General features: G+C 73.3%; 28 protein-coding genes (2 of these 28 only partly in view). 10 read left to right on the forward strand and 18 right to left on the reverse strand.

The genetic code is table 11. The annotated features are described in order from the left end of the window. The 12 genes in view from ACFWZH_RS11850 to ACFWZH_RS11905 are tightly spaced (at most 56 nt apart) and all read right to left on the reverse strand, a layout consistent with a single transcriptional unit that may run on beyond the window. Positions 1 to 343, reverse strand: partial view of an NAD-dependent epimerase/dehydratase family protein gene (locus tag ACFWZH_RS11850; protein ID WP_384428301.1) — the 5' portion only. Its footprint begins 596 nt before the window's first position; 343 of the gene's 939 nt are visible here — the first part of the coding sequence; it begins with the start codon at positions 341 to 343; its stop codon lies off the left edge, out of view. Next, the gene (locus ACFWZH_RS11855) at positions 336 to 1,583 is read right to left on the reverse strand and encodes an MFS transporter (protein ID WP_384428302.1); all 1,248 of its coding nucleotides are present in this window, start codon (positions 1,581 to 1,583) and stop codon (positions 336 to 338) included. Before ACFWZH_RS11855 ends, ACFWZH_RS11850 begins: the two co-directional genes overlap by 8 nt. Then, positions 1,580 to 2,875: a hydrolase gene (locus tag ACFWZH_RS11860; RefSeq protein WP_384428303.1), complete on the reverse strand. Its 1,296-nt coding sequence runs from the start codon at positions 2,873 to 2,875 to the stop codon at positions 1,580 to 1,582. Before ACFWZH_RS11860 ends, ACFWZH_RS11855 begins: the two co-directional genes overlap by 4 nt. Then, complete coding sequence (locus tag ACFWZH_RS11865; RefSeq protein ID WP_384428304.1) at positions 2,872 to 4,134, reverse strand: ATP-grasp domain-containing protein; 1,263 nt, start codon at positions 4,132 to 4,134, stop codon at positions 2,872 to 2,874. The genes ACFWZH_RS11860 and ACFWZH_RS11865 overlap by 4 nt, the downstream gene beginning before the upstream one ends. A gap of 56 nt (positions 4,135 to 4,190) precedes the next feature. Continuing rightward, on the reverse strand, positions 4,191 to 5,138 hold the full coding sequence (locus ACFWZH_RS11870; RefSeq protein ID WP_384428306.1) for a transketolase family protein: 948 nt from the start codon (positions 5,136 to 5,138) through the stop codon (positions 4,191 to 4,193). Then, positions 5,135 to 5,953, reverse strand: a complete 819-nt coding sequence (locus ACFWZH_RS11875) for a thiamine pyrophosphate-dependent enzyme (RefSeq protein ID WP_384428308.1) — start codon at positions 5,951 to 5,953, stop codon at positions 5,135 to 5,137. The genes ACFWZH_RS11870 and ACFWZH_RS11875 overlap by 4 nt, the downstream gene beginning before the upstream one ends. Then, positions 5,950 to 7,806 (reverse strand): M20/M25/M40 family metallo-hydrolase, encoded by a 1,857-nt coding sequence (locus ACFWZH_RS11880; RefSeq protein ID WP_384428310.1) that lies wholly within the window; start codon positions 7,804 to 7,806, stop codon positions 5,950 to 5,952. The genes ACFWZH_RS11875 and ACFWZH_RS11880 overlap by 4 nt, the downstream gene beginning before the upstream one ends. Further along, a complete protein-coding gene (gene argC, locus ACFWZH_RS11885) occupies positions 7,803 to 8,870 on the reverse strand; it encodes an N-acetyl-gamma-glutamyl-phosphate reductase (RefSeq protein ID WP_384428312.1) in 1,068 nt (355 codons plus the stop codon). Before argC ends, ACFWZH_RS11880 begins: the two co-directional genes overlap by 4 nt. Beyond that, complete coding sequence (locus tag ACFWZH_RS11890; RefSeq protein WP_384428314.1) at positions 8,863 to 10,182, reverse strand: DegT/DnrJ/EryC1/StrS family aminotransferase; 1,320 nt, start codon at positions 10,180 to 10,182, stop codon at positions 8,863 to 8,865. The genes argC and ACFWZH_RS11890 overlap by 8 nt, the downstream gene beginning before the upstream one ends. Continuing rightward, complete coding sequence (locus ACFWZH_RS11895; RefSeq protein ID WP_384428316.1) at positions 10,179 to 10,808, reverse strand: DegT/DnrJ/EryC1/StrS family aminotransferase; 630 nt, start codon at positions 10,806 to 10,808, stop codon at positions 10,179 to 10,181. The genes ACFWZH_RS11890 and ACFWZH_RS11895 overlap by 4 nt, the downstream gene beginning before the upstream one ends. A 14-nt stretch (positions 10,809 to 10,822) precedes the next feature. Next, positions 10,823 to 11,692: a RimK family alpha-L-glutamate ligase gene (locus ACFWZH_RS11900; RefSeq protein WP_384428318.1), complete on the reverse strand. Its 870-nt coding sequence runs from the start codon at positions 11,690 to 11,692 to the stop codon at positions 10,823 to 10,825. Beyond that, a complete protein-coding gene (locus tag ACFWZH_RS11905; RefSeq protein ID WP_384428320.1) occupies positions 11,689 to 11,877 on the reverse strand; it encodes a lysine biosynthesis protein LysW in 189 nt (62 codons plus the stop codon). The genes ACFWZH_RS11900 and ACFWZH_RS11905 overlap by 4 nt, the downstream gene beginning before the upstream one ends. A 256-nt stretch (positions 11,878 to 12,133) precedes the next feature. On the opposite strand from ACFWZH_RS11905, the gene ACFWZH_RS11910 reads away from it, so the two are divergent. Continuing rightward, positions 12,134 to 15,220 (forward strand): BTAD domain-containing putative transcriptional regulator, encoded by a 3,087-nt coding sequence (locus tag ACFWZH_RS11910; RefSeq protein WP_384428322.1) that lies wholly within the window; start codon positions 12,134 to 12,136, stop codon positions 15,218 to 15,220. A 26-nt stretch (positions 15,221 to 15,246) separates the two neighbouring features. Here ACFWZH_RS11910 and ACFWZH_RS11915 read toward each other — a convergent pair whose 3' ends face one another. The 3 genes from ACFWZH_RS11915 to ACFWZH_RS11925 all read right to left on the reverse strand — a co-directional run bounded on the left by ACFWZH_RS11915 (position 15,247) and on the right by ACFWZH_RS11925 (position 17,535). Further along, positions 15,247 to 15,399: a hypothetical protein gene (locus ACFWZH_RS11915; protein WP_384428324.1), complete on the reverse strand. Its 153-nt coding sequence runs from the start codon at positions 15,397 to 15,399 to the stop codon at positions 15,247 to 15,249. Positions 15,400 to 15,628: 229 nt separating this feature from the next. After that, the gene (locus ACFWZH_RS11920; RefSeq protein ID WP_384428326.1) at positions 15,629 to 16,567 is read right to left on the reverse strand and encodes a hypothetical protein; all 939 of its coding nucleotides are present in this window, start codon (positions 16,565 to 16,567) and stop codon (positions 15,629 to 15,631) included. 68 nt (positions 16,568 to 16,635) lie between these two features. Then, positions 16,636 to 17,535 (reverse strand): helix-turn-helix transcriptional regulator, encoded by a 900-nt coding sequence (locus ACFWZH_RS11925; RefSeq protein ID WP_384428328.1) that lies wholly within the window; start codon positions 17,533 to 17,535, stop codon positions 16,636 to 16,638. A gap of 103 nt (positions 17,536 to 17,638) precedes the next feature. On the opposite strand from ACFWZH_RS11925, the gene ACFWZH_RS11930 reads away from it, so the two are divergent. Together ACFWZH_RS11930 and ACFWZH_RS11935 are read left to right on the forward strand one after the other, a co-directional pair. Then, positions 17,639 to 19,120 carry an MFS transporter gene (locus tag ACFWZH_RS11930; RefSeq protein ID WP_384428330.1) on the forward strand — a complete coding sequence of 494 codons (1,482 nt, stop codon included), beginning with the start codon at positions 17,639 to 17,641 and terminating at the stop codon, positions 19,118 to 19,120. Between the two features lie 40 nt (positions 19,121 to 19,160). Beyond that, the gene (locus ACFWZH_RS11935) at positions 19,161 to 19,868 is read left to right on the forward strand and encodes a hypothetical protein (protein ID WP_384428331.1); all 708 of its coding nucleotides are present in this window, start codon (positions 19,161 to 19,163) and stop codon (positions 19,866 to 19,868) included. Positions 19,869 to 19,902: 34 nt separating this feature from the next. Here the strand turns inward: ACFWZH_RS11935 and ACFWZH_RS11940 are convergent, their stop codons facing one another. Continuing rightward, a complete protein-coding gene (locus ACFWZH_RS11940) occupies positions 19,903 to 20,466 on the reverse strand; it encodes a hypothetical protein (RefSeq protein ID WP_384428332.1) in 564 nt (187 codons plus the stop codon). Between the two features lie 176 nt (positions 20,467 to 20,642). On the opposite strand from ACFWZH_RS11940, the gene ACFWZH_RS11945 reads away from it, so the two are divergent. Together ACFWZH_RS11945 and ACFWZH_RS11950 are read left to right on the forward strand one after the other, a co-directional pair. Next, positions 20,643 to 21,260, forward strand: a complete 618-nt coding sequence (locus ACFWZH_RS11945) for a TetR/AcrR family transcriptional regulator (protein ID WP_384428334.1) — start codon at positions 20,643 to 20,645, stop codon at positions 21,258 to 21,260. A 146-nt stretch (positions 21,261 to 21,406) separates the two neighbouring features. Then, positions 21,407 to 21,880: a carboxymuconolactone decarboxylase family protein gene (locus tag ACFWZH_RS11950; protein ID WP_384428336.1), complete on the forward strand. Its 474-nt coding sequence runs from the start codon at positions 21,407 to 21,409 to the stop codon at positions 21,878 to 21,880. Positions 21,881 to 21,988: 108 nt separating this feature from the next. Here ACFWZH_RS11950 and ACFWZH_RS11955 read toward each other — a convergent pair whose 3' ends face one another. Together ACFWZH_RS11955 and ACFWZH_RS11960 are read right to left on the reverse strand one after the other, a co-directional pair. Then, on the reverse strand, positions 21,989 to 23,503 hold the full coding sequence (locus ACFWZH_RS11955) for a hypothetical protein (protein WP_384428337.1): 1,515 nt from the start codon (positions 23,501 to 23,503) through the stop codon (positions 21,989 to 21,991). Between the two features lie 60 nt (positions 23,504 to 23,563). Continuing rightward, positions 23,564 to 27,136: a BTAD domain-containing putative transcriptional regulator gene (locus tag ACFWZH_RS11960; RefSeq protein ID WP_384428339.1), complete on the reverse strand. Its 3,573-nt coding sequence runs from the start codon at positions 27,134 to 27,136 to the stop codon at positions 23,564 to 23,566. A gap of 465 nt (positions 27,137 to 27,601) precedes the next feature. Here ACFWZH_RS11960 and fabD point away from each other — a divergent pair, with 465 nt between their 5' ends. The 5 genes from fabD to ACFWZH_RS11985 form a co-directional block, all read left to right on the forward strand. Further along, complete coding sequence (gene fabD, locus ACFWZH_RS11965; RefSeq protein ID WP_384428341.1) at positions 27,602 to 29,155, forward strand: ACP S-malonyltransferase; 1,554 nt, start codon at positions 27,602 to 27,604, stop codon at positions 29,153 to 29,155. An 83-nt stretch (positions 29,156 to 29,238) separates the two neighbouring features. Continuing rightward, positions 29,239 to 29,490 (forward strand): acyl carrier protein, encoded by a 252-nt coding sequence (locus tag ACFWZH_RS11970; RefSeq protein WP_384428343.1) that lies wholly within the window; start codon positions 29,239 to 29,241, stop codon positions 29,488 to 29,490. Between the two features lie 4 nt (positions 29,491 to 29,494). Further along, a complete protein-coding gene (gene asnB / locus ACFWZH_RS11975; protein ID WP_384428345.1) occupies positions 29,495 to 31,465 on the forward strand; it encodes an asparagine synthase (glutamine-hydrolyzing) in 1,971 nt (656 codons plus the stop codon). A gap of 16 nt (positions 31,466 to 31,481) precedes the next feature. After that, positions 31,482 to 41,108 (forward strand): SDR family NAD(P)-dependent oxidoreductase, encoded by a 9,627-nt coding sequence (locus tag ACFWZH_RS11980; protein WP_384428347.1) that lies wholly within the window; start codon positions 31,482 to 31,484, stop codon positions 41,106 to 41,108. 67 nt (positions 41,109 to 41,175) lie between these two features. Beyond that, positions 41,176 to 57,671: the 5' portion of an SDR family NAD(P)-dependent oxidoreductase gene (locus tag ACFWZH_RS11985; RefSeq protein ID WP_384428348.1), read on the forward strand. 7,771 nt of this gene lie beyond the right edge of the window; 16,496 of the gene's 24,267 nt are visible here — the first part of the coding sequence; it begins with the start codon at positions 41,176 to 41,178; its stop codon lies beyond the right edge, outside the window.

Here is a 57,671-nt window from a genome sequence, read left to right on the forward strand (position 1 = left end):
GGGCCTGGAACCGCCAGCGGAAGGTGTCCCTGTTGTACACCTCGATGGTGCTGGTCATGACGATCTTCCCGGCCCGTTCGCCGAACGCCTCGCACGCCTCCACGGCGGCGTTCGGCGTGTAGCACATCTGATGGACCACCGCGTCGAACCGCTGCCCCGCCACCGCGGTGGTCAGCTCTCCGGGGGCGTTGACGTCGGCGCGCAGCCGCCGCACCGCGTCGCCGAAGGAGTCGGGGGTCTGCCCGCGATTGACCAGGGTGACCCGATGCCCGTCGTCCAGCAGTTGTCGGACCAGCACCTTGCCGAAGTACCGGGTGCCCCCGATGACGCAGATGTCAGACATTCTCCCTCACCTTCTCTTCGTTCTCCGTGTCTTCCGGGGCCTCGGTCCCCGGAGTCTCCTCGGTCGCGCCGGAGTTCCGGCCGCTCAGGCAGACGAGTGCGCAGCCCGCCGCCAGCAGGGCCGCGACGTACCAGTTGCCACCCGCCACACCGAGGGAGCGCGACAGGTCGAACAGGACCCCCGCGGCGAGGGAGCCGACCATGTTCCCCGCGCTGCGGAAGAAGTGCATCGCGCCCATGGCCTTGGCCAGCCGGTGCTCGGGAACCCTGCGGGCGATCCAGAGGTCGAACGACGGCACGAAGAGGATCTCTCCGAGCACCACCGTCAGACAGCCGACCACCACCCAGGGAGCGGTGCGACCGGCCCCGAAGGCGACGAACGCGGTGGTCATTCCGGCCAGGCCGACGGCCATGACCGCCCCCGGGCTGAACCGCTTGTTGAACAGCTTGAACAGCGGGTACTGGAGCACCAGGATGCTCAGCCCGGTGATCCAGAACGGCGCGGACGGGGCCCATCCCGGGACGTATGCCGCCATGTGCAGGGGGATACCGACCACGAAGCCCAGGGACAGGAACCAGAACGCGGCGGACAGCAGGAAGTATCGGGTGGCGCCGCGTACCTCGATGCCCTTGAACGCGGTCAGACTGAACAGCGGAGCGCGGCCGCCCGTGGCCTTCGGCGCACGCTCGAAACCCTCTCGGGGAATCAGTGCCGAGGTGATCAGGCAGAAGCCGATGAAGAACGCGAACACCACCGAGAACAGGGTCCGCAGCTCCACATGCGCCAGCACCGCGCCCAGCAACGCGCCACCGAAGAGGCCGACCTGCCCCGCCATCTGGAACGCGGAGAACGCCTTGGGCCGTTCCTCCTCGGGAAAGGAGACCAGGACGTTCTTCAGTCCGGGGAAGGAGACCCCTGAGCCGAAGCCGATGAAGAACGCGAGCACGCTGTACGCGAGCACGCCGTCGGTGAACCCCATGAGCCCGAGGGCCACGGCTTCCAGCGCCGTACCGAGGAACACGCCCCCGCGGACACCGGCGCGGGCCGCGATCCCCTCGTAGCAGAAGGTGGCGAGCAGGCGGCCGACGTACGTCATACACATGACCACGCCCGCCCAGAACCCGCTGTCGGTCCCGCCGAGGGTGGCGACGAGTACGGGGAACCAGATGTAACTGCCGGTATTGGCCAGGAGGATGCCGCCGACGACACCCATGAGTGCGCGCTTGCGTTGCCTGATCAAGACTCCTCCTTCCGGTCCGTCCCCGCGGCACGCAGCTCGGCGATGGTGCGCACGACGGCCTGCCGGTCGATCGGCACGCCCCGGATGACCGTGCTCAGCGGGAGGGCGGACAGCGGCCGGCCCGGAGCGTGCAGGTTGTAGGTGGCGGCCGCGCCGACGCGCAGTGGATGGCTGCCGTGGGTGTCGCCGCTCAGCTCGTCGAAGTAGCGGCGGCCCCCGATCGTCGCCTGGTGCCGCAACGGCCCCTCGAGCGAGGCGTCGTCGCCGCGCAGCAGGTCGAGTTCGCTCAGGAGGGAGTAGCCGTGGTACGCACCCGTGTTGCCCGAGTCGGTACCGATCAGCAACGTGCCCTCGCGGAGGGTGGACAGGGCGTTGCGGCGCATGTCGGCCAGCGCTGCCGTGCGGGTCTCCTGGCAGCCGTACTCGATGCCGTAGGGCTTCTCGATGCCCTGGGAGAACTCCAGGTTGCGGAGGTCCTGGGTCTCGGCGAAGCCCTCACGCCCGTACTCGGCCCGGAACTCCTCGCCCGTCATGATCATGGTGCGCAGGCCGGCCAGGGTGGAGACGAACCGGGCACCGTCGAACTCCTTCCAGTCGGCCGCGTCGAGCGTCCGGTCCCGCACGGTGTGGGCGAAGAGGCGGAAGCCGCACTCGTAGGCCCAGCGGGTCTCCTGGAGGGTGTTGCAGTCGATGACGGCGGTGATGCCGCGCTCGGCGGCGATCCGGGCGGAGAACTCGAGAACCCGCCGGGACAGCCGGGAGAACTTCACCGGGCTGCCCGGCTGTTCGGTGCCGTCCGTGAACATCACCTTCAGGAAGGTACCGCCGCGTTCGACGTTGGAACGTATCGCGTGTTCGAGATCGGTCTCGGTGGCGATGATGTGCACCGGGGCCGGGAACTCGACGCCGTGGCCGGTGAGGCCGGCGGCATTCGTCATCGCGGTGACCGCGTAACCGCAGTGCACCAGCTCGGGGTAGGGCAGTGCCGATTCCGCGCGGCCCCGCTCCCAGGCCTCCTTGACCAGCGGGAATCCGAACATGTCGACGACGTGGGTGACTCCGCTGTACAGGTACTGCAGCGCGACGATACGGGGGTCTTCCAGCGAGTCGTCGAAGTTGGCGGGAAGGCCCACGTGGGCGTGGGTCTCGACGAGGCCCGGCCACAGCTCGGGCGTGGCGAGGTCGTCGGCCTTCCGCTCGGCGACGGGCCGGATGCGGGAGAAGTGCCCGTCCTCGACGGTGACCTCGAAGACCTCCGTCGGGTCCAGCTCCGGAATCGCGACGCGTGTCATCGGGCGACCTGCACGGAGATCGTGAACTCGATGTCGTTCAGGGCCGCCTGGACGCGCCCGGCCGCCTCGTCCCGGTCCTGGCCGGTGAAGATGAGGTGGCCGAGCCAGTCGAAGTTGCTCTTCGACAGGCGCGAGACACGACGGCCCGGCTTGGCGTAGGCGAGGGCCTCGACGAAGCCCGGGGCGTCCTTGATCCGGTCGAAGCCGATGGAGACCAGCTCGCCCTCGACCGGGGAGCCGAACCAGTGGCCGCTGGCGATGACGTCGCCGGGGATCGGCAGCTCGGGACGCTCGCCGAGGGCCTGGCGGATCACCTCCAGGTAGGCGTTGACGCCGCTGGAGAGCTCCATCAGCTGCGGCACGATGCCGCCCGTGAGCCGGCCGTTGACCTCGCACAGCACCGGACCGTCCGCGGCGAGGAAGTACTCGGCGTGGATGAAGCCGAAGTCGATGCCGAGGCCCTTGAGGACCTGCTCGTTCATCGCGTACAGCTCGTCCTGGAGCGGGTGGCCGCGGAAGTAGGTCAGGCCCATCTCGATGAAGTACGGGAAGCCGCTGAGATTGCGGTCCGTGATGCCGAGGTTGACGATCTCGCCGCCCTGGAGCACACAGGCCTCGACGGAGACCAGCTCGCCCTCGACGAACTCCTCGACCACGATGTCCGGGATACGGGTGACTCCGCGCCCGTAGTCGGCGACCGACGCCAGCTCCGCGAGGTACGCGGCGAGCTCCTCCTCGTCGCGGAGCAGCAGTACGTGCAGGCTCGCGGTGCCGTCGGAGGGCTTCACCACGCACGGGAAGCCGATCTCCCGGACCGCGGCCTCCATGGCGTCGCCGGACGTGGGCTCGGCGACGTGCACGAACCGCGGCTGACGCACGTCGGTGTCCCGCAGGGCGAGCCGGGTGCGGTGCTTGTGGCGGGCGTTGAGGGCCGCGTCGACGCTCATGCCCGGCAGGCCGAGGGAGCGGGCCACCGACGCGGCGTGGACCGTGTGGTACTCGCTGTAGGTCATGACGCCGTGCACCGGCTTCGCCGCGTGCACCTCCTTGGCGAGCCGCTCCAGGTCGTCGATGGAGAACACCGTCTCGCTCTTGATCACCTCGCACCGGGGGTGCGCGAACGCGGCCTCGGCCAGCGGCGAGGCGCCCAGGTAGAAGTCGGGGTCGGCGGACACGAAGGTCACGTCGTGCCCGAGCTCCAGGGCGTTGGCGATGCCGGCGATGCCGTTGGGGTTGCATTCGATCATGAGGATATGCATGGGAAGTTCCTTGTCTTCAGGGGGTTTCGGGGCGATTGCAGTAAGACGGGCGAGGGTCAGCGGGTGCGGCCGCCGACGGGTACCGGACCCGAGGCGCCGGTGCGCATCCGGGTCACCGCGGTGCGCACGGCGGGCAGATCGAAGCCGAGGCGGGCCATGACCTCGTGGTGGTCGCCGCCCTCGGAGGGCCAGTCGTGGCCCGCGTTCACACCCGCCACCTCGCATCGGGGCAGCAGCAGCGCGAGCGCTTCGGCCACTCCGCCCTGACCGCGGTGTTCCTCGACGACGACGAACCGGGTGTGCCGCTCCGCCAGTTCCGCGGCCGCCTCGGCCAGGTGCTCGTGGTCCAGATAGGTCAGATGTGCGTGGGAGGCCCCGGTGGCGGCGCGGGCGGCCAGCGACAGGCGGGTGCCCTCCTCGCCCACCGACACCAGGCAGACGTCGTCGGGGTCCGCCTGGAACTCCCAGTTGACCAGGGGCGGTTCACCGCCGGGCAGGTCGAGCGACTCGTACGCGGCGTTCCGGCCCGTACGGATGTAGTGCGGCCTGCCGCTGCGCGCCGCGGACCGGACCACCGCACGCATCTCGGCCTCGCCGTAGGGAGCCGCGATGGTCACGCCGGGAACGCTGCGGAGCACCGCGAGGTCCTCCAGGCAGTGGTGGGTGGTGCCGAACCAGGCACCGGAGACGCCCGCGTAGGGTGCCACGACGGTGACGCCGGCGTTGAGGTAGCCCAGCGTCAGCTTCAGGCTCTCCGCGGCCCGCAGCGCCGCGAAGGGGGCGAACGTGCTGACGAACGGCCGGTAGCCGCCGGCGGCCAGTCCCGCCGCCATGTCGACCATGGCGCCCTCGGCGATGCCCACGTTGAAGAACCGGTCCGGGTGCGCGGTCTGGAAGGGATGGTTCTTGCCGCCCAGGTCCGCCTCCAGGCAGACGAGTGAGGTGTCCTCGGCGGCGAGGGCGGTCAGCTCGTCGCGGTAGGCGTCACGGCCGGAGAGAGTCATCGGATCGCTCGCTTCCACTTCGCGGCGCGCGCGCCGTCGATGGTCACGTAGTGGGAACCCGCCTTGCCCTCCACGGCCGGCACGCCCTTGCCCTTGACGGTGTGGGCGACGACGGCGAGCGGGCGGCGGGCGGCCGACCGGTCCCTGGCGAACAGCTCGGTCAGGGCGGCCGGATCGTGCCCGTCGACCTCCGCGACCTCGAACCCGAAGGCGGCGAACCGCTCGGTGAGACCGGGCAGCGGTGAGATGTCCGCGACCAGCCCGTCGTTCTGCCCGCCGTTGCGGTCCACGACCAGCACGAAGTTGCCCAGTTCCTGCGCCGCGGCCACCTGGCAGGTCTCCCAGACCAGCCCCTCCTGGAGCTCACCGTCACCCGCGACGGCGATGCCCAGGCCGCTTCGTCCGCCGATCCGTTGGGCCAGGGCCCAGCCCGCCGCGTACGGGACGCCGTGACCGAGGCTGCCGGTGGGGAAGCGGACGCCGGGCACCTTGGGGCCCGGATGGCCGGTGTAGGGCTGCCCCGCCCGGCCGTACAGCGGCGCGGGGTTCTCCGGCAGTACGCCGCTGACGTGCAGCGCGGCGTACAGGCCCGCGGCGGCGTGCCCCTTGCTCAGCACGACCTCCGTGCCGTCCGCGGCCAGGGCCCGGTGCAGGGCGGCGATCAGGATGTCGAGCACCGACAGGCTGCCGCCCAGATGGCAGCCGCGCTCGGACGCCGCCATGTCGACGACCAGCCGCCGGGCCTCCAGGGCTCGTTCGGCCAGCGTCGAGGCGAGTACCTCGGCGTCGGTGGGACCGTCGAGCACGGCAGTCATCGGCCGCTCCCTTCCGGAAGGGCGAACCAGCGGTTCACCGCGTCGGCGAGCAGCGCCCGGGCGGCGCGGTACTCCTCGCCGCCGATCCGCTCCTCGTCGGTGTGGTCGAGGGCGGAGTCGCCCGGCCCGTACGCCACCATCGGCACGTCGTGCCAGGTGGTCGCCAGGGTGTTCATGTCCGACGTCCCCTTCTTCACCACGAAGCGGGGCTTGATCCCGGCCTCGGCGAAGGCCCGGGTGAACGCCTTGGCCAGTGGGCCCGAGCGGCCACCCTTGTGGCCCGGGGTGGCGCGCAGCGCCTCGATGTCGACACCGTCACCGGCGTGGTGGAGCGCGGCGCTGCGCAGCGCCGCGAGATCGACCCCCGGCGGCACCCGGAAGTTGAGGATTCCGTGCGCCCGGTTGCGCTCCCGTCCGGGCTCGCACCGGATGTCGATGACCGCGCTGAGCGCCTCGGGCGCCTGCTCGAGCACCGACGCGCGGATCTCGGCGAGGGCGCGGGCCAGGCGGTCCGGGGCCGACACCGCGTCCTGGCCGGCCGAGTGTCCGGTGGGCACCGAGGCGGTCACCGCCAGTTTGAAGAGCCCGAAGTAGCCGAGGGTCAGCTTCCCCGAGCCGCTGGGCTCGCCGATGACGACCGCGTCGGCGGGATAGTGGTCCCGTACGTGGAACGCCCCCTTCGAGGAGGAGATCTCCTCCTCGACGGCGCCGACCACGACCAGTTGACCGTCCTCGGGTATCGCCGCGTCCGTCAGCACCTCGAGGAAGGCGGCGAGGCTGCCCTTGGCGTCGACGCTGCCGCGCCCCCACAGCTCACCGTCGCGCCACTCGGCGGGCCAACGGTGCGGGACGGTGTCGAGGTGGCCCAGGAGCAGCAGCCGGCGGGAACCGGTGCCTCGGGTGGCGACGAGGTTGCCCGCCGGGTCGATGCGGGCCTCGATGCCCCGCTCGCGGCACCACTCGGCGAGACAGGAGGCGAGTTCCGCCTCGTCGCCGGAGACCGAGGGCACACAGACCGCGCGAGTGAGCAGGGCGAGGTCGGCGGCGGGCTCCCTGGTGCGCCAGAACCGGGTCCACCTGGACGCCTCGCTCATGGTGTGCGGGCCGGTGATCGCCACATCGGCGCCGCTGTCCTTCAGGGCGATCTCGGCCGCGCGCACCTTCTGGCGCATGCGCCCGCCGGCGTACCGTGCCCCGTCGCCCGGGTAGGCGTCGCGCAGCGTCGAGTCCGGGGCGTGCGGGTCGGTCAGCAGTCCCGCGGTGCCGGTGACCAGCCGGAGGTGGTCGGCGTCCAGGGCGACCGCGAGCACCGCGGCCAGTACGTCGGCGTCCACGTTCAGCGGAGCGCCGCCGTCCCGGTCCGCGACCGGCGGGGACAGGCAGACCACGTCGTACGCGTCGAGCAGGGCGTTCAGCGCCGCGGTGTCGGCATCGGCGGGTACCCCCGCCCGGTGGTCACGGATCACGACGGGGCGGTCTTCGGCCGACAGCGCCTTCAGCGGGCGGTTGGCCCGGCCGACGACCAGGCCGCCCCGCGCGGCGACGGCCGTGAACACTCTCAGGCCCTGGGCCCGCAGGCCGCGTTCCACGGCGGGCAGGGTGACCCGCTCGTAGGCGTCGACGAGGTGGTCCATCTCCTCGGCAGGGCAGTAGCGCACCACGTCGCCGTTGGTCAGCCGGAGCGTGGGGACCGGGCGGTCGATCGCCGCGTAGTGGCGTTCGATGCCGGTGGCCCCGCCCGCTACCAGGAGGACCCGGGCGCCGCGGGCGACCACGTCGGCGATCTCCTTGTGGATGGCCTCGCGGTCGAGCGTCGCACTGCCGACCTTGATGACGTACAGCGGTCGGGTCATGGCGACACCGCCGTGATCGGCAGCCCGGCCGCCTCGTCGAAGCCGTGGATGAGGTTCATGGCCTGGATGGCCTGGCCCGCCGCGCCCTTGATCAGGTTGTCGAGGGCGGCCACCGTGACGCACTGACCGTCGCGGACGGCGACCGCCACTTCCGCGACGTTGGAGCCGGTGACGGCCTTGAGCATGGGGAAGTCCTGCGGCGCCTTGGGCGCCGGGCGGACCCGCACGAACTGCTTGCCGACGTACGCCTTGGCGTAGGCGCGCTTGACGTCGAGGGCGGTGACTCCTGACCGCAGCTCGGAGTAGGCGCTCACCATGATGCCGCGCGAGACGTCCATGCTGTGCGTGGAGAACCGCAGATCGACCGCGGCGCCCGTGAAGTCGGCGAGGGCCTGCTGGACCTCCGGCGCGTGCCGGTGGCCGTGCAGCTTGTGCACCCGGAAGTTGCCACTGCGCTCCGCCGGCTGCTCGCCGCTGCCGCGGCCGCCGCCGGTGGACCCGGTCTTGGCGTCGACCACCACCCGGTCGGCGACCAGCGGAGCGGCGCCGGCGAACAGCGGGTACAGGGCGTAGACCGTGGTGACGGCCATGCACCCGGGCAGGCTGACGAACCGGCTGTCGGGGATGCCGGGGCTCAACTCCGGTACGTAGTAGGCGAAATCCTCCAGTGGCGGGTGGGCCGCGGTCCTCGGGTAGTGCCTGCCGACCGCCTTCTCGTCGCGCAGCCGGAAGTCACCGCCCAGGTTCAACACGCGCTTGGCCCGGTCGGCGACCAGCGGCAGCTGCTCGGGCAGTGCGCCGGTGGGCAGGCAGCCGAAGGCGACATCGACGGTGTCGGTGTCCGCGAGCTCGGCCAGCGGTCGGAACGTGAGGCCGGACGCCTTGGGGTGGTTGCGCAGCCAGGGGTGGCCGCTGCCGACGGTCGTGCCCGCGGCGCGCTCCGCCGAGAGGAACGCGAGTTCCACGTGCGGGTGCTCCAGGAGCAGCCGGATCACCTCGCCGCCGGTGTAGCCGCTGGCTCCGAGGACGGCGACGCGGATCTTCTCGTGCGCTGCGTCAGCCAAGGCGGGCCGCCTTGTCGTAGGGACGGCTGTAGTCGCGGGTCTCGACGAGCTTGCGAATGGCGTCGGGACGACGGGCGACCTTCCGGAAGGCGTCGGCGTAGCGCAGGATCCGCTCGTACTCCACCGGGGAGCGCAGCTCGCGGCACAGGACGAGGGTGCTGTCGAGCATGCCGAGGGTGACCGGGAAGTCCTCGGGCCGGTGGTCGCGCACGGCGCCGGGGTTGAGGGTGAACGGGTAGCCGTTTCCGAAGCCGTCCCGGTGCTGGAAGGGCAGGTGGCACGGGATCGGGGTGTTCTGCCACTCACGGGCCGGGACGCCCTCGGCGACCAGGAGTTCGTGCACGGCCTCCTTGACCGCGAACACCGGTATGTCGCCCAGGCCCACGGCCTCGGGGTGCAGGGTGGTGCGGTACATGTTGTACGCGTGGACGTGTCCCTCGGGTACGTGCGGCGGGGTGAACAGGCCGGTCCCGCTCAGGGCCTCGCCGAGCAGCGCGGCATTGCGTGCCCGGATCTCGTCGTAGTACGGCAGCCGCTTGAGCTGGCTGGCGCCGAAGGCCGCCGCGACCCACGACATGCCGTAGTCGATGCCGTGCCGCTCCAGGTAGGCCAGGGCCCGGTCGTAGCCCTCCTCGGAAGCGAAGAACGCGATGCCCCCCTCGCCGCCGAGCGGGAAGTTCTTGTCGGCCATCAGGCTCTGGCCCGCGGCGTCTCCGATGGAGCCGGCCACCTGCGCACCGACCTTGGCGGAATGGGCGTGCGAGGCGTCCTCGACCAGGGCGATGCCGTGCCGGTCGGCGAGGGTGCGCAGGGCCGACACGTCGGCGGGCAGTCCGTGCACGTGCACCGGCATGAGCGCGCGGGTGCGGTCGGTGATCGCGGCGGCCGCGGCCTTGGGGTCCATGCAGTAGGTGACGGGGTCGATGTCGACGAACACGGGGATCGCGTGCGCGGCGACGACGGCCTGCGCGGTCGCGATGAAGGTGAACGCCGGCACGATGACCTCGTCGCCGGGCTGTACACCGGCGCCCACGAGGGCCATGTGCAGACTGGAGGTGCCACTGGCCGTGGGCAGCGCGTGCGCCGCACCGACGTAGGAGCGGTATGCCTCGGCGAAGTCGGCGACGACCTTCTCGGGCGCCTGCCGCTGGGCGAGCATGAGGTTGAAGACGTCTTCCTTGGTGATGACCGGGAAGAGGGTGCGGCGCGACGCCTTGGGAATCAGGGCCTGGCCGCCGAGGGCGGCGAGTTCGGCGTCGAGTTCGGCGGGGTCGGGCAGGGGCAGCGGGGCTGCCGGGAAATCAGTGATCATGAGCGTGCTCCGGTGGGAGTGGCGGGACGTGCCGCCTGGGTCAGGGCCATCCGCACGCAGGCGGCCACGAGAGGGCTGAGCCGGTAGTTGAACTGGACCCCGGGTACCAGGGAGGCGTCGGCCTCCTCCTGCGTCCACATCGTGCGCAGGTCGTAGGCGCCGAAGATCTTCAGTCGCTCGGCACGGGCCCAGACCCCGTCGTCGTCGGTGAGGACGGCGGCGGCCGGCCCGAAGCCGAGTCCGGTGAGGTCCACGACGAGGGCGGGGGCGGTGGCGGCCCGGGTGAGCTCGCCCAGCTGATCGGCGTTCTGAGAACCCAGTGACACGTAGTCGTACGCGGCCGGCCCCTGCTCCCCGGCACTGACGCCGAGCCAGCGCAGGAAGCGGCCGGTCGCCGCGTCCGGCTCGGGGACGGCGACGGTGTCGCCGTGCCCGATGCCCTGGCCGGCCAGCGCCGCGTGGACGGCGGCGGTACGGCTGTTGACGAGCACGGCCCGTGCGCGTCCGGTCTGCTTGGTCAGCAGTCGTTCCAGGCCGGGCAGTTCCCGGTCGCTCTTCTCGATGCTCATGACCACGCCCGTGGTGAGGACGCGGGCGAGCACCGTTGCGGTGTCGAACAGTTCCATGGGTCTTCTCCGTGTCACACGGCCGAGGCCGTGAGGGTCTCCGCTACGTAGGCGGCGAGGTGGCCGGCCACGTTCACTCCGTGCTGGGCGGAGGAACGGGCGAATTCGGGGTTGGCGTTCACTTCGAGCACGAGGAGTTCGCCCGTGGACCGGTCCTCGACCAGGTCCACCCCGTAGAAGCCGGGGCCGAGGGCGTCGACGGCCTGGCCGCAGAGCTTCTCCATCTCCGCGGTGAGCTCGACGCGCCGGACCTCCGCGCCCAGGTGGGTGTTGGTGCGCCAGTCGTCCGACACCCGCTGGATGGCCACCACCGGGGTCCGCCCGACGACCACCACCCGCAGATCGTGGCCGGGCTTGTCGATGTACTCCTGTACGACGACGGGGAACTGCTTTCCCATGGCGTCGGCGGACTCGCGGCCCGCGGCCCACGCCTCGACGCAGTCGGGATGGGTCATCTTGCTGACGCCCCGTCCCCAGGAGCCGCTGACGGGCTTGACCACGGCGGGCATGCCCATGTCGGCGACGGTCCGGCGGACCTGGTCGAGGCTGAAAGCGTGTCGGGTATCCGGGTGCGGGATTCCGTGCTGTGCGAAGAGCAACGCCTGCAGGCCCTTGTCGTTGCACGTCTCGATCGCTGCCGCGCGGTTGAGGGTGGGGACTCCGGCGTGTTCCAGGCGGCGGGAGACGCTGATCGCGTCCCGGTGGGAAAGGTTCCTGATCAGGGCGAGAGCGGGCGGGCCGGTGTGGCCCGCCACGATCTCGGCCAGATCCTCCATGAGCAGCGGTCGCGCCGTCAGACCCTCGTCACGCAGTGCGCCCAGGAGCAGCTTCTCCTCCGGGCGCAGCATCGTGACCGAGAGCAGGACCTGGTCGGAGGTGGTCACTCGCCCCAGTCCTCTTCCACCTCAGGGGCGAGGTCCAGGCGTATGCCCGCCGCGGACTTCTCGACGACCTCGTGCTCCTGGCCGCAGGCCCCGCACTCGGTGATCTCGCCCTTCTCCCAGTCCTCGCGCACCTCGAATTCGGTGTCGCATACGAGACAGCTGGCGACAGTGGTCGCAAGTGCCATGTTCATGACTCCTTTGTGGTTCGCGTCGCACGATGTGCCGACGCCGTTGCCTGCGCGGGGATGGCGATCCGAGCGCATTTCGGGTCCGCCGCCTCCGGCACCGGTCGGATGCCTCGGGAGGCGCGGAGGGCCGCCACTTTCGGTGGCTGCAAGGAGCCTGCCGGGCGGTGATACCACTCACCTACCGGTCCGGTACCGCGCGCTGCGGTAGTCACCTCGAACTGGTATTTTCCAGGCAGCACATGGGGGGTGCACTTTGACGATCACAGAAGATCGCGGGCTGCGGTTCAACGTCCTCGGATCCCTGGAATGCCTGGTCGACGGGCATCGGATCAAGCTCGGCGGACCGCTTCAGGAACGCATTCTGACGTCCCTGCTATTGGAGTCCGGGCGGACGGTGCCCATCGAGCGCCTCATCGAGACGGCTTGGGGGGAAGCCGGACCCGATACCGCCAAGCAGCAGGTCCGCAAGGCCATCGCCGACCTTCGGCGGCGCCTTCCCGACGGTCCGGCGCTGATCGTGACCGAGGACGCGGGGTACCGCGTGTCCGTGGAGCCGCTCCGGGTCGACCTGCACCTCTTCTCGCGCCATGTCCAACGGGCCGCATCCGACCGCTCCGACGGAGAGCCCGGTGCGGCGGCCGGGGAGCTGCGCAAGGCCCTCGCGCTGTGGCGGGGCCCGGTGCTGAACGGGACGGGTGGGCCGATCCTCGACGCGGCGTCCACCGTGCTGGAGGAACGGCGACTGGCCGCGGTCGAGGAGCTCTTCGCGCTCAGACTCCAGCTGGGCGAGGACAGCGACCTCGTCAGCGAGATACGCGAGTTCGCCGACGCCTACCCGCTGCGCGAGGGCCTGCGCGCCCAGCTGATGCTCGCTCTGTACCGCGCCGGCCGGCAGGCCGAGGCCCTCCACGAGTACACCGCCGTACGGGACTTGCTGGCGGAGGAGCTCGGGATCAGCCCCTGTCCGGACCTGGCCGGCCTGTTCGAGAAGATCCTCCGGGCCAGCCCCGAACTGGACACGCCCTCACCAGCGCCTTCGGCCCCTTCCCCCCGACCGTCGGATGCAGCGCGAGCGGCCGAGAACGCCCCGTGCACCCTGCCGTACGAATTACCGGACTTCACCGGCCGTCACCTGGAACTCGGCTACCTGCTCGATCGGGGACAGGCCGGCGAAGGGGTGCGGATCGTCGCCGTCGACGGGATGGGCGGTGCCGGCAAGACCACCCTGATCGTGCGTGCGGCCCACCGCCTGGCCGCCTCGTATCCGGACGGGCAGCTCTACATCGATCTGCGCGGCTTCACCCCCGGGGAACGCCCGCTCGCACCCGAGGAGGCGACGCGCATACTGCTGCGCGCCCTGGGAACAGCGGACAGCGCCGTCCCCGACGACACCGAGAGCCGTTTCGCGATGTGGCAGACCGCCTCGGCCTCGCGGAGACTGCTCCTCGTCCTCGACAACGCGGCCGAGGCCGCCCAGATCCGTCCGCTCCTGCCCGTCACCTCCGAGTGCCTGGTCCTCGTGGCCAGCCGGTGCCGACTGCTCGACCTCGACGGGGCCCACTGGATATCACTGGGAACGCTCCCGCCGCAGGACAGCGCGGCGCTGCTCGCCCGCACGCTCGGCGAGGAACGCGTGGCCGCCGACCCTGAAGCCGCGAAGTCACTGGCCACTCTCTGCGGGCACCTGCCGCTCGCACTGCGCATCGCCACGGCCAGACTCCACAACCGCCCCCGCTGGACGCTGCAGTACTTCGTCGACCGGCTCCGCGAGGAGGACGCCCTGCTCACGGAGCTCCGCTCCACCGAACGCAGCGTCGCCACGACCATCCAGCTCTCCTACGAGGCCCTGGGCGAGCAGCACCGCCGGGCGTTCATGCTCCTGGGAGTACACCCCGGGCCGAACTTCGACCCCCACGCGGCCGCGGCTCTGACGAACATGACGCCCAAAGACGCGGAGCAAATGCTGGAAGACCTGCTGGACTCGCAACTACTGCAGCAGTACGAGGCAGGGCGGTACTCCTTCCACGACCTCATCCGCAGTTTTGCCCGCAGCCTCTGGGACGATTCCGTCAGGCACGAGAAGGACACGGCGGTCGGCCGGCTGCTGAACTACTACCTCGGTGCCACCAACGAGGCGTGCCGGATCCTGTTTCCCGGCCTGCGCCAGTGCGCGTCCGCTCCGACCGGCGACGCGCCGGGACTGCCCGCGTTCCGCGACGCACAGACCGCCCGCCGGTGGTACGACCGGGAGAGCCGGGGCCTTCAGGCCACCGTCCGGCTGGGACAGAAACACGACTTCCACCGCCTGGCCAGCTACCTCGCCCGAAACACGGTGCTCCACCTGCATGCGCAGGGCGCCATCCAGGACTTCCGGGAGCTGGCGGAGGTCGCGGTGGCCGCGGCCCGTCGGGCGGCGGACACCCAGGCCCTGTGCCTGAGCCTGGCCAACCTGGCCTCGGCCCACCAGATACTCGGAGAGTTCCGGTTGGCGAAGGAGGCCGCGGAGGAAGGTCTGCGGGTGGCCCGGTCGCACGGGGACCCCGTCAGCGAGGCAGCCTTCCTCGACCTGCTCGGCTGGGCGCACATCGTGCTCGGCAGCCTCTCTGAGGGGTACGACCTCCTGTTGCGGGGCATAGGGCTGCACCGCGAGTTCGGAACCCTCCGACGGGAATCCATCGCCCTGTGCAATCTCAGCACCCTGCACCTGTGGCAGGGCCGGACCGCGGAAGCGATCGCCGCCGCCGAACGGGCCGTCATGCTCTGCCAGGAAGTCGGGGAGCGGGAGCACGAGGTGGCCGCCCTCAACGACCTGGTCATCGCGCACCTGGACGGCGGCGACGACGCATCGGCACACAGGCACCTGGAGCGGGCCCTGGTACTCGGCGAGGACTCCGTGATGCCCAGGAACCGGGCCATGTCCCTGGCCCTGCGCGCCGTTCTCCACCAGCGGAACGGGCAGGACGACGAGGTGATGACGTACATCGATCACGCACTCGCGCTCGTCGGCCCTCTGGGCACGGTGACCTGGCAGTGCGAGGTCGAGAACATCGCGGGACTGGTCCACCAGCGCGGAGGGGACCACGAGAAGGCGCTCGGCCTGCACCGAAGTGCCCATCAGAGGGCACTGAGCATCGGATACCGCATGGGTATGGCGCATGGGCTGCACGGCATGGCCAAGGCCGAGAAGTCGCTGGGACGGTATGACGTCGCCCGGGAGCATCTGCACAGCGCCGAGGAGCTGTTCGCCGCCATGAACATCCCCCGGGCCGTCCTGGGCTCGCCTGGCCGTGCGCCTGTGTGCTGCAGCCTTGGCTCCTTCTGCTGCAGCACACAGGCGTAGGGCGCCGGGTCGGCAGCCCGGTCCCCTCACTGGTGGCTGACGCCCGGCCCCTCGTTGGTGGCCAGGATGCGCACACCCTTCCCGGTCCCGTCGGCCTCGACGTGGTGCACCGTCACTCCGGACCCGACGGCAACGGCCAAGGCGACGACGCCGATCAGGCCGGTCAGTTTGCTGCGCATGGTTTCCCCCTAGATATGCATGATCCTCTCGGATGGAACAGATCGTGGCGGAACGACAGTCCGTTTCTGTTCCGTCCGGATACCAGCGTCACCACCCGGGCCGGGGATCGCGAGCCCCTGTAACGGACACGTTCCTACTGGATCTGGGGGAGCGGTCGCCGGCAACGGCTCGGGGCCGCCCGGGGCCGCCCGCCGCGACGTCGGACCGGCCGAGACGTCGTCGGGGTGTTCATGCCGCTGTGCGCAGCCAGGTGTCGCCTGCGCGGAGCCAGAGGGAGCCGTCGCGGCCTTGGCCGCAGTGCAGCACGACCCGACCGGGCACCCGAAGCCGGTGCCGGCCGGTCACTGCCCAGGTGGTGCCGTCGAGCTCGGCACGTACGACCTCGACGGACCGCTTGTTGTGGTCCCGGCGGGTCAGTACCGCCCGGTTGCCGCGGACCGCGAATCCGTCCGGTGCGGGGACGGGACTGCGATAGCTGGTGACGTCGCCGGTGGACGGGGTGATCCGGGTCAGGAAGGTGCCGCCCTTGCTGCTGCCGGAGTACCAGACGAGCCAGACCCGTTCGTCCTCGGTCGCGGCGGTGCAGCCTTCCAACGGGTGGTCGGGCAGCCGTCCCTCGGGAGCCCAGACCGCCCGGCCCCGGGTGTTCCACCCCGCGAGGCCCGCTCCTGACTCGGGGTGGCCGCCGTAGATGCCTTCGTCTCCGTGAGCCGTCCAGATGCCGCCGTGGACGTCGGTCACCAGGGCGGGGATGTCGTCGCCGACGCAGAACTCGGCTTCGGGCGTACCCGATGGGGAGAACACCACGGCGTTGGGCGTCCAGCGGCCGTCCGTCCCGTTCCGGAACGTACGGCCGCCGACCAGCACGAACCGGGAATCCGGGAGCAGAGCCAAGTGGCAGGGCCACATCCGAACGTCCTTCACCGGGACGCGCCGCTCCTGCTGCCCCGTGACGATGACCAACTCACCGGTGAACGGGACTCTCGGCTTCCACCCGATCCACCCCTTGATGTGGCGGCTGCGCTCAAGGTGCCGTCGGTGGACCAACAGGACCGCGAGCTCCCCGGCAGGCCCGACGCTCCACCACAGGGCCCGATGCCCCCGCACGGCATCGGCGGCGGGGAGCCGCCACACAGGCTGGAGCGCGGCATCGGAACGAGCGGTCATGGGGCGGAGATTCATCTGCGGTCGCCTCTAGGACTCCGGGAGCGCCAAGCCGCCCGAAGAGCGCTACCTTACCGGGCCGGCGTCGCCGCGGTCCCGGCGCCAGGGGACCAGGCATGAGGCTTCGCGGCGACCTGGTCGGACAACAGGCGCAGCGCGTCCGCCGAGGCGGTGTCGTGGGGGGTGTAGACCTCCAGCCGGTGGTCGGGGCTGTCGGGCTGGAGCCACACCTGGTAGTCGACGTCGACGTCGCCGACGGTCGGATGCCGCAGGTGCATGGCGCCGACGGTGCAGTCCGCGACATCGCCCTCGGCCCACAGGCCGGCGAAGTCCCGGCTGCGCATGGCGAGTTCGCCGATCAGTTCGGCCAGCCGGGCGTCAGTGGGGTACCGGCCCGCGGTGAGCCGCAGGTAGGCCACATGGATGCGGGCGAGTTCGCCCCAGTTCCGGTGCAGGTCTTGGGTGAGGGGGTCGAGGAAGAACATCCGGGGGACGGACGGCCGTCGCGCGGGTTCGTGGGGCGCCGTGAAGTCGACGTGCTCGGCGACGAGGGCATGTCCGGTGCGGTTCCAGGCCAGCACGTCGCCGCGGCGGCCGAGCACGACGGCCGGCGTGCTGTCCCCCAGGGACGCCAGCAGCGAGAGCACCCGTTGATGCGGCCTTTCCGGGCGGGGGCGGACCAGGCGTGAGGTGGTGGGCTGACGGGCGAGGTTGTGCAGGTGGGCCGTCTCGGTCGGATCGAGCCGGAGCACGTCGGCGAGGGCGTTGAGGACCTGTCGGGAGGCGGTACCGGCCTGGCCCTGCTCCAGCCGCGTGTAGTAGCCGACGCTCACACCGGCGAGCTGGGCGAGCTCCTCGCGGCGCAGGCCCGGTACCCGGCGGGCGGTGCCGTAGGTGCGCAGGCCGACGTCGGCCGGCGTGACCCGGTGGCGGCGGGTCTTGAGATAGGCCCCGAGGCGCTCCAGTTCCATGACGTCGAGCGTAGGCGCCGCGGTCCGGGTCCGGGTGTCCCTGTGAGGTGTACCCATGGCGCGGGGATGGTTGCCGGGCGGACGGCAGCGCACCGTCGGAGGCATGAATGCACAGCGTGTCTCCCCCTCACCCGGCCTGCGGGCGTGGCTCGGTCTGCTGGTGGTACTCGGCCCGGTACTGCTGGTCGCGATGGACGGTTCGGTCCTCTTCCTGGCGATGGCCGAGATCTCCCAGGCGCTGTCGCCGAGCGCCGATCAGGCGTTGTGGATCCTGGACGTCTACGGATTCGCCGTCGGGTCCCTGCTCATCGCGTTCGGCAACATCGGCGACCGGTACGGGCGGTTGAGGCTTCTGGTCACCGGCACGGCGGTGTTCGGTGCGGCCTCGGCGGGAGCGGCGTTCGCCCCCGGGCCGGAACTGCTGATCGTCTTCCGGGCGTTGATGGGGGTGGCCGGTGCCACGCTGCTGCCGTCGGCGCTGGCGGTGCTCGGCGAACTGTTCCCCGACCCGCGCCGGCGGGCGAGAGCGATCGGGATCTTCGCGGCCACCTTCGCCGCCGGCTTCGCGATCGGCCCGGTCGTCGGCGGACAGCTGCTGAGCAGCCTGTGGTGGGGGTCGGTCTTCCTGATCAATCTCCCCGTCGTCGTGCTCTTCCTGGTCCTGGCCCCGGTCCTGCTGCGCGAGGTACGCGCCACCCGGGCCGGGCGCATCGACGTCCTGAGCGTGGTGCTCTCCGCCGCGGGCATCCTGCTCACCGTCCACGCGATCAAGCGCGTTGCCGCGGAGGGGCTGACCGCGACCCCGGCAGCCACCGGGATCGCCGGCATCGTCGCCCTGGGGTGGTTCGCGCGGCGGCAACTCCGCCTCGACCACCCGCTGATCGACTTCGCTCTCTTCCGCGACCGGGTGTTCACGATCGCGGCCGTCACCGGGCTGCTGCCGCTGGCCGCGTGGTCGGCGACGGCCTACCTCGGCGGCATCTACCTCCAGTCCGTCCTTGGACTGACGGTCCTGCACGCGGCTCTCGTCGCGCTCCCGGGCGCGGCTGTGCTGACCGTCACCTGCATCGTCACACCGGCAGTGGTCGCGCGTACCGGTACCCGGACAGCGCTCCTCGGCTGCCACCTCCTCATCGCCGCGGGTCTGCTCCTGCTGCTGGTCACCGGCGTCTCCAGCGGTATCGGCTGGTACGTGGCCGCCACCGTCGTCGCCGGCCTCGGCTACGGCATCTCCTTCAGCGTCGTCGCCGATACCGCCGTGGCCGCGGTTCCCGCGGAGCGCGCCGGGTCCGCGGCAGCCATCGCCGAGACCGGCAACGAGATCGGCAACGCCCTCGGCATCGCACTCCTCGGCTCACTGGCCGCCCTGGTCTTCCGCCTCCAAGGACCCGGCATCGCCGGCACCCTGAACGAAACCCTGCAGGCACCCGGCCTCACGGCCGCGGTCATCGGCGATGCGAAGGCGGCCTTCGTCACCGGTCTGCACATCGCCGCCGCCGTCGCAAGCATCCTCCACGCCGCACTCGGTGTCTTCACCCTGCGGCACCTGCCGAGAAGCGGGGTGGACCGGAAGGATGGCGTGTGACAACGGTGCGAGAAGCAGGGGCAGAAGGGTGACGGCGTCGATGGTCGCGATCGGTCGGGACGGCTTGAGGGTGAAGATCGCCGTGCAGCGGGTGCGGCTGGGGAGTGAGGAATTCCGGGTGATCCGCCCGGCGACACCGCTGCACAACGGGGCGCTCTACGAGACCGACCACCGATACGAGATGTACGTGGACCGGGTGGACGGTCGGCGCATCGGCACCCTGTGGCTGCTCGCGGCGCGCTCCCCGCGGTCGCTGATCCATCTGCCGATGCGCGCCACCCCGACCGTGCCCGGAATCGGCTGGAGGGACGAGAAGCCGCTCGATCTCGTGCTGGCCCACCGATCGTTGCAGTTCCGGCCGTCCCGCTGGAAGCGGCTGCGCGAACGCATCACCGCGGGAAACGCTCCCCGCGAGCTACGGACCGCCGGCGTGCCGGAGAGCGATGTGCTGTCCGACCAGGAGGTCGACGACGCACGCCTGGGCGGGCAGCGGGACCGGGACCTGCTGCGCCCACACGTCCATGCCGAGACGCTGTTCCTGACCGGCACCACGAGGGCGTTCAGAGAGTCGGCCCGGCACGTCTTCGCCGTGACGAAGGAGGGTCCGCCCGCCGCCGCGACCGAGCTGTACATACCGGGGCCGGGCTGCAACTACCACCTCTGCCGGGGCCTGTACACCTGGAAGAATCCGCAGGCGCACGACCGGGAACACATCCATGTGGTGTTCTCTCCCCGCTGGGCGAAATGAGCGCCGGCCGGAACCCCGTCGCGCGGTGTGTCCGTCAGGCGGTGATCTGCCGGTACATCTCCCTGAGTTCGCGGGTCGCGGCCGAGAGATCGCCCAGGTCGGGGTCGGCGGCGGCGTCCTCCCAGAAGATGTACACCTGGTCCGACCGAGTCCACGCCAGAAGGTCGGTGATCTGCGTGAACGTCGAGGGGGCGAACCGCGGGAGCAGGTCCTCGCCGTCCTCCAGAGGGGCGTCGGTACGCAGTTTCCGCCCCGTCAGCAGGCTCAGCCAGGCCGCCGCCGCGTAGGCCGACTGGGATATCACGTGGAAGTCCGGATCCTGGTCCTCGGAGTAGGCCAGCCCCAGCGCGGTCAGATGGTCGTGGACCGCATCGGCGTCCACCGTTTCCCCGGCGGCCGCCCGGCGCAGCCCGCCCACCGCTTCCGGATTCGACAGCACGGGCTCGTCGCTGAAGTCCCTGTCCGCACGCTCGATGTGGTCGAGGAGCGGAGCGAGGAGGTCGTAGAGGCCGGTGATGTGCTGAGCGAGGCCGGTGTCGGTGCCGCCGATGAATTCGTCGAGGGCCTGCAGGAGTTCGGGGTAGGTCGGATCCGTCACATGAGCATGGTTAGCACGGGGCACTGACATCTGCGGGCCGGTGCGCGCTCGGCCGTAGGTCGGGCCGGGGATTCCACCGCCACCGGTAGGGCGCCGTACGGATGAGCAGATGCGCGAAGATGGAACGGGACGGGTCCCGCCGCGCCGGTCCCGCACACCAAGACGACCCGGGGAGCATGCACGTGGCCAAGGCCGAACGGGCTGCCGAGACCAGGGAGCGGATCCTCGCCGCTGCGTGCGAAGTGATCGCCGAGGTCGGCTTCGAGAAGATCCGTATGCGCATGGTCGCGGAGCACGCCGGGGTGTCCACGGCCCTGCTGCACTACCACTTCGAAAGCCGGGAGCGGCTGTTCGCCGAGGCGATGACCCACTCCTTCGGGCAGACCGGCACCGCACTCGAACGGGACGCCGACACCGTCCCCGCCTCCGTGATCCTGGCCCGCATCCTGCACCACATGCTGCCCACGGGCCCGGAGCTGCGGCAGGACTGGCGGCTGTGGCAGGAGCTGTGGGTGCGGGCCCTGCGCGACGAGACCGCGCAGAGGCTCGCCGTCGACCTCTACGACCAGCTGCACACCTGGTTGAGTCAGGTGATCCGCCGGGGGATCGACGCGGGCGAGTTCACCGACTGCGATGTCGACGAGGTCAGCACGCTGCTGCTGGCGCTCGGCGACGGGTTCGGCATCCGGCTGATGCTGGACGATCCCCGGATCGACCTCGCCGCCGCCCAGGCGGCCGTCTGGCGGGCCGTCGCGGGGACGCTCGGCGTGCCCGACACCTTCCCCGAGATCTGATCCGGCGCTCATGGTGCTGCGTGAGCGCGCGCCTCCTGAGCGTGACGAAGAGTGGAGGTGGCGCGCGTCACACTCCTTCGTGTCACATCCTGCCGGGCGGCTCCGTCATAGGGGTGTAGCCAACGACAACGGCCAAGGAGCACACCATGGAAGCCCGTCTGAACCTCTTCGCCAGCCCGGCCGCGGGAAAGCTGATCAAGCACTTCGGTGCGGCGGGCAAGGTGCTCTCGGACTCGGCACTGCCGGCCGCGACGCAGGAACTGGTGAAGATCCGCGCGAGCCAGATCAACGGCTGCGGGTTCTGCCTCGACATGCACACCAAGGAAGCGGCCGCCGCCGGTGAGACCTCGACGCGCCTCAACCTGGTCGCGGCGTGGCGGGAGGCCACGGTCTTCACCGAGGCCGAGCGCGCGGCGCTGGAGCTGGCGGAGCAGGGCACCCGCCTCGCCGACGCGGCCGGTGGGGTGACGGACGAGGCCTGGGCGAACGCCGCCAAGCACTACGACGAGGAGCAGCTCATGGCGCTGGTCGCCCTGATCGGCCTCATCAACGCCTACAACCGGATGAACGTCATCGTCCAGCAGCCCGCCGGCGACTACCAGCCCGGCCAGTTCGGATAACCCGGATCGTCGGGACCGCGAGAAGTGCCTGGCCCGGAAGGCCGCCGCCGACGGACGCCCCGCGCCGGCGGCGGCCCCGCCTTACGGGCCGCCGTGCGCGGCAGGGCGCTACTCGTCCTCGTCCAGCACGCCGGCCAGTTCCTCCAGCGCCTCCTGGGTTCGCTCGGCGAGGTGGTGCGGGCACAGCCAGACGTCGGGGGTGAGGCCGTCGTCGGGCGCGGGGCACTCGCCTGGTGCGTGCAGGTGGTCGAGGAGGGACGGCAGCCGGTCGCCGGTGTCGGGGTGGGTCCCGCCGTGCGGGCACTCGGCGTCGAGCGGCGAGGTGTCCACGGCGCGCAGGGCGTCGCGCAGTTCCGTCCCCGCGTTGTAGGGGATCTCGTAGGGGTCTTCCGCGTACCACAGCATCACCAGCAGCAGTACGGCCCGTTCCCGCGGATCGGCGGTCGCGTCGCCCAGGTAGCGGCGGGCCGCCCACACCGCGAGGTCGTCCACGTCGAGGGAGGGGTCCTCGTCGTCCAGCAAGCGGGCCAGTCGGTCGAGGGCGAGACGTCCGTCCGCGCCCAGGAACTCCTCGTCGAGGTGGTCCGTCTCCCGCGGGGCGAACAACTCCGCATGCCCCTCCCGCAGTTCGTCCAGGGCCTCGTCGGCGAGGGAGTGCAGGAAGGCGGGACACAGCCAGCCTTGGAGGTCGCCGCGGCGGCGAGTGTTCTCGGCCAGTTTCGCGCGTCCTCCGGGGCTGCGCAGGTAGAAGCCGAACCGCGCCGCACCGGCGGGGTCGGAGTGCGGCTCGGGGTGCTCGGCGGGGGTGTGGGCGCAGGTGCTGCCCGCGAGCTGGGCGAGTACCTTCTCCAGCCCCTCGATCATGTCGTCGAGGGCTTCGGGGTCGGTGATGCGACCCGAGACCGCATACCACTGACTGGCGTGCATGGCCGCGACATAGCCGGCCTGGACGCCCTTGGACGGGTGGTCGGGCAGCGAGAGCGCCAGGCGGGACAGGTCCAGCGCGGGGTCCCCGTAGGGATGGTCGCAGAGCGTGGAGGAGAGCCACCTGAGGGCGTCGGAATCCCGGCGCGGGATGACGGACGGGATGGTCGTCGTTCCCCTCGTGCCCGCCGTGTCCGCCGTGTCCGCCGTGCTGAAGGGGGTCAGGACATCGGCGGTGATCCGTGCGCAGGCCGCGACGTTCGTCGGGCACCACGAGGCGTCGTCGTGCCCGGCGTCGCCCGTCTCTTCCCTTCCGTGGGCCGGGAAGTCGCGGAGTTGCGGCACCAGGACATCGACCCCGTCGTCGTCGATGCGCTCCAGTGCGGCCCGGAAGGGGTGTGCCTCATGCGCGCAGCCGCGCCCGCCGAGCGCACGGTCGGCGGCGAGCAGCGCCTCCACGACGCGGCTCGCCACCCCTTCCCCGGGCCGCCACGCTACGTAGGACGCCATCGTCACCAGCCCGAACGTCCACAGCGGCGCCCGCTCCCCACCGGGGTCGGCGGCCAGCCGGCGCGCGCAGTCCACGACGAGCGGGTCCGCCTCGGCGCGCTCGGAGTGGGGGCCTACGCCGCCCCAGGCCGCGATCAGTTCGTCGAGTGGGAGCGAGCGGAGGGACCCGGATCCGAAGTTTTCGATCATGCTTGTGACGACGACGGAGCGGGCCGCCCCAGTTCCCGCGCGGGCGGCGAGGCCCGTCGCTCACCCCGCTGCCACCGCCTCCGCCGCGCCGCGGCCCAGGAGGTCGTGGAGGAGGCGGGTGGCGGGGAGTTCCGGGTGGAGGTAGACGTGTTCGCCGCGGCGGCCGATGGCTGCCAGGAGGGCATGGAAGGTGGTCTTCGCGTCCTCCGTCCGTCCGGCCCGGTGCTGGGCCTGGCCGAGGAGGCCCAGGTGGAGGGGGCGGCGCAAGTGGGTTCTGGAGTTGCGGAGTTCGGCGAGGGCGGAGTGCATCAGGGCGAGGCCGTCCTCCCGTCCGGAGCAGGTCAGGCCCCAGCCCTCCAGCATGCCGAGCATCGCCTTCCAGTAGATCAGGCCGTGCTCGTCCGCCACCCGGACTCCCTCGGCGCCGGAGGAGCGGGCCGTCTCGGCATCGCCTTCCCAGGCCGCCACGACCGCGTCCACGTAGAGGGCGAAGGAGCGGTCGGAGGGCCGGCTGTCGTCCTCGGTGAGGCGCAGCAGTTCGCGGCGGCGTGCCGTGGCGGTCTCCCGGTCGCCCATGAGCCAGTGGGTGAAGGTGTTGTAGGAGCGGCAGGAGACGCGCGGGTCGTGCTGGAAGGTGCGGGCCAGGGAGTGGCCCTCGCGGGCGTAGCCGTCCGCCATGGCGACGCCGTGCTCCAGCTCGGCGAGCGCCTGCCGCAGTTGGCCGCGGACGTGGAGGACGATGCCCTCGCCGTAGGCCGCGCCGAGCACCGCCACGGGCTGGCCGTCCCGGTCGGCGAGCTCCCGCAGCAGGCCGGAGTACCGGCGCGAGGTGTCGTAGCGGCCAGTGACGAGGTCCGACGCGCACAGGGCCCAGAGCACCGACGGGTCTTCGGGGGAGTGGGTGACCGAGTTGAGGGCCCGTCCGCGGGCGAGCGCCGTCTCGGCCTCGGCGTGGCCGTAGCCCCGGGTGGTGGCCAGCACCTGGCCGAGCTGGATGTGCAGCCGCTGGTCCAGGGACGCGGCCGAGGGATCGTCGGGCGGCAGCAGGCCGACCAGGTGCACCGCGCGGCGCAGCCAGGTCTCCACCTGTTCGTAGGCGAGTTGCTGCTCGGCCTGCTCGGCGGCGCGCAGCAGCAGGGGAAGCGTTTCGGCAGTCGGCATGGCGCCCTTGGCGTGCCAGGCGTGGTGGGCGACCCGCTCGATCTCCTCGTCCGCCACCCGTCCGAGCCTGCGGGTGGTGATCCCCCCGGCGACCCTCGCGTGCAGGCGCTGGCGGTCCTCGCGGGTGAGCTCGTCGATGAGCGTCTCCTGGACCAGGGCGTGGGTGAAGTGCAGCCGTTCCGGGTGGTGGGGGTCCTCGCCGAGCAGCCCGGCGCGGATCGCCGACTCCAGGGCCTCGGTGACCGGTTCGTTCTCGGTGGCGGTTAGGTCCAGCAGATCGGTGTCGATCTCGGTGCCGATGACGGCGCACAGCCGCAGCACGCACAGCACCGTCTCGGGCAGTGCGGCGAACCGCTGGTGCAGGGCCTCGCGGACGCCCGTGGGGACGCGGGTCAGCAGCACGTCCACCGCGTCGGGCCGGCGCAGGCTACGCGCGTCACCGAGGAGGGAGAGGAGTTGCATGACGAAGTACGGGTTGCCCTCGCTGCGCCGGTGCAGCACCTCGACGACCTCCGCGTCGACCCCGGGGCCGGCCTGGGCGACGACGAGGGCGGCGACGGCGTGCCGGGACAGGCCGCCCAGCCGCAGGGTCTCGGTCCTGGGGCCGCGCAGCACCTCGGAGAGCATCCGGCGCAGCATCGCGTCGGACTCGACCTCGTACTCGCGGGCGGTCAGGACGATGCCGATCGGATGGCCCTGGCTGCGGCTGCTCAGCAGTCTGAGCAGGTCCAGCGAGGCGGTGTCGGCCCAGTGGAGGTCCTCCAGGAGCAGGACCAGCGGGCGCTGGGCGGCGAGGGCGAGCAGGACCTCGCAGACCGCGTCGTGGGTGAGGAACCGGGCCTGGCCCCAGTCGGATTCGGGGGCCGGTCCACCGGGCCGGGACGCGCGCTCGGGCATCAGCGGGGCGAGCAGGGCGCCGAACGGCTTCGCCGCCTCGCGGAAGGCCTCCGGGCGGGTCGTGGACAGCCGCCTGAGGATCTGGGTCCACAGCCAGTAGGGCGGTACGCCCTCGTCCAGGAAGCAGTGGCTCCAGATCACCTCCAGGTCCGCACCGTCCTGGTCGGTGCCGGCCTGGGCGGCGCCGGCCGCTTCCAGCCGGGGGACGAGTTCTAGGAGGAGCCGGGTCTTGCCGACACCGGCGGGGCCGAGGACGCCCGCGACATGGCCGTGGCCGGCGACCGCGGACTCCGCCGCGGCCGTCAGACGCTCTAACTCCTCGTTGCGGCCGGTGAACGGCGACTGGGTGCGCGGCCCGTCGGACATCGCCCCCGCGGCCTCCCCGCTCGCGCCGTTCTCCGGGGCCCGTGCGTCCGGTGCGCCCGCGGGTGCGTTCTCGGTGGCCGGCGGTGAGTCCGCGGCGGTCGTCGCCGGCCGGTGCGGGTGCGCGGAGCCGGTGGTGGCGCGCGTCGGCGCCGAGCCGTCGGTGGCGGCGCCGTCGCCGACCCCTTGCCGTGCCGCGGTCCTGGTCTCGGTCCCGGCGTCGTTCGGGAGGCCTTCCTTGCGCGCGGCCGCTGGTGCCGGGAAGGGCCCGCCCGGGGCCGCCGCCGTGCTGCCGCGCCTACCGGACGTCTCGTTGTCTGCCGGTCGTTGCGGCTCCCGCGCCGCGCGGACGGGTGGGTGCGCCTCGGCCCCGCGCGCGGCTTCGCCGCCGTCCGCCTTCGTGGCCGTGGTCGCCGCAGCCACCGACACCGTCCCGGCGGTATCGGGGCGACCGGCGCGTGGTGACGCGGTGGGCCCGCCGGTCCCCGGCTCCTGGCGCAGGATCGCGGTCCTGACCCGGCGGAGTTCGGCGGCCGTGCCCACCCCGAACTCCTCGTTCAGATGGGCGCGGGTCCGTTCGTACACTTCGAGCGCCTCGGCCTGCCGACCGAGCCGGGACAGGGCCGTCATCAGATGGCCGACCAGGCGTTCTCGCGCCGGATGGCGACGTGCCTCGCGGTCGAGGCCCGCGGCGACCTCCTGGGCCTCCCCGAGGGCGAGCCGGGCCTCCGCGCAGGACTCCACGGCGGTGAGCCGGACGTGTTCGAGCCGCGAACTCTCGTCGCTGAGCGGGGGATGGCCGTCGAACTCCGCGAAGGGCGAGCCCCGCCACAGCGACAGGGCTGCCGCGAACCGGTCCCGCGCGGCGAGCGGGTCGCGCTGCTCCAGCAGTCGCCGCCCTTCGGCGACCAGGCGCTCGAAGCGGCAGCCGTCGATGTGTTCGGAGCCGAGTTCCAGGACGTAGCCGGGCGCGCGGTGGCGCAGCACCGAGGGGCGGTCGGGCCCGGCGGCCGGCTGCAGTGCGCGGCGCAGGTGGGATACGTGGCTCTGGAGCGTGGCGACGGCCTGACGCGGCGGCTCCTCGCCCCACAGCTCTTCGATGAGCAACTCGGTGGGGACCACGCGCCCCAGGCGTATCAGGAGCAGGGCGAGCAGGGCTCTGCGGCGTGGCGGGCCGAGGGGAAGGTCGTGGCCGTCGTGGCGCGCCGACATGGGGCCCAGAACACTCAGCAGGAAGGGGGGCTCGTGCGACCCGGCCTCGGGTGCCGGGGTGGTCGGGGCCGGGTTCGGTATGGGGGATGAAGGCATGTCGGTCCCAATCGTTCTCGCACGCGCGATCGTGCTGACAGGCGGGTGGCGCCGTGCGGCCGGTGCCCTCCCAAAAGGGAGCCTTGCATAGCGAACGGGGTGTTCCAAGATCATCTTGGCGGCCTGTAAGCAAATGGCAAGGTCTCTGCAGGAGTCCGGCAAGGATGGCGGAAAACCGCTACAGCGGACGGCAGGAATACGCCAGCGTCCTGACCAGGCCCCTGCAAGGGGGGTGTCGCAGGATGCCCGTCATCGGAGAACACCGCTGATCGGGGAGGCCATGAACCCGCTGGACGACTGCCCTGCCACCACCCGCGAACACTGTGCTGCGGGCCCGGCGTGAGGGCTTCAGCAAAGGGAACGCCCGCCGTGCTCTTCCCCGGCCAGGGCTCCCAGACCCGCGGCATGGGAGCCGGTCTCTTCGAGCGGTTCCCCGAACGGACCGCGCTCGCCTGCGACGTGCTCGGCTACGACCTCCCGCGGCTGTGCCTCGCGGACCCCGACGGGCGGCTCGACGACACGCGCTTCACCCAGCCCGCGCTCTACGTCGTAGGCGCCCTGGCCTACCAGGACTCGCTGGAGCGCGGCGAGCCCGAGGGCGGGTACCTGCTGGGCCACAGCCTGGGGGAGTACAACGCCCTGCACGCCGCCGGGGCCTTCGACTTCGAGACCGGACTGAAGCTCGTCGTCAAGCGGGGCGAGCTGATGGCCCGGGCCACGGACGGGGCGATGCTCGCCGTCGTGGGGCCGGACGCGGACGAGGTGCGGGCCTTCCTGGCCGAGGAGGGCCTGTCGAGGCTCGACGTCGCCAACATCAACACCCCTGTGCAGACCGTGCTGTCCGGGGCCCTGGACGAGATCGAGCGCGCGCACAAGACGCTCGACGCACGCGGGACCCGGGTCGCCCGGCTGAAGGTCTCGGCCGCCTTCCACTCGCGGTTCATGGCCGCCGCCCGCGACGAGTTCGCCGCCTTCCTCAAAGGCTTCCGGTTCGCGCCCCTGCGGACCACGGTGATCGCCAACCTCACCGCGCGGCCGTACACCGACCAGGACATCGCCACGACGCTGAGCGAGCAGATCAGCGGATCGGTGCGGTGGCTGGACAGCGTCCGCTACCTGCTGGCGCGCACGAGCGCCGACCGCTGCCGTGAGGTGGGCGGGAAAGGAGTCCTCACCCGCATGGTCCGGCAGATCGACACCACCCCCGCCCGGCCGACGCCCCCACCGCGGCCGCGGCCACGCCTGTTCTGCATCGCCTACGCCGGAGGCGACGAGCGCGCCTACGCCGGACTCGCCGCGTACTGCCCGGACGTCGACGTCGTGACGCTGGAGCGCCCCGGTCGGGGCCGGCGCGCCTCCGAGCCGCTGCTGCGGGACCCCGACGCGATCGTCGACGACCTGCTCCGGCAGCTGCCGGACCGGCTCGACGCCCCGTACGCGCTCTACGGCCACAGCCTCGGCGCCCGGCTGGCGTTCCTGCTCTGCCGCCGGCTGCGCGCCGAGCGGCGGCCGGCACCGGTCCACCTGTTCGTCTCCGGGGAGTGCGGACCGGCGATCCCGAGCCGGGAGCGGCACACCTGGGAGCTGTCGACCGACGCCTTCTGGGAGCACCTCCGACAGCTCGGCGGCATACCGGAGGAGCTGTGGGAGCACCCCGACCTGATGGCCTACTACGAGCCGGTGATGCGGGCCGACTTCACCGCGCTGGGCGCCTACCGGCACCAGGAGGCCCCACCGCTGGAGGTGCCGGTCACCGCCATGACCGGCGAGGACGAGCACTTCTCCGCGGCCGACCTGGAGAGCTGGCAACGGGAGAGCACCCGGCCCCTGACCACACACCGGTTCCCCGGCGGCCACTTCTTCATCCGGTCCCAGTGGCCCGCGCTGGGCCGGCTCGTCACTGCCGGGTTCGCGGCCGACTGACGCCGCCGCAGCAGGCATGAGTTCACGCGCGCCGGACACCGGCACGCGTCCCGAATCGACCATCGCGAGGGTGACGGACAGCCATGAAGCAGGAACTCAAGAAGCACATGGAAGAGCAGTTCATGTTCGAGTTCGACTCGGACATCACCGAGGACACCGACCTGTTCAAGGCGGGCATCCTCGACTCGTTCGGCTACATCTCGCTGATGGGGCACATCGAGGAGAAGTACGCGGTGCCGCTCGGCGACGAGATCCTCGGCAACGTCATGGTCTCGCTCTCCGGCATCGTCGCCTTCGTCGACGCCGCCCGCTCGCGGGCCGCCGGGAGCCGGTGACCCGATGTGCGGCATAGCCGGCTTCTACCAGAGCCCCCTGCCCCCGCAGGAGTACGAGACACTCATCCACGGCATGCTCGCCCAGATCGAGCACCGCGGCCCCGACGAGGCGGGCTGCCTGCTCGACGACCGGCTGGCCATGGGCACGGTGCGGCTGAGCATCATCGACCCGGCCACCGGCTCGCAGCCGGTCGGCAGCGCCGACGGCCGCTACTGGCTGTGCTACAACGGCGAGCTGTACAACTACCGGGAGCTGCGTGAGCAGCTGACCGCCCGCGGCTTCGCCTTCCGCACCGAGTCCGACACCGAGGTCGTGCTGGCCGCCTGGGTCGCCTGGGGGCCGGACTGCCTGCCCCGCTTCAACGGGGCCTTCGCCTTCGCCCTCTACGACAGCGTCACCGGCGAACTGCACCTGGTGCGCGACCGGTTCGGCAAGCGGCCCCTGTTCGTGGCGCGGCACCGCGGCGCCTGGCTGTTCGCCTCCGAGATGAAGGCCTTCCTGGCCTACCCGGACTTCCGGTTCGCCTTCGACGAGGCGCAGCTGGCGTCGGTCTTCGCCACCTGGACCCCGCTGCCCGGCCAGAGCGGCTACCACGGGATCGAGCAGATCCCCATGGGCGAGTACCTGTCCGTGCGCGGCGACGAGGTCCGGCGCGGCCGCTGGGCCACCCTCGACCTGGCCGCGGGCCCGGCCCCGCAGAGCGAGCAGGAGGCCGTCGAACTCGTCCGCGCCGACCTCGAAGCCGCGGTCGACGTGCGGCTGCGCAGCGACGTCGAGGTCGGCGTCTACGCCTCCGGCGGCCTGGACTCCTCGATCATCGCGCACCTCGCCGCGCAGCGGACCAGCCGCCCGCTGCGGACGTTCTCGATCGAGTTCGAGGACGGCGAGTTCGACGAGTCGGCCGAACAGGCCGCGCTGGCCGCGCACCTGGGCACGCGGCACTCCACCGTGCGCGTGACCGACGAGGACGTCGTCAACGCCTTCCCCGAGGCCGTCCGGCACGCCGAGGTACCCGTCTTCCGCACCGCCTTCGTCCCCATGTACCTGCTGGCGCGCCACGTACGGAGCGAAGGGATCAAGGTGGTGCTCAGCGGCGAGGGCGCCGACGAGGCGTTCCTGGGCTACGGCGTCTTCAAGGACACCCTGCTGCTGTCGACCTGGCACGAGCTGGACGACGACACCCGCCTGCGCCGCATGGGGCAGCTCCACCCGTATCTGCGCCACTTCAGCGGCGAGGACGGCCACCGCCGCATGCTCGGCCTCTACCGGCAGTTCACCGAGGAGACCCTGCCCGGCCTCTTCTCCCACCAGATGCGCTTCCAGAACGGCCGCTTCGCCGCACGCCTGCTGAAGAACGCCGGCGACCCCTTCGCCGCCCTGGAGGACCTCGTGGCCGGCGAGCCCGGCTACGCGCGGCTCACCCCCGTGCAGAAGGCCCAGTGGCTGGAGTTCCGCACCCTGCTGAGCGGCTATCTGCTCTCGACCCAGGGCGAGCGCATGGCGCTGGCCCACGGCGTGGAGAACCGCTGCCCCTTCCTCGACCCCGCCGTGGTCCGTCGCGCCGCATCGGTCAACCTGCGGTTCGGCGACCCCTACGACGAGAAGTACCTGCTCAAGCGCGCCTACGCCGAGGTGCTGCCGGAACGGATCGTCAAGAAGGGGAAGTTCCCCTACCGCGCCCCGGACAGCGCCGCGTTCGTCCGCTCCCGCCCGGACTACCGCGAGCTGCTGACCGACCCCGGCACCCTCGACGAGATCGGGGTCCTCGACGCGCGCTTCGTGCGGCGGTTCACCGACCGCGTCTTCGACAGCTCGCCCGAGCAGATCGGCACCAAGGAGAACCAGGCCTTCGTCTGCCTGGCGTCGACGGTCTGGCTGCACCACTGGTACGTGCGCGGCAACGCCCGCCACCGGGACCCGCTGAGGGTTCCCCTGTACGTCGTCGACCGGCGCAGCGGCGCCCTGTCGGCCTAGGACGAAAGAGCGCGCCATGAACAAGGAGAACGACGTCCTCGCCGACGACCGGGACATCGCCGTCATCGGTCTGTCCCTGCGGCTGCCCGGCTCGCGTACGCCCGAGGAGTTCTGGAGCCACCTGGCCGCGGGCCGCTCGCTGATCAGCGAGGTCCCCGAGCGCCGCTGGCGCAAGGAGGACCACCTCGGCCACCCGCGCCGCGAGTTCAACAAGACCAACAGCGTCTGGGGCGGCTTCGTCGACGACGCCGACTGCTTCGACGCAGACTTCTTCCAGATCTCCCCGCGCGAGGCGCGGTCCATGGACCCCCAGCAGCGGATGGCACTGGAGCTGAGCTGGCACGCCCTGGAGGACGCCGGCTACCGGGCCGACCGCGTCGCGGGCTCCGCCACCGGCGTCTTCATGGGCGTGTGCCACTGGGACTACGCCGAGCTGATCGAGCAGGAAGTCGAGGAGATCGACGCCTACTACCCGACCGGCGCCGCGTACGCGATCATCGCCAACCGGGTCTCCCACCACTTCGACCTGCGCGGCCCGAGCGTCGTCAACGACACGGCCTGCGCCGGCTCGCTCGTGGCCGTGCAGCAGGCGGTGTCGGCCCTCCAGGCCGGCGACTGCGACCTGGCGCTCGCCGGCGGGGTCAACCTGACCTGGTCGCCGCGGCACTTCATCGCCTTCGCCAAGGCGGGCATGCTCTCGCCCGACGGCCTGTGCCGGGCCTTCGACGCCGACGCCAACGGCTATGTGCGCGGTGAGGGCGGCGGCATCGTCCTGCTCAAGCGGGCCGCGGACGCCCGCCGCGACGGCGACGCCGTGCACGCGGTGATCAAGGGCATCGGCAGCAACCACGGCGGGCGCACCAGCTCGCTGACCGTCACCAACCCCGCCGCACAGGCCGAACTGATCGCCGGCGTCTACCGCAGGGCCGGTATCGCACCCGAGACCGTCGGCTACGTGGAGACCCACGGCCCGGGCACACCCGTCGGGGACCCCATCGAGGTCCGCGGCCTGAAGCAGGCCTTCGCCGACCTGGCAGCGGACCGGACCGGCCCGGCCGTCGCCCACCGGTGCGGCATCGGCTCCGTGAAGACCAACATCGGCCACCTGGAAGGGGCCGCCGGCATCGCGGGCATGCTCAAGGTCATCCTCGCCATGCGCCACCGCAAGCTGCCCGCCACGGTCAACTTCCGCAAGCTCAACCCCCTCATCAACCTCGACGGCAGCCCGCTGTACGTCCTCGACCGCCTCACCGACTGGCAGGCCGAAGGGTCCGCACCGCTGCGCGCGGGCGTCAGCTCCTTCGGCTTCGGCGGGACCAACGCCCACGCCCTGCTGGAGGCCGTGGACCCGGTGGCCGCCACCGAGGACACCGGCGAACAGTGGCTGCCGGTGTCCGCCAAGGACGAGGACCGGCTCCGCGAGACCTGCGACCGGCTCGCCCGCTGGGTCCGCACCCGCATCGAGCACGACGACCGCCCGTCCCTGACGGACATCGCCCGCACGCTGCGCGAGGGCCGGGTGCCGCTGCGCGAGCGCGTGGTGTTCCGGGCGAGCGGCATCGAGGAGTGGGCGGCACAGCTGGAGAGCGTCGCCGCGGGGGAGGAGCCGCCCGCGCACTGCCCGCGCGGCCGGGCCGGCACCGAAGCCCCCGACGGCCTGGACGCGGACGATCTGACCGCTCTGGCCGAGCGCTGGTTGGAGCAGGAAAGGTGGGACAAGTTCGCGGCCGCCTGGGCCCAGGGCCTGCCCGTGGACTGGGCGCAGTGGCCCGAGCGCGGCCGCCGTGTCCACCTGCCCGGCTATGCGTTCGCCCGTACGCCGCACTGGTTCCGGCCGACCCGGAACGACACGGCCGGACGCCCGGAGCACGGCGGGGCGGACACCGGGCCGGAGCAGGGCATGACAGACACCGGGCCGGAACAGGGCGCGACGGACACCGCCCCCGCCCCGCTCGGCGCGGGCGAGCCGCACGGCGACGGCTGGACCTTCCCCCTGCACTTCGACGCCGCACAGGGCTTCGTCCGCGACCACCTCGTCAACGGCGCACGGATCGTCCCGGGCGTGCTGGCCCTGGAACTCGTCACCGCGGCGGCCGGACGGGCCGCCGTCGCGGGCACCCGGGCCGGGCTCGCGCCCCGCATCCGCAACGCGGTGTGGATCCGCCCGCTGCTCGTCGGCGACGCCGGGCTCTTCCCGCGGCTCCGGCTGACGCCCGCCGCCGACGGCTACGACTACGCGATCACCGACGGCGACGGCACGCCGTACACCAGCGGCCGGGTCGAGTACGTCGAGGCCGCCGAGGACGAGCGGACGGACCCGGACGCGCTGTGCGAGCGGTTCCCCCGGCGCGTCGACGTCGCCGAGGGCTACGCCGCGCTGCGCTCCAGCGGCATCGAGCACGGCCACGCGCTGCGCGCCCTGCACGCCCTGCACCGCGGTCCGGACGGTGTGCTGGCCGAGCTGCGGCTGCCCGCGGGCACCCCGGACGGCATGGCGCTGCAGCCCGCGATCCTCGACAGCGCCCTGCTCGCGGCCCTGGCCCTCGGCCCGGCCGACGGCGGCTGGCGCCGGCCCGCCGCCCCGTCGGTGCCGTTCGCGCTGGACCGGCTCACCGTGCACGCGGCGACGACCTCGACGATGTGGGCGTGGCTGCGGCCGGCCGGCGGCGACAAGGGCACGACCGGAGCCGACATCGATCTGTACGACGGCGACGGCCGGCTGTGCGTGCGCCTTTCCGGCTACACGTCCAGGGAGCTGCCCGGCGCGAAACCGGCGGCGGCGCAGACCCCGGACGGGGAACTGCTGGAGGTCACCGGCGTCTGGGAAGAGGCTCCCGCCCCGGCCCCGGCCCCGGCAGCCGGGCAGGCCACCGCGGACCGCCCGGTGACGGTGCTCAACGCCGCACTCGACGGCGACCTCGCCGCGGCCGGCGCCGCCCGCCTGGGCATGGACGTCCGGCAGCTGGCGGTGGCCACCGATGCCGCCGCCACCGATGCCGCCGCCATGAAGGCGGCCTTCGAGGCCTGCTATCCGCAGGTCCAGCAACTGCTCGGCCAGGGACGGCGGGTGCTCGTCGTCGCACCGGGCACCCCGGACTCGCCGGTCTACGCACCGCTGGCGGCGCTGCTGAAGACCGCACAGCAGGAGAACCCCTCCTTCAGCGGCCGGCTGGTGCTCCTCGACGCCTGCGACCCCCGCGACGCCGACCGCTTCGAGCGGGTGGTCCGGGCGGAGGCCGGCCCCGGAGACGACACCGAGGTCGCCTACGACGCCCAGGACCGCCGGGTGCGGCACCGCTTCGTGGAACTTCCCCGCGGCGAGGCGGGCGGGACCCTGCTGCGCGACGGCGGCGTCTACTGGATCACCGGCGGCGCCGGCGGGCTCGGCCTGCTGCTCGCCGAGCGGCTCTGCGAGCGCCACCGCGCCACCGTCGTCGTCAGCGGCCGCTCGGCGGACAGCCCGGCCACCCTGGCACTGCGCGCCCGCCTGACCCACGGCGAGGTGGCCTACCGCCGCATCGACGTCACGGACCCCGACGCCGTGCGGGACGCGGTCGCGGACATCCGCGCGCTGTACGGACGGCTCGACGGGGTGTTCCACGCGGCCGGCGTCCTCGACGACGGCTACCTCGCGAGCAAGCCCCTGGCGTCCACCGCCGCCGTACTCGCGCCCAAGGTGGACGGCGCCACGTACCTCGACGACGCCACGCGCGCCCACGGCCTGGACTTCCTGCTGCTGTTCGGCTCCGTGGCGGGTGCCTTCGGCAACGCCGCGCAGGGCGACTACGCCGCCGCCAACGCCTTCCTCGACGCCTTCGCCGCACGACGGCAGGCCGCCGGCCGGGTGACCCGCGCGGTGGACTGGCCGCTGTGGGCCGACGGGGGCATGCGCGTGGACGACGCCAGCCTGGCCTATCTGCGCAAGCGCACCGGGACCGTGCCGCTGCCGAGCGGGACCGGCCTGGACGCGCTGGAGCGCGCACTGCACCCCGCCGCACCGGTGCGCCGCGTGGTGCTCTTCGGGGAGCGCGCCAAGCTGCGCGGATACGCGGGCCTGGACCGCGCAGCGAAGCCCGCGCCGCGCACGTCCGGGGCGCGCATGTCCGGGGCGCGGCGCGGTGCGGCCGCGCCGGCCGCCTTGGACGAGAGCGCACTCCTGGCCCGTACACAGGACCTGCTGCGGAACCTGTTCGCCGAGGTGACCCTCCAGGACCCGGAGCACATCCTGGCCGAGGAGAAGCTGGAGACCTACGGCATCGACTCGATCTCCATCGTCGAGCTGACCAGCAGGCTGGAGGACACCTTCGGGTCGCTGCCCAAGACGCTCTTCTTCGAGTACGTCGACCTGCGGGGCGCGGCCGGCTACTTCGTCGCCGAGCACCGCGAACGGCTGCTGGAGCTCTTCGCCCCCGAAGCGGCCGCACCCGAGGAGCCCGCCCCGGAGGTCGCCGCGGTCGAGGAGCCGCCCGCTCCCACGCCCGCCTCCGAGGTTCCCGCCGTGGCGCGGCCGCACACGCCCGCTCCCGCGACCGGGCCCGCCCCGGTCCTCCGGCCCGCCGACCCGGACCGCCACGACATCGCGGTGATCGGCATGGCGGGCCGGTACCCGGGCGCCGACACCCTGGAGGAGTTCTGGGAGCTGCTCAGCGAGGGCCGGCACAGCTTCGAACCCGTCCCCGAGGCGCGGTGGCGGCACAGCGACATCTACTTCGACGAGCGGGACGTCGACGGCAAGACCGTCGTCAGGACCGGCACGTTCCTCCGGGACGTCGAGGCGTTCGATCCGCGCTACTTCAACATCTCCCAGCGCGACGCCGAGCTGCTGTCCCCGGAGGTCCGGCTGTTCCTCCAGGCGGGCGTGACGGCCCTGGAGGACGCGGGCTACTCACGCGAGACGCTGCGGCGCCGCTACGACGGAGACGTCGGCGTGCTCGTCGGCTCGATGAACAACAGCTACTCGCTCTACGGCTTCCAGAACATGCTGATGCGCGGCACCGCGACCAGCGGCAGCGAGCTCGGCGTGATGGCGAACATGCTGTCCTACCACTACGGCTTCACCGGGCCGTCGGTGTTCCTCGACACCATGTGCTCCTCGGCGTCGGCCTGCGTCCATCAGGCGGTGCGCATGCTGCGCGGCGGCGAGTGCCGGGTGGCCGTCGTCGGCGGCATCAACCTGATGCTGCACCCGTTCGACCTCATCGCGACCTCGCAGGCGCACTTCACCACCAAGTCGGCCGACGTGGTGCGCAGTTACGGCCTCGGCGCCGACGGCACGATCCTGGGCGAAGGCGTGGGCACGCTCGTGCTCAAGCCGCTGGCCGACGCCGTCGCCGACGGCGACCACGTCTACGGCGTGATCAAGGGCAGCGGCATGACCAACGCCGGGGTCCGCAACGGCTTCACGGTGCCGAGCCCGCAGCAGCAGGCCCGCGCCATCGAGAAGGCGCTCGACGACGCCGGCGTCGACGCCCGCACCATCAGCTACCTGGAGGGCCACGGCTCGGCGACCTCCCTCGGCGACCCCATCGAGATCAAGGGCGCCGCCCTCGCGTTCGGCCGCCACACCCCGGACCTGGGGTTCTGCGCGCTGGGCTCGGTCAAGTCCAACGTGGCGCACCTGCTGTCCGGGTCCGGCATGGCCGGCCTGACCAAGGTGCTGCTCCAGCTCAAGCACCGCACGCTGGCGCCCTCGCTGCACGCCGAGACACTCAGCTCGGCGATCGACTTCGACCGCACGCCGTTCGTGGTGCAGCGCCGCCGCGACGCCTGGCGGCGCCCCGTGGTCGGCGGCGAGGAGGTGCCGCGCCGGGCGGGTGTGACGTCCATCGGCGCGGGCGGCATCAACGTGCACCTCGTCGTCGAGGAGTACGACGGGCAGGTCGCCGCCGCACCGGAGCGCGGTCGCCCCCGGCTGCTGGTGTTCTCCGCCATGACGCCGCAGGCCCTGCGGACGGTGCTGCGCGACATCCACGCGCACATAGGGCGGACCGCGCCGGGCCTGGACGCCCTGGCCTACACCCTGCAGACCGGCAAGAACGAACTGCCGTGCCGGCTGGCCTTCGTCGCGGACGACATCGCCGACGCCGAGGCCCGGCTGGCCCAGCTGTCCGCCGTGGACCTCACGGCGCAGTCACCCGTCGTCCCCGCGGGCGTGCACTTCACCGCGAGCACGCTGCGGCGCCGGCGCACCGCCGACGCGGCGAGTGTCGAACAGGCCCTGCGCGACGGCGGCCAGGCGGAGCTGGCGCGGCACTGGACGGACGGCGCGAGCGTCGACTGGGACCGGCTGTGGCCGGCGGGCAGCCGCCCGGCCAAGTCGCCGCTGCCCGCCTACCCCTTCGACAAGGTGCGCTGCTGGTACCCCGAGGACGACGACGCGCCCAGCGTGCTGCGGCCGCTCGCGTTCACCCGGCGCGCGCACCCCTGGGTCGGCGTCAACGCCTCCGACCTCAACGGCGTGCGCTACACCCTCCGGCTGCGCGGGGACGAACTCCTCGACTACGTCTACACCGTGGGACGCAAGCGTCGTTACGCCACGGTGGCGCTGCTGGACGCGGCACTGGCGTTCGCGCGGCTCGCCGGGCTGGCAGGTCCGCTGCGGCTGCGCCGCGCGCGCTGGGCCGCGCTCCCCGCCCCCGCGGACGCCCCCGAGGCGTTCACCTGGCGGCTCGGCACGTCCGACGACGGCGGGCACCGCGTCGAGCTGTGGGACGCCGACGAGGCCGCGCTGCACTTCGCCGCCGACGTCGTACCGTCCGCGCCCGCCGAGGACGCCTCGATGCCGCAGGTGCTCTCCGTGCCCGCGACCCTGGAGCGGGAGGACTTCTACGCCGCGCTCGGCCGCGCGGGTCTCGACGCCCGGCCGTACGCCCGCAGCGTCGAAGGGATCACCGAACTCGACGGCCACCGGCTGCTCGTCCGGGTCGCCGAACCGGCCATGTGCCAGGACCCGCACAAGCAGCAGGTACAGCTGCCGGCCTGGGCGCTCGCCGGGCTGGTCCAGGGCGTTTCGCACGCGGTGGGGCGGGTGGACGCCGCCGTGGCGAGGGTCGGATCGGTGCAGGGCGGGCAGTGGGAGCGCACCCGGGCGATCGTGCTGGCGCGGACCTCCGAGACCGTCTTCCATGTGGCCTTCCTCGACGAGGACGGCCGGGTGCTGGGCCGGATCGAGGACGCCGAGTTCACCGTCGGCGACCTCGGGCCGGCACTTCCCGGCGAGACCGGAGGGGCACCGGTGGCACTGTCGCCGACGCCGCTTCAGGCGTCGCCGACGCCGGCCGGTACGGGGGAGCGCAGCCGGCCGGCGGCCGAGCGGCCGGAGCCCGCGCCGCCCGTGACCGCCGCGGTCGCGGACGCTCCGGCGCCGCTGCTCGCGTCGCTGCGCGAGACCGTCGCCGACCTGCTCAAGTTCGACCTGGCCGAGATCGACCTCGACACCCACTTCCACGCCTACGGCTTCGAGTCCATCGCGCTGGCCAAACTGGCCTCGGAACTCAACGGCATCCTCGGCACGGACCTCACCCCCGCCGTCTTCTTCGAGTGCCCCGACATCCGCAGCCTCGCCGAGCACCTGCAGGGCCGCTACGGCCCCGAGCTGACCCTCCCCGCGGTCGCCGACGCACCCGCGCCGGTCGCCGCCGCCCGGCCGGTCCCGGAGGCGTCGCCGCGGCCGCTGCCGTCCCCCGAGCCGGACGACGACGCGGTGGCCATCGTCGGCGCCGCCGGGCGGTTCCCCGGCGCGGACGACCTGGACGCCTTCTGGCAGCGGCTGCGCGCGGGGGAGGACCTGGTCACCGACTACCCCGGCGACCGCTTCGACGGCCCCTACGCGGACGTCGTGGCGCGGGCGGACTTCCCGAAGTTCGCCGGCCTGGTCGAGGACGTGGACCGCTTCGACGCGGACTTCTTCCACCTCTCGCGGCTCGAAGCGGAGCTGATGGACCCGCAGCACCGGCTGGCCCTGCAGACCGTGTGGGCCGCGCTGGAGAACGCCGGCTACGCCCCGGCGCGCCTGCCCGCCGACACCGGCGTCTACTTCGGCGTCTCCGGCGGCGACTACCACCACCTGCTCAACGCCAGCGGCGTGGCACCCGACGGCTTCACCGCCACCGGCAACGCCCACTCGATGCTGGCCAACCGGATCTCCTACGTGCTGGACGTGAACGGGCCGAGCGAACCCGTCGACACGGCCTGCTCCAGCTCGCTCGTGGCGCTGCACCGCGCCGTCGAGAGCATCCGGTCGGGCCGCTGCGAGATGGCCGTCGCGGGCGGGGTGAACCTGCTGCTGAGCGTGGACACCTTCGCCGCGACGCAGATGGCGGGCATGCTCAGCCCGGACGGCCGCTGCAAGACCTTCGCCGCCGGCGCGGACGGCTACGTACGCGCCGAGGGCGTCGCCGCGGTGCTGCTCAAGCCGCTCGCCCGAGCGCGGCGGGACGGCGACGCCATCTGGGGCGTGGTCCGCGGCAGCGCCGAGAACCACGGCGGCCGCGCCGGTTCCCTGACCGCCCCCAACGGCAAGGCGCAGACCGCGCTGATCCAGGACGCCATGCGCGGCATCGACCCGGACAGCATCGGCTACGTCGAGGCGCACGGCACGGGAACCGGCCTGGGCGACCCGGTCGAGGTCAACGCCCTCGACCGCGCCTACCGCGCCCTGCGCACCGCCGAGGGCAGGCCGCCGCACCCGGCCCGGCCGTGCGCGCTCGGCTCGGTGAAGACCAACATCGGCCACGCGGAGTCGGCCGCGGGCCTGGCCGGAGTGCTGAAGGTGCTGCTCGCCATGCGCCACCGCGAGCTGCCGCCGAGCCTGCACTGCGACCGGATCAACCCCCAACTGCCGCTCGACGGCGGCGGTTTCGAGGTGGTGCGTGAACTGCGCCGCTGGGAGCCGCGCACCGACGCCACCGGGCGGCCGTGGCCGCTGCGCGCCGGCGTGAGCAGCTTCGGCTTCGGCGGCGCCAACGCCCATGTCGTGCTCGAAGCACCGCCCGCGGCGTCCGCACCGGCGCAGCCGGCCCGCCCGGCCGCCTCCCAGGCCGTCGTGCTGTCCGCCCGCGACGACGTCCGGCTGCGTGCCGCGGCCGGACGGCTGCGGGACTTCCTCGACCGGGCGCGCCGCGACGGGCACGCCCCGGACCTGGCGGACCTGGCGTTCACCCTCCAGGTCGGCCGGGAGGCCATGGAAGCGCGCCTGGGCTTCGTCGCCGGAAGCCTCGACGACGTGCTCGGCACGCTGGACCGGTTCCTCGCGGGCGACGAGCCCGCCGGCTGGCACACCGGCGGCCTGCGGCGCTCGCGCGGCGCCGGTGTGCGGCGCGAGCCGGAGCAGTCCCCCGAGGTCACCCGGGCCCTGCACGACGGGCGGCTCGACCACGTCACCGCCCTGTGGTGCGAGGGAGCGTCAGTCGACTGGCGGGCGAGCCACCCCGCAGGCGAACGCCGCACCGTGCGGCTGCCGGCCTACCCCTTCGCCCGCGACCGCTACTGGGTGCCCGCGGACGGCCGCGCACCCGTCCCGCCTGCGGCGGCGGCCGTCCCGCCCCCCGCGGCCGAGCCCGCGTTCGAGACCGACGCCCGTGCGGCGCTGCTCGACGCGGTCCTCGACGGCCGGGCCGGACCGGACGCCCTGAGCCGGATCTGACGCATCCCCCCTGCCTCCTGACTGGACCGGGCGGCCCGGCCGCCCAGTGACCTGGAACGGAATGAACGTGAGCAGAAACATCCTTCGTGTGCCGGCCTGGCGCGACGAACCGCTGCGAGGGCGCACCGCGGCCCCCACCACCCGTCGGCTGGTCGTGCTGTGCGACGTCCCCGACGCGGACGTGACCGCGCTGCGCCGGAAGCTGCCCGGACTGTCCGTCGCCCGCGTCGAAAGCCGTGCCGACGGGCCCGCGGCCGCCTACGAGCACGCGGCGACCCTGCTGCTCGGCGAACTCCAGCGGCTGCTGAACCAGCCGGCCGGCGGCCCCCGTTGCGTGCAGGTCGTCTGCCGCGAGGGCGGCCCCTACGGCTACGCCGGTCTGATCGGCATGCTGCGCACCGCCGCACTGGAGGACCCGGCGCTGCACGGCCAGCTGATCGAGTTCACCGAGTGGCCGCCGGGCGAGGAACTCGCCGAGGTACTGCGGGCGGAGGAGGGGCAGGCGGCGGACCACGTGCGCCACACCGACGGCCGCCGCCAGGTGCGCACCTGGGCGGCGGCCCCGGACCAGGCGGCACCCCCGCCGGTGTGGAAGGCCGACGGCGTCTACCTGATCAGCGGGGGAGCGGGCGGCGTCGGCCGGCTGGTCGCCGCCGACATCGCGGCCCACGCCCCCGGAGCCCGGGCCGTGCTGTGCGGACGCTCGCCGGCGGACCTCCTGCCGGGGCGGCCGGGCCCGCACACCGAGTACCGCCGGGTGGACGTCACCGACGCCGCCGCCGTGGCCGATCTGGTCGACTCCCTTGTGCGCACGTACGGCAGGCTCGACGGGGTCGTGCACGCGGCCGGCCTGATCAGCGACGACTATGTGATCCGCAAGTCCCACCAGGACGCCCAGCGGGTCCTGGCGCCGAAGGCCGCCGGACTGGTGAACCTCGACGAGGCCACCCGCCGGCTGCCACTGGACTTCCTCGCGGCGTTCTCCTCCGGCGCCGGGACGCGAGGCAACCCCGGCCAGGCCGACTACGCCGCCGCCAACGGGTTCCTCGACGCCTACCTGGCCCACCGCGCCGGCTTGGCCGCCGCGGGCGAGCGCCACGGCACGAGCGTGTCGATCGGCTGGCCGCTGTGGCAGGACGGCGGGATGGCCGTCCCGGCCGAGGACCTGCCCGCGCTCACCGCGCGCTTCGGGCGCCCCCTGGCAACGGACACCGCGCTGCGGGCCCTGCACGGCGCACTGGCGCTCGGCACACCACACCTACTGGTCATGGACGAGGAGAGCGCAGTGGACGGCGAAGGCCCGCAGGAGTCGGCGACGACGCAGACGACGCGGACGACGCGGACGGGACCGGCGCAGCTGCGGGCGCGCGTGCTGCCGCTGCTGAAGGAGCTGGTCGCCCAGACGGTGCGGCTGGACGCCGCCCGGCTCGACGCCGCCGCCCCGCTCGACGCCTTCGGCATCGACTCGCTGGCCGTGACCCGGCTCAACCGCCACTTCGCGCGGTGGTTCGACGCCCTGCCCAAGACGGTGCTCTACCAGTACCCGACGCTGAACGACCTGGCCGGCCACCTGGCGGAGCAGCACACGGACGGCTGCCGCCGCTGGCTGGACGACGCGGCGGGAGCGGCCACCGCACCGGAGGCGACGGCCACGACCGATGCGCCGGACCCGGCGCGGGCCGCGGCGGCCGCCGCACCGGTGCGCCCCCGGGCCCGCGCGGCGAAGCCGCCGCGTCCGGCCGGCGCCGCCGAGCCGATCGCCATCATCGGCCTGAGCGGGCGCTACCCGGGTGCCGCGACCCTGGAGGCGTTCTGGGAGAACCTGCGCGCGGGCCGGGAGAGCGTCCGCGAGATCCCCGCCGAGCGCTGGTCGCTGGACGGCTTCTTCGAACCGGACCCGCAGCGGGCCGTGGAGCGGGGTGCCAGCTACAGCAAGTGGGGAGCCTTCCTCGACGACTTCGCCCGCTTCGACGCCGCGTTCTTCGGGATCGCGCCGCGCGACGCGGCCGACATGGACCCGCAGGAACGGCTGTTCGTCGAGAGCGCCTGGTCGGTGCTGGAGGACGCCGGCTACACCCGGCGGCGCCTCGCCGAGCAGCACGGCTCGTCGGTCGGCGTCTTCGCCGGGATCACCAAGACCGGCTTCGACCGCCACCGCCCGCCGGCCACCGACGGACTGCCGCCCGCACCGCGCACGTCCTTCGGATCGCTGGCCAACCGGGTGTCGTACCTGCTGGACCTGCACGGCCCGAGCATGCCGATCGACACCATGTGCTCGTCGTCGCTGACCGCGATCCACGAGGCGTGCGAGCACCTGCGCCACGGCGCGTGCGAACTGGCCATCGCCGGCGGCGTCAACCTCTACCTGCACCCCTCCTCGTACGTCGAACTGAGCCGCTCCCGGATGCTCGCCACCGACGGCCACTGCCGCAGCTTCGGCGCCGGCGGCGACGGGTTCCTGCCCGGCGAGGGCGTCGGCGCGGTGCTGCTGAAGCCGCTGGCCGCGGCCGAGGCCGACGGCGACCCCGTCCACGCGGTGATCGTCGGCTCCGCCATCAACCACGGCGGACGCACCAACGGCTACACCGTGCCCAACCCGCGCGCACAGGCCGCGCTGATCCGAGACGCCCTCGACCGCGCAGGGGTGTCCGCCGCCGGCATCGGCTACGTCGAGGCGCACGGCACCGGCACCCGGCTCGGCGACCCCGTCGAGATCGACGGCCTGACCCAGGCCTTCGCGCCCGACACCGGGCAGAGCGGGGCCTGCGCCCTCGGCTCGGTCAAGTCGAACATCGGCCACCTGGAGGCCGCCGCGGGCATCGCGGGCCTGACCAAGGCCGTACTGCAGCTGCGGCACGGCGAGTTCGCGCCCACCCTGCACGCCGAGCAGACCAACCCCGACATCGACTTCGCGGCCACCCCGTTCACCCTGCAGACCGGCGGGGCCCCCTGGCCGCGGCCCGCGGACGGCGGCCCGCGGATGGCCGGCATCTCCTCGTTCGGTGCCGGCGGCGCCAACGCCCATGTCATCGTCGCCGAGTACCGGGGCACGACGACCGCCGCCGCCCCGCCCGCCCCGTCCCCGCGACCGGTGCTGCTGCCGCTGTCCGCCCGGACCACCGAGGACCTGAGCGCACGGGCCGGCCAGCTCTCGGCCCTGCTGCGCTCCGGGGCCCCGGTGGACCTGGCCGCCGTCGCGGCCACCCTGCAGACCGGCCGCGAGGAGATGGACGAGCGGGTGTGCTTCGTCGCGAGCACACCGGAGGAGTGGCGCGACCAGCTGGCCGCCTTCCTCGCCGACCCCGAGGCCGAGGGACCGTGGTCCCGCGGCCGCGTCCGGGCCACCCGCGAGACCCTGGCCGCCCTGGCGGAGAAGGACGAACTGCGCGAGCTGGTCGCCCGCTGGACCAGCCGCGGCGACTGGCGGGACCTGGCCGCCTTCTGGGCCAAGGGCATGCCGCTCGACTGGACCCGCCTGCACACAGGCGCCAAGGCGCCCGCACGGGTCCATCTGCCCGCCTACCCCTTCGCCGGACGGCAGTTCTGGTACGGCCCGGCCGGCGGCGAGCGCCCGGAGACGACGCCGGCCGCCGCCCCGCCCGGCACGTCGGCGGCCGGGACCGCCGACGTCGAGCGCATCCTGCTCGACGCGCTGGCCGAAGCCCTGCAGATGCCGGTCGCCGAGATCGAGCGCCGCCGCCCCTTCGCCGACTACGGCCTGGACTCCATCCTCGGCGTGAACCTGGTCCACCGGCTCAACACGGCCCTGGGCACCGCGCTGGAGACCACCGACCTGTTCGACCACGGCACCGTCGAGCGCCTGCACGCGTTCCTCGTCGCCACCCGCGGCGACGCGTCGCCCGCACCGGCCTCCCCGGCGGCCGCCGCCGCGACGCCGGACGACGACGCCGTCGCCGTCGTCGGGATGGCCGCCCGCTACGCCGACGCCGAGGACCCGCGCGCCCTGTGGGACCACCTGACGGCCGGCCACGACCTCGTCGAACCGGTGACCCGCTGGCCGCTCGGCCAGGACGTGGCCTGCCGCGCCGGCGGCTTCGTCCGCGGCATCGACCAGTTCGACCCGGTGTTCTTCGCCATCTCCGGCGTCGAGGCCGCCGCCATGGATCCCCAGCAGCGGATCTTCCTCGAACAGTGCTGGAACGCCCTGGAGGACGCCGGCTACACCGGCGAACGCCTGACCAGCCGCAACTGCGGTGTCTACGTGGGCTGTTACGCCGGCGACTACCACGACCAGCTCGCCTCCCGGCCACCGGCGCAGGCCCTGTGGGGCACCATGGGCTCGGTCGTCGCCTCACGGATCGCCTACCACCTCGACCTCAAGGGCCCCGCCCTCACCACCGACACCTCCTGCTCCAGCTCGCTGGTCTCGCTCCACCTCGCCTGCCGCGACCTGCTCTCCGGCGACGCCGACCTGGCCCTGGCCGGCGGGGTGTTCATCCAGACCACGCCGCGGCTGTACGAGTCGGCGACCCGGGCGGGCATGCTCTCGCCCAGTGGCCGTTGCCACAGCTTCGACGCCCGCGCCGACGGCTTCGTCCCGGGCGAGGGCGCGGGCGCGGTCGTCCTCAAGCGGCTCGCCGACGCCCGCCGCGACGGCGACCACATCTACGGCATCGTCCGCGGCTCGGGCATCAACCAGGACGGCACCACCAACGGCATCACCGCCCCCAGCGCCGCCTCGCAGGAACAGCTCCTGCGCGAGGTCCACACCGCCTGCGGCATCGAGCCCGGCGGCATCCAGTTCGTCGAGGCCCACGGCACGGGCACCCAGCTCGGCGACCCGATCGAATTCCGCGCGCTGACCCGCGCGTTCGAGGGCGCCCCGGCCGGGAGCGCCGTGCTGGGATCGATCAAGACCAACATCGGGCACACACAGTTCGCCGCCGGCATCGCGGGCGTCATCAAGGCGCTGCTGGCCCTGCACAACCGGCAGATCCCGCCGTCGCTCCACTTCCACGAGGCCAACCGGGCCGTCGTGCTCGACGGCAGCCCGTTCACCGTCACCACCACCGCGCAGCCCTGGGCGGCGCCCGTACGCGGCCCGCGCCGGGCGGCCGTCAGCTCCTTCGGAGCCAGCGGCACCAACGCGCACGTCGTACTGGAGGAGCATCCGGTCTCCCAGAGCACCGCCGCGGACGGGGAGCACGCCTTCCTGCTGTCGGCCCGCACCCCGGCCGCCCTGCGCGCCGTCGCCGAACGGCTGCTCGCCCACCTCGACCGCGAACCCGCTCTGCCCGCCGACGCCGTCGCCTACAGCCTGGCCGCGGGGCGCAGCCACTTCGAGCACCGGCTGGCCGTCGTCGCCACCGGCCTGCCCGACCTGGCGGCACGCCTGCGCCACTGGCTGTCCGGCACCGCCGGCGACACGGTGCTGCAGGGGGAGACCGCCGCGGACCCCCGTCCGGTCGCCGGTGTGCGCGCCCTGGCCCCGGCCGCACTGGCTGCGGCGTACGTACGGGGCGAGGCCGACCGGTTCGCCGACAGCTTCCCGCCCGCCTCGCGCCGCCAGGTGCCGCTGCCGACCTACCCGTTCGAGCGGCAGCGCTACTGGACCGACACCGCCGACGCCACCGGCACCGCCGACACCCGGGAAGACCGGGCGCCTGAGGGGGCCGAGGACGCCGCGTACCGCCTCCGGCTCGGCGGCGAGGAGTTCTTCCTGGCCGACCACCACGTGGGCGGCCGGGCCGTGCTGCCCGGCGTGCTCGCGCTGGAGGTCGCCCGCCGCGCCGTGACCGGCGGTTCCTTCGCACCGGTCGGCCTGCGCGACGTGGTGTGGCCCGAGCCGTTCCCCGTCGGGGACGGCGGCGCCGAACTGCGCGTCGAGCGGGACGGCGACGCCTTCCGCGTCCTGCGCGACGACCGTGCCGTGCACGCCCAGGGACGGATCGCCACGCCCGGCTCGCCCCGGCCCGCGCAACTGGACGCCCTGCGGGCCCGCTGCGACCGCCGCACTCTGACGCGCAGTCAGGTACGGGCGGCCCTCGACGCCGTCGGCATCCGCCACGGAGCACGCCTGCGCGCCATCGACACCCTGGCCGTCGGCGACGGCGAGGTGCTGGCCCGGCTCGTCCTGCCCGACGGCGCCCGCGACGGCGCGTTCGCACTGCACCCCGCGATGCTCGACAGCGCCGTCCAGGCCGTCGTCGGCCTCTACGGCGACGCCACCGGCACCCTCGACGAACAACGCGGCGCGCCCGCGCTGCCGTTCGCCCTGGACGCCGCCGACCTCTTCGCCCCCACCACCGAGCGGATGTGGGCCCATCTGCGCCACACCGAGGGCTACGCCCCCGCCGCCGACCAGGACGTGACGAAAGCCGACATCGATGTGTACGACGACGACGGACGGCTCTGCGCGAGCCTGCGCGGCTACGCGTTCCGCCGTATGACCGCCCCGTCCGACAAGACCCCGCGCGCGACGCTGCTGGCACCGGTGTGGGACGCCCTGCCCGCCGCGCCCGCCGCACCGTGGCCCCACCCGCGGACCCGCGTCGTGCTGCTCGGCGGCACCGCCGGGGAACAGGACGGGCTGCGCCGCCGCTACCCGGACGCCACCGTCCTGGACGCCCGCGCCGACGAGCCGGCCGACCGGCTGGCCGCGCGGCTGCCCGTCGGCGCCGAGCACGTCTTCTGGCTCGCTCCGGCCGGCCCCGCCGGCGACCCGGCCACGGCGCGCCACGACGCCCCCCTCGCCGTCTTCCGCCTGGTCAAGGCGCTCCTGGCCGACGGCGCCGACGCCCGTGAACTGGGTCTGACCCTGGTCACCCGGCAGGCGCGCCGACTGCCGGGCGACACCGACTGCGACCCCGCCCACGCCGGTGTGCACGGCCTCGCCGGCACCCTGGCCAAGGAGTACCCGCACTGGCACCTCCGCGTCGCCGACGTCGAGGCGGACGTCCCGGTGCCCTGGCCGGCGCTGCTGGACCTGCCCGCCGACCCCCGTGGCGAGACCCTGGCCCACCGGCACGGCGAGTGGTACCGCCCGCGCCTGCTGGAGACCCACGAGCCCGGCACCGTGGCCGCCCCGCCCGAGCCCGGCGGCGTGCTCGTGGCCATCGGCGGCGCCGGCGGCATCGGCACCGTGTGGACCGAGCACATGATGCGCCGGCACGGCGCCCGGGTCGTCTGGATCGGCCGCCGCCCCCTGGACGCCGCGATCACCGCCCGGCAGGAGGCACTGGCGGCGTACGGCCCCGCACCGGACTACATCCAGGCCGACGCGACCGATCCCGACGCCCTGCGCCGTGCCCGCGACGAGATCGTGCGGCGGCACGGACCCGTGCGCGGCGTCCTGCACACCGCGATCGTCCTCGGCGACCAGACCCTGGCCCGGATGGACGAGGACCGGTTCCGCACGACCTACGCCGCCAAGGCCGACATCGCGGCGAACCTCGCCGACGCCTTCGCCGGCCAGCCGCTGGCGTTCGTCGCGTTCTTCTCCTCCATGCAGGCCTTCTTCAAGGCCCCCGGACAGGCCAACTACGCGGCGGGCTGCACCTTCGCCGACGCCTACGCCGAGCATCTGGCCACCCGGCTCGACTGCCCGGTCAAGGTCATGAACTGGGGTTACTGGGCCGGCGTCGGCGTGGTCACCGCCGACGGCTACCGCCGGCGCATGGCACAACTGGGCCTGGGCTCGATCGACCCGGACGAGGGCATGGCCGCCTTCGACGCCCTGCTGGCCTCCCCGTACCCGCAGTTGGCGCTGCTCAAGGCCACCGACACCCGCAGCATCGACGGCCTCCACGACGACGACGCCCTCACCCACCCGGCCGCCGCCCTCCCGTCGCTGATCGGCGCGCTGGGCGAGCACCGCCCCGACCGCCGCGCCGAGATCGCGCGGCTGCGCGAGCAGGCGGGCGGGCACGCCGGCGCCATGCAGGACGCCCTCGTCGACATCACCTGGGCGCTGCTCGCGTCCCTGGGCCTGTTCCGCGACGGCCGCGCGGCCACCGCCGCCCAGTGGCGCGCCGTCGGCGGCATCGAGGACCGCTACCAGCGCTGGACCGAGCACACCCTCGCCGTCCTCGCCGACGCGGGCCGCCTGCGCCGCGCGGGCGAGGACGCCTACGCCGCCCTCGACACCCGCACCGGATCCCTCGACGACGCCTGGGCCGACTGGGACCGGGCGCGGCAACCGTGGCTGGCCGACGACGCCAAACGCCCCCAGGCCGTCCTCATCGACACCACGCTGCGCTCGCTGACCGGCATCCTCACCGGCCGCCGCCGGGCCACCGACGTGATGTTCCCCCAGGCCTCGCTCGAACTGGTCGAGGGCGTCTACAAGAACAACCCGGTCGCCGACTACTTCAACGACGTGCTCGCCGACACCCTCGTCGACTACCTCCAGCGCCGGCTGGCCGACGACCCGGACGCGCGGCTGCGCATCCTGGAGATCGGCGCCGGCACCGGCGGCACCAGCGCCACCGTGTTCCGCAGGCTGCGGCCGTGGGCCGGGCACATCGACACGTACAGCTACACCGACATCTCCAAGGCGTTCCTGCTGCACGCGCAGCGGGAGTACGGCGAGCTCGCCCCGTACCTCGACACCCGGCTCTTCAACGCCGAGAAGCCCCTGGCGGGCCAGGAGGTGGCCCCCGGCGCGTACGACGTGGTGATCGCCACCAACGTGCTGCACGCGACCCGCAACATCCGCACGACGCTGCGCAACGCCAAGGCCGCCGCGCGCCCCCACGCGCTGCTGCTGCTCAACGAGCTGAGCGACAACATCCTCTTCAGCCACCTCACGTTCGGCCTGCTGGACGGCTGGTGGCTCTACGACGACCCGGGGCCGCGGATCGCCGGTTCTCCGGGCCTGGCGCCGGAGAGCTGGCGGCGGGTGCTCGGCGAGGTCGGCTTCCGCGCGGCGTTCGTCGCCGCCGAGGGCGCCGACGACCTCGGCCAGCAGGTGATCGTCGCCGAGAGCGACGGGGCGGTCCGCCAGCCGCGCCCGGACGGGGAGTCGGCCTTCCGCGGCACCCTCACCCCGGCGCGTCCCCGGCCCGCCGAGCCGCAACCGCCCGCCCCGACGCCGACGCCGGCCGCCGCCGACGGCGTGCGCGACGACGAGCGGCTGGCGGACCTGGCCCGCGACCACTTCCGCGCCCTGGTCGCGGACACCCTGCGACTGCCGGTCTCCGACATCCGGGCCGATGTGTCCTTCGACCGCTACGGCATCGACTCCATCCTGGTCGTCCAGCTGACCGAGGCGGTCCGCAAGGGGCTCGACAACGTCGGCAGCACGCTGTTCTTCGAGGTGCGGACGGTCGACGGCCTCGTACGGCACTTCCTGCGCACCCAGCCCGACGCGCTGGCGGCGCTGGTCGGACTGACGAACGAGGATTCCGCGCCCGCGTCGACCGCGCCCTCGTCGCCCGAGCCCGAGCCCGAGCCCGCTGAGCCCTCCGCCACCGCGCCCGAGCCGAACGGCGCCCCGGAGCGCCCCGCCGAGGCCCCCGCCCTCGCCGCCCACCCGGCGGTCGAGCCGCCCCGCGACGGGCAGCAGATGCCCATCGCCGTCGTCGGCATGGCGGGCCGCTACCCGGGCGCACCCGACCTGGACACCTACTGGGAGAACCTGCTCGCCGGCCGGGACAGCGTCACCGAGATCCCCGCCGGGCGCTGGGACCACGGGCGTTACTACGACCCGCGCCGCGGCGTGCCCGGCAGGACGTACAGCAAGTGGGGCGGCTTCCTCGACGGGATCGACGAGTTCGACCCGCTGTTCTTCGGGATCTCGCCGAAGGCGGCGTCCACGATGGACCCCCAGGAGCGGCTGTTCCTGCAGTGCGCCCACACCACCCTGGAGGACGCCGGTTACACGCGCGACGCCCTGCGTGCCGCGGCCCGCGCCCGGGTGGCCGAGGACGCCGGTGACATCGGGGTGTTCGTCGGCGCGATGTACTCCGAGTACCAGCTCTACGGTGCCGAGTACAGCGTGCGCGGTGAGCCGGTCGTCGTCCCCGGCAGCCTGGCGTCCATCGCCAACCGCGTCTCGTACTTCCTCGACGCGAGCGGCCCCAGCGCCACCGTCGACACCATGTGCGCCTCGGCGCTGTCCGCGATCCACCTCGCCTGCGCCGCCCTCCAGCGCGGGGAGTGCGGTGTCGCCCTGGCCGGCGGGGTCAACCTGTCGGTGCACCCGGGCAAGTACCTGATGATCGGCGAGGGTCAGTTCGCCTCCAGCGACGGCCGCTGCCGCAGCTTCGGCGAGGGCGGCGACGGCTATGTGCCCGGCGAGGGCGTCGGCGCGGTGCTGCTGCGCCCGCTCGCCGACGCCGTCGCCGACGGCGACCGCATCCTCGGCGTGATCCGCGGCACCGCCGTCAACCACGGTGGCCACACGCACGGATTCACCGTGCCGAACCCGCTCGCGCAGGCGGCGGTCGTCCGCAGCGCCTGGCGCCGGGCCGGCGTGGACCCGCGGGACATCGGCTGCATCGAGGCGCACGGCACCGGCACCGCACTGGGCGACCCGATCGAGATCGCCGGGCTGAACGCGGCCTTCGCCGAGTTCACCGACGACCGGAACTTCTGCGCCATCGGCTCGGCGAAGTCGAACATCGGCCACCTGGAGTCGGCGGCCGGCATCGCGGGCCTGGCCAAGCTGCTGCTGCAGATGCGGCACGGCACGCTCGTACCGTCCCTGCACGCCGCACGCGTCAACCCCGAGATCGACTTCGCCGACAGCCCCTTCGTCCTGCAGCGCGAGGCCGCGCCCTGGCCGCGGACCGGCGCCCGCCCGCGCCTGGGCGGCCTCTCCTCGTTCGGCGCGGGCGGCTCCAACGCCCATGTCGTGGTCGAGGAGTACGTCGAGCAGCCCGCCGGGACGGACCGCGCGCCCGCGCACCGCGGCGAGGCCGTCGTCGCGGTGCTGTCCGCCTTCGACGAGGAGCGGCTGCGCGAGTCGGCCGGCCGGCTGCGCGACGCGCTGCGCACCGAGCGGTGGAGCGGCGCGGACCTGCCCGACATCGCCTACACGCTGCAGGTCGGCCGAGAGGCGATGACCGCACGGTTCGCCGTGGTCGCCGACACGCTGACCGCCCTGGTCGAGGCGCTGGACGCCTGCGCGCTCGGCGGCGCACTGCCCGCGGGCGCGTACCTCCACGCCGGCGGCGAACGGGGCGGCGCGACCCGGGACTTCCTCACCGACGAGGACTTCCAGGAGACGGTCGTGCGCTGGGCCCGGCGCGGCAAGCTGGCGCCGTTGGCCGAGGCCTGGACCAGCGGCCTGACCGTCGACTGGGCCCGCCTCCACACCGAGGGAGCCACCCCGCGCAAGGTCGCACTGCCCGGCTACCCGTTCGCCCGGGAGCGCTACTGGTACACCGACGGACTGCCGGAACTCGCGGACGCACCCGCCGCGTCGGGCGCCGCCGTGCCGCCGCCGGCCGCCCCGCGCCCCGCCGCGGCGGCCCCGCCCGCGACGACGCCCGCCGTGCCCGCCCCGCCCGTGACGACGCCCGCCGTGCCCGCCCAGCCGGCCCACTCCTACGAGCTGCCCGCGGGCGACCTCACCCTGCACCCCGTCTGGGAGCCCGCCCGGCTGCTGCGCGGCAGCCCCTACCCGTCCGCGGCCTCCCGGGTGGTGGCGATCGGCCTCGAACCGGACGTCCTCGCGGAGCTGACCGCCCGCCGCCCGGAGACCCTGGCGCTGGACACCACCGGCGCGTCGTCCGCCGAAGAGGTACGTGACGCACTCGCCCGCCTGGGCGACGACTTCGACCACGTCGTCCTGCAGTTCCCGACCGCCGCCGCCGACGGCGCCCAGGCGCGGATCGGTGCCCAACGCGCGGCGATCCGGCGGATGTTCCGCGTCCTGAAGGCACTGGCCCTCACCCGGGACGAGCAGCGGCTCGGGCTGACCCTCGTGACCCGCGACGCGTTCGACGCGGGCGGCTCGAAGGCCGCCGACCCCGCCCAGGCGAGCCTGCACGGCCTGATCGGCGGACTGGCCAAGGAACAGCCGCACTGGCGCATCCGCGCGGTCGACCTGGCCGACGGCGAACCGTTCGTCGCCGACGAGGTCTTCGCGCTGCCCGCCGACCGCCGCGCCCACCCGCTCGCCCGCCGCGGCGGCCAGTGGCTGCGCCGCCAGCTCCTGCCGGTGGACGCCACCGAGCCGCCCACCGAGCCCGTGCTGCGCCGCAACGGCGTCTATGTGCTCATCGGCGGCGCGGGCGACCTCGGCCTGCTGCTCAGCGAGTACCTCGTACGGCAGCACGACGCACACGTCGTATGGGTCGGCCGGCGCGCCGAGGACGAGGACATCCGGGCCAAGGCGGCCCGGGTCGGGGCGGGCGGACGCAGCCCGCTCTACCTCTCCGCCGACGCCTCCGACCCCGACGCGCTCGCCCGCATGCGGGACGAGGTGGTCCGCCGCCACGGCCGGATCGACGGCGTGGTGCACCTGGCCATGGTGTTCAGCCACACCCCGCTCGCCCGGATGACCGAGCACGAGCTGGAGGCCACCCTCGCCGCCAAGGTCGACCCGTGCGTGCACTTCGCCGACGTCTTCGCCGGCCACGGCCTGGACTTCGTCCTGCTGATCTCCTCGCTGGTCAGCTTCATCCGCAACTCCCACCAGGCGCACTACTCGGCGGCCTGCGCCTACGAGGACGCCCGCGCCGACGCCCTGCGCGCGGCGCTGGACTGCCGGGTCAAGGTCGTCAACTGGGGCTACTGGGACAACGTCCCCGACGAGCTGCTGCGCGAGGTGACCTCGATGGGGCTGGCCCCGATCGACCCCGCCGCGGCGATGGGCGCACTGGAACGCCTCCTGGCCGGCCCGCTGCACCAGATCGGCTTCATGCGGCTGGGCCGCCCGCTGCCCGTCGAAGGGGTGCTCACCGCGGAGACGCTGACCCCGCAGGCGCACGGTGCGGCGGCCCGCGGCGGCGCCGCGCCCCTCGCCCTGCCCACCGACCTGGCCGCGTACCACGCGGGCCCGGTCCCGGGCGAGATCGACGCCTGTCTGCTCCGCCGCCTCGCCGCCGAGCTGCGCCGGGCGGGCCTTGCGGACCCGCGCCACGGCCTGGCCGAGTGGAAGGAGCGGCGGGGCGTGGACGCGCGGTTCGACGGCTGGCTCTCGGCCACCCTGCGCGTGCTCGCCGAGCACGGGGTCATCGACGGCGAGGGCCGCTGGAGCACCGGCGGCCCGACCGCCGGGGACGTCGACGCCTGCCGTGCCGACTGGGCCGCGCACACGCCCCGGTGGGCCGCCGCCAACCCCGATCTGCGGGCACCGCTGAACCTGCTGGACCAGACCCTGCCCGCGCTCGCCGACATCCTGTGCGGCCGGGTGCGCGCCACCGACGTGCTGTTCCCCCAGGGGGCGTTCTCCCTCGTCGAAGGCGTCTACCGGGACAACCGGGTGGCCGGGCACTTCAACGCCGTCCTCGCCGAACACGTGGCGGCCTTCCTGCGCGCGCGCCGGGACGCCGACCCGGGGGCCCGCCTGCGCGTCCTGGAGATCGGCGCGGGCACCGGCGGCACCACCGGCCCCGTGCTCGACCGCCTCGCCCGCGAAGGGCTGGACCTGGCCGAGTACTGCTTCACCGACCTGTCCCAGGCGTTCCTGCAAAGCGCCCAGGACACCTTCGGGCCGGGCCGCGACCACCTCACGTACCGCGTCTTCGACGCGGCCAGGCCCCCGCACGCCCAGGGGCTCGACACCGGCGCCTTCGACGTCGTCATCGCGGCCAACGTGCTGCACGCCACCGACAACATCCGCCCGGCCCTGCGGCACGCCAAGGCGCTGCTGCGCGGCAACGGTCTGCTGGCCCTCAACGAGATCAGCGGCTTCTACCTCGTCAACCACCTCACCTTCGGCCTGCTGGACGGCTGGTGGCTCTACGACGACGCCGAACTGCGGGTGCCCGGCAGCCCCGCGCTGTCGCCGGAGGCCTGGCAGCTCGTACTGGAGCAGGAGGGCTTCACCGGCATCGGCCACCCGGCGCGGGACGCGCTGGCGCTCGGGCAGCAGGTCGTCGTGGCCCACAGCGACGGTCTCGCCCGCAGCCCGCGCCTGCTCCCCGAGACGCCCGAGGCGAGCGGCGCCTCGGCCCGGCCGCCGGCGGAGCCCGCGGCCCCGGCCCCCGGCTCCGGCCCGGCTCCGGCGCCCGGCCCCTCCGTGGCCCGGACGGTCACGGACGTGGTCCTGGCCGAGCTCGCCGACGCGCTGCGGATGCCCGCCGACCGGATCAGCCCGGACCAGGCGTTCGCCGACTACGGCCTCGACTCCATCGTCGGCGCCCGGTTCGTCCAGCGCCTCAACGAGGAGCTGCGGACCGACCTGCTGACCACGGTCATCTTCGACTACCGCAGCGTGACGCAGCTCGCCGCCCACATCGCCGAGAGCCACCGGCCGCAACCGGCGGCCCCGGCGGCCCCGGCGGCCCCGGCCGCGCCGGCCCCCACCGTCCCGGCACCGGTGCCCGCTTCGGACACCACCGGAGCCCCGCACCGCCCCGAAGGGCGCGAGCCCATCGCCATCGTCGGGATCAGCGGCCGCTTCGCGGAGTCGGACGACCCCGACGCCCTCTGGCAGCACCTCGCCGCCGGCCGCGACCTCGTCGGCCCCGTCGAGCGGTGGGACCTGTCCGGCTACAGCCGGGACGAACTGCCCTGCCGCACGGGCAGTTTCCTCGACGGCATCGACCGCTTCGACGCCCGCTTCTTCAACCTGACCGGCCTCGAAGCCACCTACACCGACCCCCAGCAGCGGCTCTTCCTCGAACAGGCGTGGGCGGCCATCGAGGACGCCGGCTACGCGGGCTCCTCGCTGGACGGCCGCCGGTGCGGCGTCTACGCCGGCTGCACCGGCGGCGACTACCCGCAGTGGTTCGAGGGCGCCCCGCCCGCCCAGGCGGCATGGGGCAACGCGCCCTCGGTCGTACCGGCGCGCATCGCCTACCACCTGAACCTCCAGGGCCCCGCCGTCGCGGTCGACACCGCCTGCTCCAGCTCACTGGTCGCCGTTCACCTCGCCTGCCAGGGCCTGTGGACCGGCGAAACCGATCTGGCCCTCGCGGGCGGCGTCAGCGTCCAGACCACCCCGGACACCTACCTGGCGGCCGGCCGCGGCGGGATGCTCTCGCCCACCGGCAAGTGCCACACCTTCGACGCCGCCGCCGACGGATTCGTCCCCGGTGAGGGCGTGGGCGTCGTGGTGCTGCGCCGGCTGTCCGACGCACTGGCCGACGGCGACCACATCCACGCCGTGATCCGCGGCAGCGCCGTCAACCAGGACGGGGCCACCAACGGCATCACCGCCCCCAGCGCCCTGTCGCAGGAGCGCCTCATCCGCCAGGTGCACACCGAATTCGGCATCGACCCGGCCGAGATCGGCATGGTCGAGGCGCACGGCACCGGCACCCAGCTCGGCGACCCCATCGAATGCCAGGCCCTGGTCGGCGCGTTCGGGACCGCCGGCGGCCGCGACACCTGCGCACTCGGCTCGATCAAGACGAACCTCGGTCACACCACCTCCGCCGCGGGCGTGGCGAGCCTGCTCAAGGTCGTGCTCTCGCTGCGCCACGGCCAGATCCCGCCGTCCCTCCACTACCACGACCCCAACCCCGCGATCCGACTCACCGAAAGTCCCTTCCACGTGAACACCACGCTGCGGCCGTGGCAGCCCAACGGCCAGGGAAAGCGCGTCGCGGCCCTGAGCGCGTTCGGCTTCAGCGGCACCAACGGCCATATGGTCGTGGAGAACGCACCGGACCGTGACGAGCGCCGACCCGCCCCGGGCGAGCTGCTGTTCGTGCTGTCCGGTCAGCAGCCCGAGGCGCTGCACCGCCGCGCCGAGGACCTCCTGGACCATCTGCGCCGCACCCCCGACGCCCCCCTGGGCGACGTCAGCTACACGCTGGCGGTCGGCCGGGACCACTTCAGCCATCGCGCGGCCTTCGTCGCCGCCGACCGCGCGGCGCTCGTACACCAGCTGGCGGCCTGGCTGGCCGACGGCCGTGGCGAGGCCGCCGGCCGGCGCGGCGACAGCGCGCCGGAGCGCGCCCGGGAGAGGTACCTCAGCGGCGAAGCGGTCGACTTCGCACCGCTGTTCGCCGGCCTCGACGTGCGCCGTACGCCGCTGCCCACCTACCCGTTCCAGCGCAAGAGCTACTGGCCCTCGGCCGCCGCTCCGAGCCGGCGCCACCGGGCCCCGGAGGCCCCGGAGGCCGCGGACGTCCCGGCCGCGGCGCCGTCGGCCGAGGTCGCACCGTCGCCCGAGACCGCCCGGCCGGCTCCCGCGCAGCGGACACCGGACACGGACGAGGCGACCGTGCGGTACCAGGCCGGCGAACTGCTGCTGGCCGAGCTGTCCCGCGTGCTGATGATGGAGCCCGACGAGATCGACCCGCAGGCGTCGTTCTCCGACTACGGCGTGGACTCGATCCTCAGCGTCAAGCTCGTCGCCGCGGTCAACCACGCCTTCGCCGTCGACCTGCCGAGCACCGCACTGTTCGAGCACAGCTCGCTCGACCGGCTGACGGACCACCTGGTCACCCGGTACGGGCCGCAGTTGCGGTCCTCGGCCGT

This window comes from Streptomyces sp. NPDC059008 (assembly GCF_042749045.1).
Lineage (GTDB): Bacteria > Actinomycetota > Actinomycetes > Streptomycetales > Streptomycetaceae > Streptomyces.

Excerpts from the sequence above, each read along its gene's own strand:
- ACFWZH_RS11895 (WP_384428316.1), bottom strand. The coding sequence starts at position 10,808 with ATGGAACTGTTCGACACCGCAACGGTGCTCGCCCGCGTCCTCACCACG.
- ACFWZH_RS11905 (WP_384428320.1), bottom strand. The coding sequence starts at position 11,877 with ATGGCACTTGCGACCACTGTCGCCAGCTGTCTCGTATGCGACACCGAA.
- ACFWZH_RS11935 (WP_384428331.1), top strand. The coding sequence starts at position 19,161 with ATGGTCGCGATCGGTCGGGACGGCTTGAGGGTGAAGATCGCCGTGCAG.
- asnB (WP_384428345.1), top strand. The coding sequence starts at position 29,495 with ATGTGCGGCATAGCCGGCTTCTACCAGAGCCCCCTGCCCCCGCAGGAG.
- ACFWZH_RS11960 (WP_384428339.1), bottom strand. The coding sequence starts at position 27,136 with ATGTCGGCGCGCCACGACGGCCACGACCTTCCCCTCGGCCCGCCACGC.
- ACFWZH_RS11925 (WP_384428328.1), bottom strand. The coding sequence starts at position 17,535 with ATGGAACTGGAGCGCCTCGGGGCCTATCTCAAGACCCGCCGCCACCGG.
- ACFWZH_RS11915 (WP_384428324.1), bottom strand. The coding sequence starts at position 15,399 with ATGCGCAGCAAACTGACCGGCCTGATCGGCGTCGTCGCCTTGGCCGTT.
- ACFWZH_RS11920 (WP_384428326.1), bottom strand. The coding sequence starts at position 16,567 with ATGACCGCTCGTTCCGATGCCGCGCTCCAGCCTGTGTGGCGGCTCCCC.
- ACFWZH_RS11870 (WP_384428306.1), bottom strand. The coding sequence starts at position 5,138 with ATGACTCTCTCCGGCCGTGACGCCTACCGCGACGAGCTGACCGCCCTC.
- ACFWZH_RS11970 (WP_384428343.1), top strand. The coding sequence starts at position 29,239 with ATGAAGCAGGAACTCAAGAAGCACATGGAAGAGCAGTTCATGTTCGAG.
- ACFWZH_RS11945 (WP_384428334.1), top strand. The coding sequence starts at position 20,643 with ATGCACGTGGCCAAGGCCGAACGGGCTGCCGAGACCAGGGAGCGGATC.
- ACFWZH_RS11875 (WP_384428308.1), bottom strand. The coding sequence starts at position 5,953 with ATGACTGCCGTGCTCGACGGTCCCACCGACGCCGAGGTACTCGCCTCG.
- ACFWZH_RS11980 (WP_384428347.1), top strand. The coding sequence starts at position 31,482 with ATGAACAAGGAGAACGACGTCCTCGCCGACGACCGGGACATCGCCGTC.
- ACFWZH_RS11865 (WP_384428304.1), bottom strand. The coding sequence starts at position 4,134 with ATGCATATCCTCATGATCGAATGCAACCCCAACGGCATCGCCGGCATC.
- ACFWZH_RS11950 (WP_384428336.1), top strand. The coding sequence starts at position 21,407 with ATGGAAGCCCGTCTGAACCTCTTCGCCAGCCCGGCCGCGGGAAAGCTG.
- ACFWZH_RS11930 (WP_384428330.1), top strand. The coding sequence starts at position 17,639 with ATGAATGCACAGCGTGTCTCCCCCTCACCCGGCCTGCGGGCGTGGCTC.
- ACFWZH_RS11955 (WP_384428337.1), bottom strand. The coding sequence starts at position 23,503 with ATGATCGAAAACTTCGGATCCGGGTCCCTCCGCTCGCTCCCACTCGAC.
- ACFWZH_RS11880 (WP_384428310.1), bottom strand. The coding sequence starts at position 7,806 with ATGACCCGACCGCTGTACGTCATCAAGGTCGGCAGTGCGACGCTCGAC.
- ACFWZH_RS11860 (WP_384428303.1), bottom strand. The coding sequence starts at position 2,875 with ATGACACGCGTCGCGATTCCGGAGCTGGACCCGACGGAGGTCTTCGAG.
- ACFWZH_RS11890 (WP_384428314.1), bottom strand. The coding sequence starts at position 10,182 with ATGATCACTGATTTCCCGGCAGCCCCGCTGCCCCTGCCCGACCCCGCC.